The following is a 55,417-nucleotide window of genomic DNA, read 5'->3' as shown; positions in this document are numbered from 1 at the left end:
TTCACGTTCTTGCGGTCGAACACGCGTCCCCAGTTCGCCGGGAGTGCAAGTTCCGCAAGGGACGGGCTGGCACCGGCCATGGTCGCGCCCTTCCACGCAAAGCCACTGGGATGCACGGCAAGGTTGACGCGCGAATGCAGGATATCCATGCCGCCGCCGTTACCTGCCGCCCATCGGCGTTCGATTTCGGTGCCAAGCGCGATGCGCGGCGCGGAGACGCCGTAGGCAACAGCGCCCGCACCAAACAGCGCGGTGGTGTAGACGCCAGCCGACACGGGCAGGCCGTCATCGACCACAACCTGCAGGCCACGGTACACATGGATGAAACCGCCATCGCTCTGCTGCAACACCTGGATCATGTCGTTCTTCAGCGCAACCTTGTACGTGTCGGAATGCATGGCAATCGCCACCACGTCGCGCATCGAATCGCCCAACGTGCCGGCTGCATCGATGACGGCGGGAGCCGCGAACACGGCGGCGGCACCCGCGCCACCAGAAATGTCCTTCACCATGTCGCCGGAGGCGTTCGCCACGTTGTCGGCAAGGATGCCGTTCAAGCTGGCGACAAGGCGGCGTTGAAGCTGGCGCGTCCAATAGGCAGTGGCACGGGTCGAAATGCGGGCACGCGGATCGCTGCCGGACAGTTCGCTTGCAAGGTTCATGGTTGACCACGAATTGTGCAGGAAGCTCTTGCGCACAACCTGTTTGCCCGCGTTCACCTTGTGCGGCTGCGAAAGCACGTCGGGGTCATCCGAAATAATGTCCGCCTCGTCGTCGGGCAGGTCATTCCAGTGCGGGATGGTGAATTGATCGGAGCCGGCCATCAGTTCGGCATCGATGGCGGTATTGCGGACACACAAGCCAGACTCGACAAGCGCCGATTTCACGGCGGTGTTCTGGATGATGTAGTCGGTAAATTCATCGGGGACGATAACGTCCGCGATCCGCGTGGCGGTAGTAGGCATAAAGATTCCTTGTGGGGATGGATTGGATCGAACGCGGCGCGGCTACTGCCTGGCGCGGATGCCCCACAAGGGCGTGTTGCGGTTGCGCGAACCCACAAGGTTTGCGACAGGTGAATTATACCACGCCCGCGTTTTGTCAATCGCGCGGGCGTGGCGTTCGTTCAGCGAATGCCCAACGCCGGGGACGCGGTAGGTGTCGGTGCAGGCGTTGGTGCTGGCGGATACGTAACGCGCCCGTGCGATGGGCCAGCGCCACCGCCATTCACTGCGGGCGCTTTGAACGTAAATGCAAACTCGCGCGCGACCTCGCTTCGTTGTTCGAGCAACTTATGCGGCTCGCCCAGCACCGCCCAAAGGTCAGCGGCGGTGAACGCCATGTCACGTTCAGTCGTTCCGTCCATGATCTTCGGGATGTTGCTATCGCGGTCGCGCATGACGATTGCGCCATTCTCGCGGGCGAACGTGTAACCCTCACGGTCGAGTAGATGCTTCATCAAGTCAGGGCACGGGCTTACGTCATCCAGCATGCGCTTCACCGGATCGCCTACGGCGAAGCTTTCGACCTGGGCTAGTGCTGCATCACGTTCGCCGTGCGCGGTCGTTAGCTCGTCGCCCAGGCGCTTGTTGTCGGCTTTCAGACCCTTCAACTCGTCCAAAAGGGCGGCGTTGTGGGTGCGCAGGCGTTCGATTTCGATTTGTTCGGGGGTTGGGTCGGACATTTGGGGTTCCTTGGGTGGTGGTGGTACATTTCCGCGCGGCTGTCCGTACGGGACGTATTTCATTGATAACTATTTGATTTATAAGGATTTAATTTCCCATTCCCTGCCTTTCAATGGCAAGGGTCACGGCTTTGGGCTGCCTCTGATTCTGTAACTCATTGATTTAGATGTCCTTTTTTACGGGTCGCGGGGTGCGGAATCGCGGGCCTCCGCGCCCCCTCCACGCGAGGAATACGCTTCTCGCCGGGCTTCGCGCACCGCCACGAATCGCTGCCGCTGGGCGAATGCAGCACACCGTCCGCTGCAATGGTTGCGCTTGCCGTGTCGGTGGGGTTTCAGGGTTCGCCCGCAGGCGATGCATTGCTTCATGGGTTTGTTCCTTGGAATTTGTAGCGGTCCATGGACCAGTGCGGTCCATGTGTGAGTGGTCCGTGGACCATGTGGGGTGGACCACTTTTCGGGGGGTACGTAGTACCCCCGAATGGACCACCTGGTTACGCGGCATCTTTGAGCCATCGCTGTACTGTGGTTTTGGATGCTCCAACGGTGTCGGCGATGATTCGATGTGAAAGGCCGCGCGCCCGCAACTCCAAGGCCTTTTCCCGCTGCGTTTGCAGTGCAGACGCCATAACTGCACCCGCAGCATCGTGCAGCACCAAGGTCGTTTCCTGCTTCCCATCCTCACCAATAACCGACGTTTCAACTTCGACCTTCGTTAGGGTGATGGACCGGGGGGTGGACCAGTCTTTGTGCTTTTCACCTGCCTTCAAATGGACCACTTCACCCGCACTCGTCAAGAAAAAATCGCTGTCCAATGCGGCGGCATAGGCGCTTGATCCGCGCGCGCGCCCGCCTTCACTTAGTCCCGTGTGGTGAACCGAAAGCACCGTGCAGGCCCATCGCTTGCGTATCTCGTCCATGGCATTGACGAATTGCCCCATGTCCTCGGTTGCGTTTTCGTTGGCACCGTTCATGGCGCGCGCCACCGTGTCGATGACGACTAGTGCAGGTTCAACCCCTGCCTGAAAAAAAACGGCGTCAGCCGCTTCCTCGATCGTTTCAATCGTTTGCTCGATGTTGTCCGAGTCACAAAGAAAGGGCATGCCGCTAGAGATGAACAAAGGCGCGAACTTCATATCTACCCCGTTGGCGATTTCCCAGCCCTCAACGCGCTTGGACAGACCGGCATGACCTTCACCCGCGAGATAGAACACTGCGCCTTGCTTCACTGCACGCCCGTTCCATGGCGTACCCGTTGCCACGCGGCAGGCCCAATCGATCGCCATGAACGATTTGCACGATCCTGGCGCTGCAATCAGGCCGGCCGTCGTGTCCTGCACCAAATAGCCCTGAATCAGCCATTGAGTCGGTTTGCGCACGATTTCGCCGTAGCGCGTCAGCGTGAACAGCCGGCGCTTGGGTTGCCCCTCTTGCGTCACGTCGGCGGCGGGCGGCCTCTCTGCCTTGTTGTGGTACTTGAATTGCTCGCGGCCACGCCCTGCACTCGACCGCTTGGTATCCTCCGGGAACAAGTCTGTCAGGTTGAGCCCCAAGGCTTCGGCAATCGCGGCCGCATCGCACCCATGCGCATGGCAATGAAGCAGAACAGATCCGTTCTCGCCCTCGGCAATTGCCAGCGCGCCCGGATTGTCACCCCCGTGCGCAGGACAAGCAGACCTCCACTTGCCGTGACCATTCCCCCGATAGCGCCCAGGAAGCGCGGCTAGAAACTTATCGACGGGCCTCAAGAAGCACCGCCATTTCCGGTGACATGACGCGGAACAAATGATTGATCGACTCGCGGAGTCACTTTTGCGCCGATGCGGCTTTGCAACTCACGCGCCTTAATGCCAGCCTTGCTTGCGCGATCCCATGCCTCGCGATGGTTGAAAGTGTCGGCGGTGGACACGTCATCGCCGGGCCATGCGTAGGCTTCAAGCAGGACGCAAGCCAAATCCGTGGCCGCACAAATCGATGCGAGTCGCGCCCGTGCGAATTCGTGCTCTTGGTGCTCGTAGCGACCGCGCCCTTGCGCTTTACGACCGGCCTGCACTTGGTCGATAACTAACACAACCATGCAGCCATAGGCGCGGTCGGCATAGTCAACGTCCAAGTCTTTCAGGCTTTCGTCCTTGCCATTGATCGCCAACATTGCGCGCTTGCGCTGTTCTACGAGCATTGCGCGCCCTTCGGGGGACTTGTCCGCCGCGCGGACGAGCTCAAGCAGGCGATCCGCGAGCATGCCGCGATAGTCCTCTAGCGTGATGCGTCCGGCGTCGAGTGCGGCATCGATCGCGGCCAGTGCCGCGTAAATCTCGGAGACATTCAAGCATCACCAACCTTCGCACGCTCTTGCGCCATGCGGTTCAGGGCTTCATAAAGCCCGGCGTGAACGTCGCCGAATCGCAACACCAGGTCGCCGGCCATTGCCGTGAATAGGTTGGACTCGGTGGAAGTCATCGAAGGCGCGGTCATGCGGCACCCCCGCCATACGTGTAGGCACCAGCGGTGTTTAGCGTTCCGTCCGCACTAGTCCATGCACGTCCGCCACCAGTTGGCGCGCTGTTGACCGGCGCGTAGCCGTTGTCTTTGATATTGATGCCCGCCGATGCGACAGCGGAACCGACGATCATCTCGCCGTACAACAGCGGGACGGGGTGCCCTTGCGCGGACGTGTTGACGGGGCCGGAAAAGTTGTAGCTCGGGGTGTTGTCTGCGCGCTCGGATGGTTTCTTGAGCTTCGGCTGAGGGGATAGAAGCTGGGTGACACCGCCGACGATCATTGAAATGCCGTAGACGTAGCCTGCGCCGTAAGTTGCCTCGGAAAATCCACCCAACGTCCAGATGTCCAGATGTCCAGCACAATAGTTGCCGCGATAAGCACTATCCCCAGCAACACTTGAGTCCATCCATTCTTGCTGTTCAACAGCACTGGCGCGATGCGGATATCCTCGTTTCCGCACGGGTGCCGCAGGGACTTTTCGCCGATATTTCGCGTACCAACGAACACGGAGAAACCCATGCCGTTGTCTTTGGCTTCCATGAGAAACTTTTCGAAGCCCGGATGCAGGTGAATCAACGCCTGCACGGCTTCCGCAGGATTGGCAACCGCCAGATGATGCACGCGGCCGAATTGCGCCCCGAGCTTGCCATAGAGCCGAATCGTGCGCAGCCGCTGAACCTCGATCTTCGGCGCAAGGACGGGTGCGGGCGCAAGCGCGGTCGCGAGAATGTTGGATGGGTAGGCCATGCTCATGACTGCTCCTCCGCGCTTTCATCGCGCCCCAGGACCCCGTCTAACCGACCGAGCAAGTCGTTGCGGCATACCTCCTCATGCACGCTCTCGGGGGCCCAGCCATGAACCTCGTGGCGTACGACTCGCAGCATGACGAGTAATGATTTTTTTAAATGATCGTAGACCGATGGTTCACCCGGAAAACACATTTCGAGTTCGACCTGAAGGTCTTGATACCACCGCAACAGCATCAGGGGTGCCCGATAATTGCGCGGTGTGTCTTTGGGAAGTGCGACCCTTAGAATTGGGTCCTCATCGCCAGCGAGTTTGAGGCTATAAACACGCGTCTGGTTGGTATTGAGGCTCATGCGGCCTCCAACAATTCGGAGACAAGCCGTTGCAGTTCCGATTCCGGGATGACACGCTTCCCGGCGATGTTGACTGCCTTCAATCGCCCCGAGTTAACGAGTTCGTAAGCCTTTGTGCGACACACGCCAAGGCGCGCGCCCGCTTTGGCGATGGGCCATGCGAGTTGCAGTTCGTTAGCGGTGTAGTTGTCGAGCAGGGGGCCGCGCTCGTGTGCGGTGTGTTGTTGTTTGTCCATGTGTGCAAAACCTTTGGCAAGGCCTGCACCGGCACGCGAATGTCGGCGCAAGCGTTCGCAGCTTTCGCTGCGGGCTATGCACCAACCCCGCGGAACGGTCGGACGATTTTTGGGTCGTTCCAACTGGGATTAGCTCATGGATTGCTCTACTCGCAGTTGGAGTGCTGTTAGCACTCCGGCACTCGGCCTGCCTCGCGCATCACCATGTAGCTATCGGTGTTACTACTTCCTAGGGTTGGTGGTTTCTTGATCGCCAACCCTCAGGGTTCTTATTCGATGACTATTCCTGCGAAGGGCATGGCCCCATCCCAAAGGATGCATGTCGCAGTGCGGTCGTCACCGGCTATCCGTGCGTACGAATTCATATGCACGGATTAAGTTTCGCGCTATCAAATTGAAAGTCAAGCAAGCCAGCTGCCACCCAACTAAATCAACAGGTTATCCCTCAAGCGCAACAAAAAAGCCTGCCGGTTGGCGGGACTTGTGTGCAGCAGTGGAAGCCTAGTCATCGAGCGCCGCCATGACCGCGTCCAACGCATTGCGTTGTCTTTGCGTGGCCTGATCGTAGAAACGCGCCAATGCCATCGCCTCACTGGATAACGAATCGCTGGACGGATCGACAACGCGAAACTTGGGCTTTTCCCCGAGTTTCATTCTCGCTCGCGCAGCCACCAATTGCGCCATTTGGTCGATATGGTCCACGGTCATTCACCTTGCGCGCCGACGACGCGCAGTGGTGGGCGCTTTCCCGCCCTTGCTCGCACCTTCGCCGCCAGCATGTTCGACAGCATTTCCAGTTCGTCGCTTGCATTCCCCACCTCGCGCGCGTCATACCCGTGAAACTTTGGGTCTAGCGTGAAGTTGCCTTTCCCCACCTCGCGCGCCTCCCATAGCATGCGATAGCGGAACGTCTCGGGCATCCGCTCGATTAGCTCCGGATGTGCTGGAAGCTCGCGTATGTCCAGCGAAATACGTTCGGTGACGCTCTGGCCGACTTGAACCCATAGGTCAAGCTCCGGGCCTTCCATGCTGCGGCCCCAGTGTGTGAACATTTGCATTGTCATGGTCGTCTCCTTAGTAGACGGTTGTGGAAGTCGCCCGGTGTTACCGCACCGGGCGGCGGTTAAAGCATTGCGATTGCAGCCAACTGGTCGCGCGTGCCACTCACGAGATGCCCGTAGTGCTTTTGAATCATCGCCAGTGACGTACCGGCCAGCCGCGCGACGGTCAGGACGTCCATTCCGCCCGTGATAGCCTCAGTGATCCAGCAGTGCCGCAAGGTGTATAGGACGACACCATCCGGCAATCCTGCATCCGTCGCTGCTGCGCGCGTTAACGCGGCCCATTCTTTGGATGCCCACGGCTTGCCGTTGTCTTGGGTAAAAAGATAGGCGTTAGGCAACTTTGATTTTGCGAGCCGATCAAGTAGTGCGGCTGCGGCCGGGGATAGCGGGATCGTGCGTGCATGGTCTTTCGTTCGGAATGTGACTGTCTTGTTGCTCGCGTCGTAGTCCTTCCGCAGTGCAACCGCAGGATCGCCTGGACGGCACCCGGTAAGCGCCACGCATTCAATCAAGTCACGCACGTTGCCTTGCGCAGCATCGAGCAATGCCCGGCGCTGTGGTTTTGACAGGTACAAGTCGCGCCGTCCGTCAGCCTCTTTTTCAGGCTTCACTCCACGCCACTGCATCGCTTTGTCCGGCGAGACGTATTCTTCCTCGACAGCGTGATTTAGCGCAGCCTTCAGGGCGGTCAGCATGCGCTTAAACCCAGCCGGTGCCAGTGGTTTAGCCACTGGGGGGCGGCCTCGTTTTGTCGGTATCGGGGCGAGCCGCCCTTCCTCCAATCGTTCGCGCCATGCTTCGATGTGTTGCTTTTTCAGTTTGTCGAGTCTGATCTTCCCCAGCGCGTCGTTATCAATCACGCGCTCAAATCGGCGTTCGGCGTCGCGTGCGGTTTTCTCGCGCTTGGCCTTGCGCAGGGCTTTGACGTAGCAGGTGCACGCGTCCGCGACTGTTTCAACCTCGCCGGTCTTGACGCCCGCGTCAACCGCCTTCTTCCACGCTTGGGCGTCCTTTTTCGCGGCGTCATAGTCGAATGACTTCGTGGCGGGTCCGAGTGCCTTGTATTGCTGCTTGGCGAAGTCAACGCGATAGCGAGCTACCCAGTTCCCGCCATGTTCGAGACGCCGGAACCCCACATACAGGCCGCGCTCAACGGGTGCGCCCCAATAGGGCTCATTGCGGACAGCAAGTGACGTGCGAACGCCGGATTTGTGCAGTTCGTGGGGCATGGGATTTTTCCGCGCGGACGTGACGCGGAAAAGTGTAGCGCACAATTGTGGACGAATGCGGATATAGGGCCATTAAAATCAGCTACTTAAAAACCCCAATGAACGGCTGCGGATTGTGAATTTTGCCTTCACACGGCAAGGGTCGCAGGTTCGATCCCTGCACCGCCCACCAGGACACGAGCCGGCGCAAGCCGGCTTTTTTGTGCACGACAGCCCCGTAACAGCACGCCTCGCATCCGGCAGGTTCAGATCCTGATCTCGGTGCCCAGTTCCACCAGTTGATCGGTGGCGATCCCGAACGAGGAACCGGTGGGCGCGGAATTCCGCTGCATCCACACGAACATCGATTCGCGCCACTGCGCCATGCCCTTGATGGCGGGATCTGCGATCACGGTTTCGTGGCCGATGTAATAACTCACCTGGCTCAATTGCTCGGGCGGAATGCAGGTCGCCGCAGCCGCCAGGCCGGCCGGGATATCGAGGCTTTCCATGAAGCCGAATTTCAGGATGACGCGCTGGAAACTCGGGCAGAGATCGCTGACCTCGGCGCGTTGCGACGGTTCCACGAACGGAACTTCCTCCGTCACCACCGACACCAGCAGGACATGCTCCTGCAAGGCCTTGTCGTGCTTGAGATGCGTCGACAGCGACAGCGGAATGCCCGTGCGCGAGGCGGAGAGGAATGCTGCCGTCCCCGGGAAGCGCGAGATTCCGCTTTGCGCCAGCATCGCCATGAAATCCGCTTCGTCGACACGGCGGTCGGCGCGCGCCGCTTCGATCAGCTGGAGTCCGCGGTGCCAGGTCAGCATCAGGAACGCGACTGCGACGGTGATCAGCAACGGAAACCAGCCGCCATCGAACAGCTTGAGCGAATTGGCCGCGAAGAAAAACAGGTCGATCAGCAGGAATGCGCCGTTCACCAAGAGCACCATGCCACGGTTGTATCCCCACTTGATCGCGACCAGCGTCGCCAGGAAAGTGGAAATCGCCATCAACGCCGATACCGCGATGCCGTAGGCGCCAGCCAGCGCATCGGATGAACGGAACACCAGCACCGCCGTGATGGTAGCGAGCGCCAGCAGCCAGTTGGCGGTCGGAACGTAGATCTGGCCGCTCTCGTCGCGATCGGTGTGGAGGATGCGGATGCGCGGCAGGAAGCCCAGTTGCACCACTTGCTGCGTCAGCGAGAACACGCCGGAAATGATCGCCTGCGATGCGATCACGGTGGCCGCCGTGGCGAAGAACACCAGCGGGTAATGCGCCCAGCCCGGTGCGAGACCGAAGAACGGATTACCGGCCGCATCGGCATGCGCGGCGACCAGTCCGGCCTGTCCGAGGTAATTCAATACCAGCGCCGGCAACGCGATCACGAACCACGCGGCACGGATCGCGCTGCGACCGAAATGCCCCATGTCGGCATACATGGCTTCGCCGCCGGTCACCGCCAGGAACACCGCGCCCATCACCCCGAAACTGACGTGGATCGGTGCATGCGCCAGGAACTCGATCGCGGTGGTCGGCAGCAGCGCCGCCAACACTTGCGGATGTTCGGCGATGCCCTTGATACCCAGCACGCCGATGGCGAGGAACCAGCACATCATCACCGGCCCGAAGATCCTGCCGATGAACCCGGTCCCCTTCGACTGCACCAGGAATAACGCGACGAGAATCACGATGGTGGCGGGAATCACGATGCCGCCCAGGATCGGCGCGTCGGCCTTGAGTCCCTCCAATGCGCTCAGCACCGAAATTGCCGGCGTGATCGCGCCATCGCCGTACAACAACGCGGCACCGAACAACCCAAGCACCAGCAACGCGGCGCGACGGCTGCCCGGTTGCGCATCGCGCGCGCCCAGCAATGCCAGCATGGCGACCACGCCGCCCTCGCCGTGGTTGTCGGCGCGCATGATCAGGATGGCGTACTTGATCGAGACGATGACGACCAGCGACCAGATCACCAGCGAAGCGATGCCCATGGCGGTCGCGGCAAGGCCAAGGCCCGCGCCGGAACCCGCCTGCACGGCGACCTTGAAGGCGTACAAGGGGCTGGTGCCGATGTCGCCATAGACCACGCCGAGCGCGGCCAGCGACAGCGCTGCCAGGCTTTTCTTCTGCATCCGGTAGCGGCCCTCCGGCTGGAGCGGCGCTGCGGCACCGCTACCGGCAGTCGTGACGATGGGACGATTCATGCGTCAGTCTGGCCAGCGGACGGATTCAGGAATGATGGCATGGCGCCAGCGGCGAAAGGCGGCTTTTTTGTGAACGCGTTCGCTGCAATGGCGGATTCGGCGGTGCTAACATCCGCTCGTGCGCGGAATTGGACGCACGCCCCTACAGGACGTAGGCACATGATGTTCAAGGATGAAACCACGATGCTTTGCCGCAACTGCGGCGCCCCGATTTCCTACAGCACCCGCGACGGCGATTATTGCGCCTTCGGGCATCGCCAGTACGTGTTCACCACCTACGACATGCGCCCGACCCAGGCCCGGGAACTCGAGGTATCGCAGCTGAGCGAGATCGAAAAGCACATGCTGGCGCGGCTCGGCTGCCAGTTCGAGCCATCCTGAGCGGACAACGCCGGCGCCGATCCGGGCATCATGGCGTGCCCACGCCCGGCACGCTGCCATGCCCGACCTCGCCCTCTATCACAACGATGCCTGCTCCAAATGCCGGGCCACCGCCGCCCTGCTCGCCGAGCGCGGCCTGCAACCGCGCGTGGTCGAATACCTGCTGACGCCACCCGACGACGCCACCTTGCGCGACCTGGTGGGCAAGCTCGCCATTCCCGCCCGCGAGCTGCTGCGCAAGGGCGAGCCGGAATATGCCGGACTCGGGTTGGACGATCCCACCCTGCCCGATGACATCGCCATCGCGGCGATGGTGGCGCAGCCACGGCTGATCGAACGCCCGATCCTGGTGCGCGGCGAGCGCGCGGTGATCTGCCGGCCGCCGGAACGCGCGCTGGAGCTGGTCGACGGTGCCTGATCGCCTTCGATCGCGGGCTTTTCCTACGCCAGCGACGGCCACCTCCCGAAAGTTTCCTGCGATCCGTCGCCCTATCGTGGCTGTGCGGTCACGACCGGCCGCGCCATCGTCAGGGAAGACCACATGGACATGCTCGCTCCGTTTCGCCAGCCCCGGAATCGCACGGATCGCAAACCCGACTACACCGACTACGAATTCCTCACCCACGACCAACGCCCCGGCGGTGTCCGCGAGCTCGGGTTCGATGAACTGGACGAACGCGAACGCACGATCTTCCTGCGCTGCGGTTTCCGTGCGCCGCAGATGGCTTGAGTTTCCCGCCTCAGAATGATTTCGAACTGCGCAATTCCGCGACATGGGCCGGTGGCGCAAAACTGTCGCTACGCGCCGTGTCCCAGAATGCGCGGAACACCTGATGGCTCCGCTCGCGATTCTCCAGCAATTCGCCGACTTGCAGATGGGGGTACAGCTGCGACAACGCACGGATCTCGATCGGACTGACCCGGCGCAGGATATGTTCGGGGCCGAGTTCGCGCGGATGGTTCAATCCGGCGGCGCACAGCATGTCGCGCAATGCCTTCAGCGTATTGCCATGGAAATTCTGCACGCGTTGCGCCTTGTCTTCCACGTCCAGCGTCTTCCAACGGGCAGGATCCTGCGTCGCCACGCCGGTCGGGCATTTGTCGTTGTGGCAGCTGCGCGACTGGATGCAGCCCAGCGAAAACATGAAGGCGCGGGCAGCGTTGCACCAGTCCGCGCCCAGCGCCAAGGTGTGGGCGAGATCGAAACCGCTGGTGATCTTGCCGGCCGCGCCGATGCGGACGCGATCGCGCAGATCGAGGCCGATCAGCGTGTTGTTCACCAGCATCAACGCTTCGTGCATCGGTACGCCGACGTGGTTGACGAACTCCGACGGTGCCGCGCCGGTGCCGCCTTCCGCACCATCGACCACGATGAAATCCGGCAGCAAGCCGGTTTCGTGCATCGCCTTGGCGATCCCGAACCATTCCCAGGGATGGCCGATCGCCAGTTTGAATCCCGCTGGTTTGCCGCCTGACAGTTCGCGCATCTTCGCGATGAATTGCAGCAACTCGATCGGCGTCGAGAACACGCTGTGCCGCGCCGGCGACACGCAATCCTGTCCCATCGGCACGCCACGCGTCGCCGCGATTTCCGCCGTCACCTTCGCTGCCGGCAACACGCCACCATGGCCCGGCTTTGCGCCCTGCGACAGCTTCAGCTCGACCATCTTCACCTGCGGATCGCGCGCGTTCTCCGCGAACTTGTCGGCATTGAAGCTGCCGTCCTGGTTGCGGCAACCGAAATAGCCGGAGCCGACTTCCCACACCAGATCACCGCCGTATTCGCGGTGATAGGAAGAAATCGAGCCTTCGCCGGTGTCGTGGCTGAAACCGCCGAGCTTGGCGCCACGATTCAACGCACGGATCGCGTTGGCCGACAGCGCACCGAAGCTCATCGCCGAGATGTTGAAGACGCTGGCGTCATACGGGTGCGCAGTGTTCGCGCCGATGGTGATGCGGTAGTTCTCGTCGTGGTGCGGCGTCGGTGCGATCGAATGATTGATCCACTCGTACTGGTCGCCGTAGACGTCCAGCTCGGTGCCGAACGGCACCACGTCGCTGAGATTCTTCGCGCGTTCGTATACCAGCGTGCGCTGCTCGCGCGAGAACGGTACCTCGACGATATCGGATTCGACGAAATACTGGCGGATTTCCGGCCCGAACGATTCCAGCACGTAGCGGAGATGGGCGAAGATCGGATAGTTGCGCCGCAGCGTGCTGCGCGTCTGCAACAGGTCGGCGGTTCCCAGCGCCGCGAACGCACCGAACACGATCACGCCGGCCAGCCAGCCCTGTCGGTGGCCCCAGACCAGCAACAACAAGGAAATCAGCAATCCGGCGAGTGCCAGCACATATCCGAGATAGCGCGCTTGCTCGCTCTTGAAGACGATCATCGATCACTCGCTGTTGTGGTGCCCGGAGTCGGGATCGAACCGACATGATGTCGCCATCGAGGGATTTTAAGTCCCTTGCGTCTACCAGTTTCGCCATCCGGGCGTGTCGGGAATGCTACCCCGCAAACCAGTCGAAGCGCATGATGATCGCCTGATCCACAAAAGAAAATCCCGGCTTGCGCCGGGATTTTCCTTGATGGAGGCCGAGGTCGGAATCGAACCGGCGTACGCGGATTTGCAGTCCGCTACATGACCACTCTGCCACCCGGCCATCAAACTCATTGTTTCACAAAACAAAACCCCGGCGTACCGGGGCTTTGCAAAACTGGAGCGGGAAACGAGACTCGAACTCGCGACCCCGACCTTGGCAAGGTCGTGCTCTACCAACTGAGCTATTCCCGCATTGAGCCGGCTATTTTACCGGGCTCTGGCGATGTGTCAACAGGTCGCCCTTCCCCCGCGCGCAACACCGGCCACGCGGCGAGCAGATACTCGACTCCGGACCACAAAGTCAGCAGCGCCGCGGCAGCCAGCCCCCAGTCGCCGATGTGGAAGGCCAGGCTATCGATCCACAGCGTCGGGTTCGGTGCGTAGGGCTGGTGGATCGAGTACAGCAGGAAGCCGATCGCCAGCATCTGCACGGTCGTCTTGATCTTGCCGATCGACGCCACCTTCACCGCCGCGCGCTGGCCGAGTTCGGCCATCCATTCGCGCAGCGCCGACACGGCGATCTCGCGGCCGACGATCACCGCCGCCCAGAACGCCATCCATGCGGTGGAATGGCCCTGCACGATCAGGAACAGCGCGGTCGACACCATCAGCTTGTCGGCGACCGGATCGAGGAAAGCGCCGAACGCCGAATACTGGTGGTAGCGGCGCGCGATCCAGCCATCCAGCCAGTCGGTGATCGATGCAAATGCGAACACCAGCATCGCGAACACGCTGGCCCAACGCCAGGGAAGGAAGAACACCACCACCAGCACCGGAATCATCAGGATTCGCGCCAGCGTGAGGAAGGTCGGGATGGTGATTCTCATGCGCCGCCCATGCTACGCGAGTCCGTGCAACGCCGCGTATATCCTTTCGGCCAATGCGGCGTTGACGCCCTCGACCCGGGCGATGTCGGCGACGCCCGCGGCCTTCAACCCGACCATTCCGCCAAAGTGTTTGAGCAGGCTGGCGCGGCGGCGCGGCCCGATGCCGGGGATGTCTTCCAGACGGCTGGTGGTGCGCGCTTTCTGGCGGCGCCCGCGATGGCCGGTGATGGCGAAACGATGCGCCTCATCGCGCACCTGCTGGATCAGTTGCAGGCCGGGCGACTGCTTGCCCGGATGCAACTCGCGGCCATCGGGAAACACCAGGGTTTCGTCACCGGCGATGCGTTGTTCGCCCTTGGCGACGCCGATCATCGCCAAGCCTTGCACGTCGAGTTCGTTGAGGACTGCCCGCGCCTGCGCCAGTTGACCGACACCGCCGTCGATCAGCAACAGATCGGGGATCGGATTGGCCGGTGTTTCGCCTGCGGCGAGGCTGTCCATCGCGCGCTTGAAGCGCCGCGTCAGCACCTGGTGCATGGCAGCGTAATCGTCACCGGGGGTGATGCCGGTGATGTTGAAACGGCGATATTGCCCGCGCACCGGACCGTTCTGATCGAAGACCACGCAGGACGCGACCGTCGCCTCACCCATGGTGTGGCTGATGTCGTAGCACTCGATGCGCTGCGGCGCGCTGTCCAGTCCCAGCAGTTCGCACAACGAATCCAGTCGCGCCTTCTGCGCGGCGTTGCTGGCCAGTTCCGACGACAGCGCGGCATCGGCGTTGCGGCGGACGAAATCGATCTGCGCCGCGCGTTCGCCACGAAAACGCGTGCGCAAACGCACCTTGTGCAGCGAGGCTTCGTTCAACGCCTCCTCGATCAACCCACGCTCGGGGATATCCTGGTCGAGCCAGACCTCGTTCGGCGGCGGATGGTCGCCGTAATACTGGGAGACGAACGCGGCCAGCACTTCGCTGGCGGAATCCTCGCCATTGAGCTTCGGGAAGAACGCGCGCGTGCCGAGGTTGCGGCCATCGCGCCACGACAGCTGCATCACGCAGGCATGGCCATTGCGCAGCACGCAGGCAAGGACGTCGGTGTCACTGCCATCGTTGCCCAGCGACTGCGGCGATTGCAGCTTGCGCACGCCGCTGAGCAAGTCGCGCAAGCGCGCCGCGCCCTCGAAATCGAGACGTTCGCTGGCGGCCTCCATCTCGGCGGTGAGTTCGCGCCCGAGTTCCTCGCTGCGGCCGGACAGGAACAGTTCGGCGCGATGGGCGTCACGCGCGTAGGCCGTGGCATCGATCAGGCCAACGCAGGGCGCGGTGCAACGCCCGATCTGGTATTGCAGGCACGGCCGGGTGCGGTTGCGGAACACGCTGTCCTCGCAATTGCGCAACTTGAACAGGCGGTGCATGAAGTTGAGCGTTTCGCGCACGGAGTACGCGCTGGGATACGGCCCGTAATATTTTCCGGGAATCGCGCGCGGCCCGCGGTGCAATGCGATGCGTGGGAATTCCTCCTGCGTCAGCAGCACATAGGGATAGCTCTTGTCGTCGCGCAACATCACGTTGTAGCGCGGCTTCAGTGTCTTGATCAGCTGGTTTTCGAGGATCAGCGCTTCGGCGGGTGTGCGGGTGACGGTGACGTCGATCCGCGCGATCTGGCCGACCATGGTCGCGATGCGGATGGTCAGGGCCTTGTTGAAATAGCTGGCGACGCGCTTGTTGAGGGATGCCGCCTTGCCGACGTAGAGCAGCGTGTCGTCGGCGGCGTACATGCGATACACGCCGGGCGCGCTGGTCAGGTCGCGCGTGAATGCCTTGCCATCGAAGGGAGCCGGATGTTCGCTGGTCACCACGCCATTATGCGGTGGGAATCATGAAGCAGGAGCGGCCAGGTGCGCCTCGGCGCGTGCGAGGTCTTCCGGCGTATCCACGCCCGGCGGGAACGCTTCCGGCGTCAACGCGGCGGCGATGCGATGGCCCGTTTCCAGCACGCGCAATTGTTCCAGTGATTCCAGTTGTTCCAGCATGCCCTGCGGCATCGCGGCGAAGCGTTGCAGGAAGCCGACGCGATAGGCATAGATGCCAATGTGGCGCAGGCATTGTTCCGGCATCACCACACGCTTGTTCTCGGCGAAGGCATCGCGATGCCACGGGATCGGCGCGCGGCTGAAGTACATGACATCGCGCCAGTTCGCATCCCCGCTGCGATCGCGCCACACCAGCTTGACGGTATTGGGATCGAACAATTGTTCGGGATCGGCAATATGCGTCGCCAGCGTCGCCATCTCGGCGCCACTGTCGGCGAGCACTTGCGCCACCGCGCGAATGCCCGCTGCCGGCGCGAACGGTTCGTCGCCTTGCAGGTTCACCACCAGGGTGTCATCGCTCCAGCCGGCGAGTCGCGCACATTCGGCGAGGCGATCGGTGCCCGAAACATGATCGTTGCGCGTCAACACGCCGCGCACCGCGATGCCGTCGAGCGCGGCGATGATGCTGGCGTCGTCTGCAGCGACCACCACGTCATCGGCGCCTGCAGAGAGTGCGCGTCGCGCGACATGGCGAATCAATGGTTCGCCACGCAGCAGGCGCAGCGGCTTGCCTGGCAAGCGACTGGCCGCGAGGCGCGCGGGAATGGCGACAACGAATTTCGGGTTCATGGCGACTCCCAACTGGCTCATCCCAGCAAGCTCATCTGGCGCAGTGCGTTCAGGCGATCTTCCAGCGCGACCCAGAAGGCCGCCGGCAATTCGGCGTCCACCGGCACGCTGTACCACTGCTCGCCGGCGAAGGCACTGCACTTCACCGCGTCCTTCTCCGTCATCAATACCGGCAGCGGGCTGGAGAAATCGAAATCGCCGGGGGTGTAGGCGTGATGGTCGGGGAATGCATGCGGAACCACGGCAATTCCGTACGCGCGCAAGGTGTCGAAAAAGCGTTCGGGATGGCCGATGCCGGCGACCGCATGGACGCGCTGCCCGGCGAATTCCGCCAACGATCGCACGCGCGGACCACGCAACGCCGCGGCGCGATGCGCGACCAGATGCATCGGCCACACGCCGAAATCGTTGTCGTCCGTTTCCACGGCATCACTGCCGAGATTGCGCACGCGGAAGTCACAGAGTTCGGCACGCTCGATCGGCTCGCGCAATGGGCCAGCCGGAATCATGCGTTCGTTGCCATAGCCGCGCACGCCATCGATCACTTCGATCTCGATGTCACGCGCCAGCGCGTAATGCTGCAAGCCATCGTCGCAGACCACGATGTCGCAACCACGATCGCGCAACGCGCGTGCGGCATCTGCACGGCGGACATCGACGCGTACCGGCACTTTCGTGCGCCGAGCGATCACCACCGGCTCGTCGCCGGCGATGGCGGGATCATCACCACTTTCGACCCAGCGCGCCTGTTTCGCATCGCGCCGGCCATATCCGCGGCTGGCGACACCGGGATTCCAGCCCCACGCGCGCAGGCGCTCGACCACGGCGATGGTCAGCGGCGTCTTGCCGGCACCACCTGCGATCAGGTTGCCGATCACCAGCACGGGGACACCGACAGGTTTCGCGCGCTTCTGCTGCACGCGACGTCGGCGCGCCGACACGCTGCGATAGAGCGATTCCACCGCATCCGCCCACACCGGAACCGCCGCATCGCCGAACCACCATGACGGCGGCCGGCGTTCGCGACTCACGCACCCTCCCGGAACTGCATGGCGTGGAGATGCGCATACACCCCGCCCTGCCCCAGCAGCTCACGGTGGCTACCGCGTTCGACGATGCGGCCGTGGTCGAGCACCAGCACCTGGTCGGCGTGTTCGATGGTCGACAGGCGATGCGCGATCACCAGCGTGGTGCGATCGGGCATCAAGTGGTCGAGTGCATCCTGCACCAGCCGTTCCGATTCGTTGTCGAGCGCGGCGGTGGCTTCGTCGAGGATCAGGATCGGCGCATCCTTCAGCAAGGCACGGGCGATGGCGACACGCTGGCGCTGGCCACCCGAAAGTTTGCCACCACGTTCGCCAACATGGGTGTCGAGTCCTTTCGGCAGGCGATCGACGAATTCTGCAGCGTTCGCGCCCTCGATGGCACGACGCACGCGCGAGGCATCGGCATCGGCCATTTCGCCATAGGCGACGTTGTCGGCGACGCTGCCATCGAACAATGCGACATGCTGGCCGACCAGCGCGATCTGCCGGCGCAAATCGCCCAAACGGTAATCATCCAGCGGCTGGCCATCGAGCAGGATTTCGCCCGACGCCGGTTCGTAGAAGCGCGGGATCAGCTTGATCAGCGTCGACTTGCCGCTACCCGAGCGCCCGACGATCGCGGTCACGGTGCCGGGACGCGCGATGAAGCTGACATCGTCCAGTGCCGATGTGTTCTGGCCGTCGTAGCGCGCGCTGACATGGCGGAATTTGAGTTCGCCACGCACGCGCTCGACGTGCAGCTCGCCGTCGTCGCGTTCGTCTTCGGCGTCGAGCACTTCGAACACGCGATCGGCCGAGGAAATGCCCCGCTGCAGCATGCTCTGCACATTGGTGATCTGGCGCAGCAACGGCACCAGGTTGACCATTGATGTCAGCAACAGGAAGAACGTGCCACTGGTCAATCGCCCGACTGCAGCTTCGTGCGCCGAAATCACCAGCATCACCGCGACGCCGACCGCACCCAGCACCTGCACGAACAGCGACAGCGAGCTGCGCGTCACTTCCACTTTCAGCGAGAGGCTGACGTTGCGCTTGTTCTGTTCGGCATAGCGCGACAGTTCGGCCTGCTGGGCGCCGTAGGTCTTCACTTCCTGGTGCGCATGCAAGGCCTGATCGGCGGATTGCAGCATGTCGGCGGACGCGCTCTGGATTTCATGGTTGAGGCGGCGATAACGGCTACCGACTTTGCCCATGATCGACGCCAGCACCGGCGCCAGCACCAGCAGCACCAGCGACACCCGCCAGCTGTTGTAGAACATCACGCCCAAGGTGCTGATGATGTTGAACGTGTTGCTGACCATTACTTTCAGCGAATCGACCGCGGCCTGCGCCACCTGCTCGGTGTCGCCACCGAGGCGGGTGATCATCACCGGCACTGGTTCCTGGTCGAAGCGCGCGCCAGGCAAACGCAAATACTTGCCCATCAGCTGGATGCGCAGATCACGGGCGACGTTACGGCCACCGCGCGCGATGCAATAATCGCCCACCAAACCAAACAGGCCACGCGCCAGCAACAGCCCAACCAGCACCACCGGGAACAGATAGATGTACTGACGCGCGTTGAAGATGTCGTCGACGATCCACTTCATCAGCTGCAGGATGCCGGCGCTCGATACTGCTTCCAGCGCCATGCCGAGGACGGCCGCTGCGATCAGCCCGCGATAGGGCTTGGCGTAACCGAGCAGGCGCCGGTAGGTTTCGCGGGTCGTACGCTTGGCTGCACTCATTTCGCCACGCCCTCTTTCGGCTGCGGCGCGGTGGCGATCATCACTTGGCGGAAGCCGAGCTGGCCCAGCGCTTCATATGCAGTGACCACGGCCTGATGCTGCGTGCGGGCGTCGGCGCGCAACAGCACCGGGCGACTGCGATCGTTGCCAGCAACTTCGGTGATGGTGCGCTTCAGGGTCTCGACGTCATTGCGCAGCGATTCGCGATCCTCGACGAAATAGCGGCCGTCGGCATTCACCAGCACGGCCAGCGGCTTGTCCTTCTGCTGCGGAGCCTCGCCGTCGGCGCGTGGCAGTTGCAGGCGCAACACGTTGCGCGAGGCGAAGGTGGTGGTGATCACGAAGAAGATGATCAGGCACAGGATGACGTCGATCAACGGGATCAGGTTGATCTCCGACATGTCGTCCTGTTCGCGGTCGCGAATGCGCATGTCAGCCGTGGGCCTGCATCTTCGCGGTAATCTCGCGACGCTCGTCGATCACGTCGTCGAGCAACATCACTTCATGTTCGAAGTCGATGATGTAGGTGGCGATGCGATGCTTCAGCCAGCGATGGGCGATCAGCGCCGGAATGGCGACAATCATGCCGGTCGCGGTGCACACAAGCGCCTTGCCGATGCCGCCGGCGAGCAGGTTCACGTCACCGAGGCCATGATCGAGGATGCCGAGGAACATCTGGATCATGCCGACCACGGTGCCGAACAACCCGAGCAGCGGGCCGATCGCGGCAATCGTGCCGAGTGCGTTGAGGAAACGCTCCATGCGGAACACCTGATGACGACCGACGTCCTCGACGCGCTCGCGGCGCTGGTCGGGAGTGCGATCGCGCACGTCCAGTGCAGCGGCCAGCACCTGCCCCAGCGGCGAGGTCTGGCGCAGGGAGTCGATGTGCTTGGGATCGAGGCCGCCACGTGCCGCCCAGGTGCGCACTTCCTCGCCGAGACCGGGTGGCAGGATCGTGGCGCGGCGCAGGCTCCACAGTCGTTCGACGATGATGGAAAACGCCGCCAGCGACAGCAGCAGGAGGGGAATCATCGGCCAGCCGCCGGCCTTCACCAGTTCGAGCACTCTGCAACCTGAGGTTTGGGGGAGTCGCCGATAGGATAGCCCACCCGGAACCTGCCTCGATCCTACTGCACTCGCCCTGGATTCAGTGCTCGCTGTCCCAGATGCGCTTGCGCCGCGTCCGCTCGGTTGCCACGATGACGGCCGCCGCCGACAGATCGACGCGCACCGATCCGGCATGCGGGGTGTCGAGGACACGGGTGCCGGCCCCGGTCCAGCGCGCCAATGCCTTGGGGTTGGGGTGATGGAATTTGTTGCGATAGCCGGCCGAGGCGATCGCCCATGTCGCGCCGGTGGCGTGGACGAAGGCATCGCTGGAGGAACCGGCGCTGCCGTGATGCGGCATCGACACCACGTCGGCGCGCAGTGCCGCCGGATCGCGTTCCACCAGCGCACGCTCGGTGGCCTGGTCGATGTCGCCAGTCAGCAACAGCGCATGGTCGCCAACGCCGACGCGCAGCACGCAGCTCGATGGATTTCCGGCGTAGTCCGACTCCGGCAACGGCGAGACGACCTCGAACGCCACGCCATCCCAGTTCCAATGGTCACCGAGTTTGCAGTGCGTATCGACTTCGATCGGCGCGCCCGGCGGCGCCTGCACGGCTTCGACCGTCATTCCCGCAAGCACCGCGTTCATGCCGCCGGCGTGATCGGCATCGGCGTGGCTCAACATCATCAGGTCGACACGATCGACACCGAGCGCAGCCAGTGCCGGCAATACCACGGTGGCGCCGGCATCGTAACCATCATCAGTCGCCGGGCCGGCGTCGTACAGGATTGCGTGATGCGCAGTGCGCACCAGTATCGCCTGCCCCTGCCCGACATCGATCATCTGCATCCGCGCCTCGCCCGGCAACGGCGCCGGTTGCAACGGCGTGAACATCGGTAACCACAAGGCGAGCGCCAGCGGTTTGCCCGGCAGTTTGCGAGGCGCCAGCAACCAGAACGCGCCGAGCAATGCCAGCGGCCATGCCCACATGCTCGCTTCCGGCAAGCGCGATTGCCCAAACGGCCATTCGGCGATGCGCTGGAACAACGGCCAGGCGGCATCGAACAGCCACGCCGCGAGATTCCACAACGGCGCGCCCCAGCCGTGATGCAGGCCATCGAGCATCACGCCGAGCAGCGACAGCGGCACGACGATGAATCCCCACCATGGCACTGCGACCAGATTGGCCAACGGCGACACCCACGACGCCTGCGCGAAGAACAGCATCGACAGCGGCAGCAGTCCGAGCGTCGCAACTCCCTGCGCGCCGAGGAATTCGCGCAACACGCCGCGTCCGCCTTCGCGCAGGCACCACGACAGCCATGCCACCCCGGAGAAACTCAGCCAGAAGCCGGGACGCAGCAGATTCAGCGGATCAATGAGTGTCAATGCGATCGCGGCAATCGCCAGCGCCTGCACCGCGCCCATGCGTCGTCGCAACAGCACGGCGCTGGCCACGCTCGCCATCATCAGCAGGGTGCGCAAGGTCGGCACTTCACCACCCGACAACGCGGTGTAGAACGCCGCGACCAGCGCGCCGGCCAGCATCATCGCGGTGCGGCGCGGCATCCAGCCGCCGAGCACCGGGAACGCGCGCCACAGCAACCACGCCAGCGCGGAGCCGAGGATCGCCGTCAACGCGACATGCGAACCGGAAATGGCAATGAGATGGGTCAAGCCATTGGCGCGCAGGATCGTCCAGTCGTCATCGCTCAAGCCACGGGTATCGCCGACCGACAACGCGCGGATGAAACGCCGCGCCGGCGACGATCCCTGTTCGATGCGCTGGGCGATGCCGTCACGCAGGGCGTCGATGCCGGTGCCTGCCAACAATTCTTCGTTGCCGTCGCCGCCCTTGACCGATCCCGTGGCGACGATGCGATCGACCAGCATGCCGCGTTCGGAATCCTGGACGCCGGGATTGCGCAACCCATGCGGACGCTTGAGCTTGACGCGCAGGCGCCAGCGCGATCCCGCTTCGATCTGCGGCGGCGTTTGATCGGGCGCAGCGAACCAGCCGAGGCGAATGCGCTTGCCGCGCAATTCCTCCTGTTGCGCGATGTCGTCATCGACCACGAACTGGAAGCGCGTGCTCTTGCTGTCCTCTTCCGGCAGATTGTCGACGCGTCCCTGCACGACCAGTTCGCGGCCTTCAAGTTCCGACGGCAAGCGCGCTTGCAAAGCCGATCCCGCGATCACGCCGGCCCAACCGAAACCGAGCAGCGCGGTGGCGATCCAGACGCGGCGCGGCAGTTTCCACCACAGCACGACGCCGGCGACCGCAAGCGCGATCAGGCTCCAGCGCGGTGGCAGCCACGGCAACCACAGACACAGCATCGCCCCGGCCAGCAATCCGATCGCAGGCTCCCAACCAATGCGGCGCGGGCCAATGCGTGGTGACGTCCCTGTCGCCGCGTGCATGTCAGACGTCGTCCGGTGGCAGTTCGCGCAGCCGACCGTTGGTCAGCTCGAGTACGCGATCGAGGCGGCGTGCGAGACGGCGATCATGCGTCACCAGCACCAGGCTGGTGCCCTTCGCGCGATTGAGTTCCAGCATCAGTTCGAACACCGTCGCTGCGGTGCGATCGTCGAGATTGCCGGTCGGTTCGTCACCGAGAATGCACGACGGCGTGTTGACCAGCGCACGTGCGACTGCCGCACGCTGGCGTTCGCCACCCGAAAGTTCGCCCGGCTTGTGTTCCAGCCGCGCGCCCAAGCCGACCTGTTCGAGCAATGCCGTCGCGCGCTTGCGCGCTTCGCTTGCCGAGATGCCCGCGAGCATCACCGGCAGCATGGTGTTCTCGAGCGCGGTGAATTCCGGCAACAAATGGTGGAACTGGTAGATGAAACCCAGCGCGCGATTGCGCAGGCGCCCGCGTTCGGCGTCCGGCAAGCTTGCGATGTCCCAGCAAGCCCGCACGCCTTTGAATTCTGCATCGATCCAGATATCACCTGTGGTCGGCACATCGAGCCCGCCGAGCAGATGCAGCAAGGTGCTCTTGCCCGCGCCCGATGCGCCAACAATCGCAACGGTTTCTCCTGCCGAGACAGCCAGGTCAAGGCCATCGAATACTGGCGTTTTCAGCTTCCCTTCCGCATAAGTCTTGGCCAGTTGACTCGCGCGAATGATCACATCACTCATAGCGCAGCGCCTCCGCCGGCGGCGTGCGCGAGGCGCGCCAGGCCGGATACAGGGTGGCGAGGAACGCCATCGCGAGCGCGACAGCAGCGATGATCGCAACCGTGTCCGCCCGCAGATCGGTGGGCAGGCCGGTGATGTAGTAGACGTCTTCCGGCAGCAACGTGACGTGGAAGACGCGTTCGATCAGCTTGAGGATGTGTTCGAGGTTGAGCGTGAGCAGGACGCCGCCGACCACGCCGATCACGGTGCCGATGATCCCGATCAGGCTGCCCTGCACCATGAAGATGCGCATCACCTGCCCCGGCGTCATCCCCAGCGTGCGCTGGATGGCGATGTCGGCCTGCTTGTCGGTGACCAGCATGACTTGCGACGACACCAGGTTGAAGGCGCCCATCGCGATGATCAGCGACAGCAGGATCGCCATCATCGTGCGTTCCATGCGGATGGCGCGGAAGATGTTGCCGTTCTCGTGCATCCAGTCGTTGACGCGATAACCGCCACCGAGTTTCAGCGCGAGATCGCGGGCGACGGCCCAGGCCAGATCCATGTCATGCAATTTCAGGCGCACGCCGGTGACGCCATCGCCCATGCGCTGCACCAGTTGCAGGTCTTCCATGCGCACGACGGCGAGGCCCTTGTCGAATTCCTGATGGCCAGCCTCGAACACGCCGCTGACCACGAAGCGCTTCATCTGCGGCACCGCGCCCAGGCCGGTGACGTTCAGGCCCGAGGTCGCCACCAGCACGCTGTCGCCGACACGCACGCCGAGGATGTCGGCGAGCTCCTTGCCGAGCAGGATGTTGTAGCTGCCGGGCGTCAGCGAATCGAGGCTGCCGACGACGAGTTTGTCGCCGATCACCGAGACCTTGCGCTCGCGATCGGGGAGCACGCCACGGATGATCGCCGGCGCCTTGTCGTTGCCGGTGAGCAGCGCCTGGGTGTCGACATAAGGTGCGGCAGCTTCGACACGCGGATCCTGCAACGCCAGCTTGATCGCCTGCGGCCACTCGGTCATGTTGCGACCATCGGCGGCGACGGTGGCGTGCGCGGCCATCTGCAACAGGCGATCGCGGATTTCGCGCTGGAAGCCACCCATCACCGACAGCGTGGTGATGAGCACGGCGACGCCGAGCGCGATGCCGACGATCGACGCCATGGAAATGAAGGAGATGAAGCCATTGCGGCGTTTCGCGCGCAGGTAGCGCAGGCCGATGGCGATGGGGAGCGGTTTGAACATGGGAGGCCGCAGAAGGATTCGGACTATGGTGCCAGCATTGGCGGGGACAGCATGTGGCGATCGCCGGAAACGGCCAGTCGCAGTCGGCGTCGGTTCACGGCGTCCATGCCATGCCACCAGGTCTCGCGCCGCCAGCGGCCACGCGCATCCTTGCGAACCAGCGTCAGCCACGGGCCATGCACTTCGATGCGGGCATCGCGCAGCGCGACGCCATCCAGCAGCGGATCGCCATCGACATCGAGCCAGCGGATCGGGCGCGTGCGTTCGCGCCGTTCCAGCCACGCCGTGTACGCCAGCACGATCACGGCCAGCGGAAGCTTCATCATCCATGGCAAGGCGGACATCAGCGCAGCGATGGCAGCCAGCATTCCCAGCACGACCAATGCCGCACGCGACAGCCGTGACGGCCCGAGCTCAATGGCCCAGGGTGCGCATGCGTTCGATGAGTGCGGCGAGTTCGGCGTCACTGCAGTGCTCGTAGCCCATGATCCAGCGCCAGAGCTTATCGTCCTCGCAGTCCAGCAGCCGTAGGAAAACCGCCCGTTGTGACTCGGAATCCTGCGGCCAGTCGTGTTCGAGATAGCGCTCGAACACCTGGTCGAGCTCGCGCATGCCGCGCCGCGAGCGCCAGCGGATACGCTTGAATTCGGCGTCTTCGCTCACTTGGCGCGGACGGTTTCGCGCTTCAGGCGCAACCAGCGGTTGACGCCGAGTGCCGCCAGTGTCGCCAGCGCGCCCGACAGCAGGTAGACGCCGACGTAGGCCAGGCCGAACTTCGCACACAGGCCGAGCGCGACCAGCGGCGCGAAGGCCGCACCGATCAGCCAGGCGATGTCGTTGCTGAGGGCCGCGCCGGTGTAACGGTAACGATCACCGAAGTTGGCGTTCAAAGCGCCCGCCGCCTGCCCGTAGGACAACCCGAGAAGCAAGAAGCCGGCGAGGATGTAGACGTCCTGGCCCACGGTTCCGGCGCCCAGCAGTGTCGGGGCGAAGCCGCTGAACGCGGCGATGGCCACCGCCAGCGCGCCCAGCGTGCGCGGACGGCTCAGCCGATCGGCGATGAAGCCCGACGCGACGATGCCACCCGCGGCGAGGAAGGCGCCGATGATCTGCACGATCAGGAATTGCGGCACCGACTGCTTCGAGAACAGCAGGATCCACGACAGCGGGAAGATGGTGACGAGGTGGAACAACGCGTAGCTGGCCAGCGCGGTGAACGCGCCGATCACCACGTAGCGGCCACGCGCCTTCATCAATTCGGTGACGCGTACCGGTGCCAGCTCGTGTTCGTCCATTTCGCGGGCGTATTCGTCGGTCACGACCAGCCGCAAGCGCGCGAACAACGCGACCACGTTGATGGCGAACGCGGCGAAGAACGGATAGCGCCAGCCCCAGTCGAGCAGATCGGCCAGCGGCAGGCTGGCGTAGAGATAGGCGAACAGGCCGGCGGCGACGATGAAACCGGTCGGCGCGCCGAGCTGGCCGAGCATTGCGTACCAGCCGCGATGACCCTTCGGTGCGTTCAATGCCAACAGCGATGGCAGGCCATCCCACGATCCGCCGAGCGCGATGCCCTGGAGGAAGCGCAACACCGACAGCAGCACGACCGATGTCATGCCCAGCGTGACGTAGCCCGGCAGGAAAGCGATGCCGGCCGTGCAGGTGCCGAGCAGGAACAGCGCGGCGGTCAGTTTGGTGCCGCGGCCCCAGCGACGCTGGATCCACAGGAACAGCATGGTGCCGAACGGGCGCGCGATGAAGGCCAGCGCGAACACCGCGAACGAATACAGCGTGGCTTCGAGCTTGGGTGCGAACGGGAAGAACACCGACGGGAACACCAGCGCCGAGGCGATGCCGTAGACGAAGAAGTCGAAGTATTCGGACGTGCGGCCGACCACGACGCCAACGGCGATTTCGCCCGGGGCAACCTCGTGGCTGCTGTGCGTCCCGTGGTCGTGGGTCGTGGTGGTGGAACTGGAATTCGCGGACATCTTGATTGGACCGGGTGTGGGCCAGAATTTGGAGGGGTAGTCGCGTTCGCGCGCGGTCACCGGCCACGCTAGCTTCCCACCATCGGGCACGGGAGGCCATAGGACAAAACGTCCAATCGCCGCACCGGGCCGCGAGGACTAAAGTACCGCAATGAGCAGAATCAACTCCTTGATCCGGTTCGTGGCCGTGGCCATCGCGGCCCTGTCGCTGGCCGGCTGCAACACGCTGGTGCTGAATGCGCCCGGCGACGTCGCTGCCCAGCAGGGCAACCTGATCGTGGTCGCCACGGTGCTGATGCTGCTGATCATCGTCCCGGTGATCGCGCTGACACTGCTCTTCGCCTGGCGCTACCGCGCCTCCAACGCCAAGGCCACCTACAAGCCGGACTGGGACCATTCCACCCAGCTGGAACTGCTGATCTGGGCGGCACCGCTGCTGATCATCATCGCGCTGGGCGCGGTGACCTGGATCTCCACCCACACCCTGGACCCGTACCGCCCATTGAGCCGCATCGCCCCGGGCAAGCCGGTCACCGCCGAGACCAAGCCTCTGGTGGTGGACGTGGTCTCGCTCGACTGGAAGTGGCTGTTCATCTATCCGGAACAGGGCATCGCCACGGTCAATGAACTGGTCGCCCCGGTGGATCGTCCGATCGAGTTCCACATGACCTCGGAGAATGTGATGAACGCGTTCTACGTGCCGGCGCTGGCGGGGATGATCTACACCATGCCGGGCATGGAAACCCGCCTCCACGCGGCGATCGGCAAGCCCGGCCAGTACCAGGGCTTCTCGTCGAACTTCAGCGGCGCCGGTTTCTCGCACATGCATTTCATCTTCACCGCCACCGACAACGCCGGTTTCGACCAGTGGGTCGCGCAGGCCAAGGCCAATGGCGGCACCCTGCAGCGCGCCGACTACCTGGTGCTGGCGCAACCGAGCGAACGCGAGCCGGTACGCCGTTATTCACGTATCGATGAGGGGCTGTACCACGCCATCCTCAACCGTTGCGTCAAGCAGGGCCACATGTGCATGGACGAGATGATGGCGAAGGATGCCTCGTCGCCGGCGCAATCGCAGGAATCGATGTCGCACGAATCGATGCCGATGGCCATGCCCCCCGCCGACGCGCACGCGCACTGAACCGGAACACAGCCATGTTGCAACACGCTCCTGCCACGTCTCCGCTGCTCGGTCGCCTGAGTCTCGACGAAATTCCGATGCTGCACGAACCCATCGTGCTGTGGACCTTCATCGCCACCATGCTCGGCGGTCTCGCCGTGCTCGGGGCGATCACCAAGTACAAGCTGTGGGGCATGTTGTGGCGCGACTGGTTCACCAGCATCGACCACAAGAAGATCGGCATCATGTACATGGTGCTGGGACTGGTGATGCTGCTGCGCGGTTTCTCCGACGCCTTGATGATGCGCCTGCAACAGGCGATCTCCTTCGGCGACAACATGGGCTACCTGCCGCCGCACCACTACGACCAGATCTTCACCGCGCACGGCGTGATCATGATCTTCTTCGTGGCGATGCCGCTGGTCACCGGCTTGATGAACTACCTGGTGCCGCTGCAGATCGGCGCGCGCGACGTGTCCTTCCCCTTCCTCAACAATTTCAGTTTCTGGATGACGGTCGGCGGCGCCATGCTGGTGATGCTGTCGCTGTTCCTCGGCGAATTCTCCACCGCGGGCTGGCTCGGTTTCGCACCGCTGTCGGGCATCGAATACAGTCCCGGCGTCGGCGTCGATTACTACATCTGGGGCTTGCAGGTGGCCGGCGTCGGCACCACGTTGTCGGGCATCAACCTGATCGCGACCATCGTCAAGATGCGCGCACCGGGCATGACCCTGATGCGGATGCCGGTGTTCACCTGGACCGCGCTGTGCACCAACGTGCTGCTCGTGGTGTCGTTCCCGGTGCTGACTGCGGTGCTCGCCCTGCTGACGCTGGATCGCTATCTCGGCACGCACTTCTTCACCAATGATTTCGGCGGCAACGCCATGATGTACGTCAACCTGATCTGGATCTGGGGCCACCCGGAGGTCTACATCCTGATCCTGCCCTGCTTCGGCATCTATTCCGAGGTGGTGTCGACGTTCTGCGGCAAGCGCCTGTTCGGCTACAGCTCGATGGTCTACGCGACCATCGTCATCACCATCCTCTCGTACCTGGTGTGGCTGCACCACTTCTTCACCATGGGCTCGGGTGCCAGCGTCAACTCGTTCTTCGGCATCACCACGATGATCATCTCGATCCCGACCGGGGCGAAGATCTTCAACTGGCTGTTCACCATGTATCGCGGCCGCATCCGCCTGGAAGTGCCGATGCTGTGGACGCTCGGCTTCATGGTCACCTTCACCGTCGGTGGCATGACCGGTGTCTTGCTGGCGGTGCCGCCGGCGGACTTCGTGCTGCACAACAGCCTGTTCCTGATCGCGCACTTCCACAACGTGATCATCGGCGGCGTGGTGTTCGGCCTGTTCGCGGGCATGACCTTCTGGTTCCCCAAGGCGTTCGGCTTCAGGCTCGATCCGTTCTGGGGAAAAATGTCCTTCTGGTTCTGGTTCGCCGGCTACTGGTTCGCGTTCACCCCGTTGTACGTGCTCGGCCTGATGGGCGTGACGCGTCGCCTCAGCCATTTCGATGATCCCTCGCTGCGCATCTGGTTCCTGATCGCCGCATTCGGCGCCGTGCTGATCGCCATCGGCATCGCCTGCTTCCTGATCGACATCTTCGTCAGCTTCCGTCGCCGCGACGCGCTGCGCGACACCACCGGCGATCCCTGGGACGGTCGCACGCTGGAATGGTCGACCTCGTCGCCGCCGCCGGACTACAACTTCGCCTTCACTCCGATCGTGCACGACAACGATGCGTGGTGGGACATGAAACAGCGTGGCTTCCAGCGTCCGTTGTCCGGCTTCAAGTCGATCCACATGCCGAAGAACACCGCGGCCGGCATCATCTTGGCCGGACTGAGCACGGTGATCGGCTTCGCGATGATCTGGCATGTGTGGTGGCTGGCGGTGATCGCGTTCGCGGCACTGCTGGTATCCGCGATCGTCCATACCTTCAACTACGACCGCGATTTCCACATCCCCGCCGATGAAGTGGTCGACACCGAACACGCGCGCACGGAGCTGCTGAACGCCCATGTCTGACGCCATCGCCACTACGCACGTTGACGGCACGCCGTCTTTTTCCAGGGACGAATTCCTCGATACCGAGGCGCGCCACCATCCGGAGAACGGCACCCTGCTCGGGTTCTGGCTCTACCTGATGAGCGACTGCCTGATCTTCGCCAGCCTGTTCGCCTGTTACGGCGTGCTCGGCCGCAACTACGCCGGCGGCCCCGGCGGGGCCGAACTGTTCGACCTGCCACTGGTCGCGGTCAACACCGCGTTGCTGCTGCTGTCGTCGATCACCTATGGCTTCGCGATGATCTCGATGCAACACCGCAAACCGCGCGCGGTGCTGGCGTGGCTGGCGATCACCGGTTTGTTCGGTGCCGGCTTCCTCGGCATCGAACTCTACGAGTTCCGCCACCTGATCCACGAAGGCGCCGGTCCGCAACGCAGCGCCTTCCTGTCGTCGTTCTTCGCCCTGGTCGGCACCCACGGCCTGCACGTCACTTTCGGCATCGTCTGGCTGATCGTGCTGATGACACAGGTGATGAAGACCGGCCTCAGCGCCGCCAACCAGCGCCGCCTGTTCTGCCTGTCGATGTTCTGGCACTTCCTCGACGTCGTCTGGATCGGCGTCTTCACCTTCGTCTACCTGATGGGCGTGCTGCCATGAGCGATACCACTTTCGAACACGACCATCACCACGAGGAAGGCGGCCACGCCCACGCCACCGTGCGTGGCTATGTCACCGGCTTCATCCTTTCGGTGATCCTGACCGCGGTTCCGTTCTGGCTGATCATGGGCAAGGTCATCGCCAATCCCGGCACGGCCGTGGCGGTGATCCTCGCGTTCGCTGCAGCGCAGATCCTCGTGCACATGATCTACTTCCTGCACATGAACACCAAGTCGGAAGGCGGCTGGAACATGCTGGCGCTGATCTTCACCCTGGTGCTGGTGGTCATCACGCTGGCTGGTTCGATGTGGGTGATGCACCATTTGAACGCGAACATGATGCCGGTGATGTCGCCGCACGATATGCGCAACATGCCTTGATGTGCGCACTGCGGTCTTCCTCATTGCATTGACCCTGGCCTTCTGCGGATTCTCCGCACTCGGTGTGTGGCAGGTCCAGCGACTGCAGTGGAAGCACGCGCTGATCGCACGCGTCGATGCACGCATCCATGCTGCACCGACGCCGCCACCCGCGCGCAACGATTGGCCGAACGTCTCCGCACAGCGTGACGAATATCGCCGCGTGGTGATTGAAGGCGACTACCTGCCCAACCACGACACCCGCGTGCAGGCAGTCACCGAGCGCGGGCCCGGCTGGTGGCTGCTGACGCCACTGCGCAGCGACAGTGGCGACACCATCCTCGTCAATCGCGGCTTCGTGCCGGATGACTGGAAGGGCGATGTCCCACCGCCCGTCGGCCATGTACGGATCGTCGGATTGCTGCGCACCAGCGAACCGCGCGGCGGCTTCCTGCGCCACAACGATCCCGCCCACGATCGATGGTATTCGCGCGATGTCGCCGCGATCGCACAAACACGCGGACTCGGCACTGTCGCGCCGTACTTCATCGACGCCGGGCGTGATGCCTTCGCGCCGCAATGGCCCGCGGGCGGCATGACAGTGGTGAGTTTCCGGGACCAGCACCTGCAATACGCGCTGACCTGGTTCGCGCTGGCAGTGTTGACGCTCTACGCCGGCTGGCGCGTGTTCTACACTTCCGGCAATGTCGATCGCACTCGTCACGAACGCTGATCCTGCGCCATCGCGCGACAACGCCGGACTGCGCAACCTGCAGCAGTTGATCCAGTTGCGCTGGATCGCCGTGGTCGGACAGGTGCTGGCGATCGCGTTCGTCCACTTCGTCCTGCACATCGCCCTGCCACTGCGGCCGATGCTGCTGGTGCTGCTGGCCCTGGTCGCCTACAACCTCGCCAGCCAGATCGTGCTGAAACGCCGCACGCGCGTCACCGACCGCGCCCTCCTGCTGGCGTTGCTGGTCGACGTCGCCACGCTCACCGCGCAATTGCACTTCAGCGGCGGCCCAACCAATCCCTTCCTGTTCCTGTTCCTGTTGCACGTGGTGCTGGGCGCGATCCTGCTGCGCACTGCATCGAGCTGGATCATCGCCGTCGCGACCAGCGCCTGCGTGTTGTGCCTGATGTCGTCTCCCGGCCCCGTGGTGCTGCCCGCCGATCTCTCGTCAGGCCTCGCCTCGCTCTACGTGCAGGGCTTGCTGATCTGCTTCGCCCTGGTCGCGACCTTGCTGGTGGTGTTCATCACCCGCATCGGCCGGATCCTGCGCGAACGCGACGCCCATCTCGCGACGATGCGCCAACGCGCCGCCGAGGAAGAACACATCGTGCGCATGGGCCTGCTCGCCTCCGGCGCCGCCCACGAACTGGGTACGCCGCTGTCGACGCTGGCGGTGATCCTCGGCGACTGGCAACACCTGCCCCACTTCGCCTCCGACCCCGAACTGCTGCAGGATGTGGTGGAAATGCAGGTGCAGGTGCTGCGTTGCAAGGCCATCGTCACCGGCATCCTGCAATCGGCCGGCGAAACCCGTGGCGAAGCGCCGCAAGAAATATGGCTGCGCGATTTCTTCGACGACCTCGCCGATGAATGGCGCACCACGCGCCCGACGCAGCAATTCGACTACCGCAACCAATGCGCCGACAATCCGTTGATCGTGTCCGACGCAGGCTTGAAGCAGATGATCTGCAACGTGCTCGACAATGCGCTGGATGTTTCTCCGCAACACGTCGCGATGCACGTCGCCCTCGCCAATGGCGATGTCGTGATCGAAATCGCCGACCACGGCCCCGGCTTCGCCCCGACGATGCTGGAACAACTCGGCAAGCCCTACCAGTCGAGCAAGGACGAACCCGGCCATGGACTGGGCCTGTTCCTGTCGGTGAACGTCGCGCGCAGCCTCGGTGGCACGCTCAAGGCGCGCAATACTGCGCAAGGCGCGGTGGTGACGATGACACTGCCGCTGTCAGCGCTGACCATGGATGATGGTGACGACAATGGCGACTGACGGCGACAAACGCTTGCTGATCGTCGAAGACGATGCCGCCTTCGCGCGCACGCTGGCACGCTCCTTCGAACGTCGCGGCTATGCCGTGCGCCTCGCCGACACCTTGGAATCAATGCAGCATCTGCTCGCGGAATTCCCCCCAACTCACGCGGTGGTCGATTTGAAACTGGCCGGCGGCGATTCCGGACTGTCCTGCGTCAAGGCACTGCACGCGCACGATCCGCAATTGCGCATCGTCGTGCTGACCGGCTACGCCAGCATTGCCACCGCCGTCGAGGCGATCAAGCTGGGCGCGCGCCATTACCTCGCCAAGCCGTCGAACAGCGACGACATCGAGGCCGCGCTCAAACGCAACGAAGGCGATGCCGATGTCGACTTGGGTGAACGCAAGACTTCGATCAAGACCCTGGAATGGGAACGCATCCACGAGACGCTGGCCGAAACCGGTTTCAACATCTCGGAAACCGCGCGCCGCCTCGGCATGCACCGGCGCACGCTGGCACGCAAGCTCGACAAGCAGCGGGTCAAATAGAAGAAGCGGATTCGGTCCGTCGTGCGTACATCGCTAGGATCCGCTCGGCGCCATCACCCAGCAGTCGATCCATCCACCACGCCGAATACATGTTGAAATTCGTGCTGACGCGATAGCCGATATCGAGATCCACTTTCGTTCCACCTGGCACCGGAATGAGCGTGAAACGCGTGTCGTCCAAGCCTGCGTAGCGCCCACCCAACGCGACGTGATCGTCCAGTGCGTCCACGGGAATGGAGCCGGGCTGGAAACGATAGACCCATGACAACCGTTGCGACGGCCGCCATTCGCTGATCGGTTCGTCGAAGCGGATGCCGTGTTGCCAGCGCGATCGCCGTACCCTGCCCTGCGCCGTGATCTCCGTACGCCCCGAGAGCGGATACGGCAGGCCAATGTTCCACGCCAGCCCGCGCCCGAGTTCTTCCGGATGGATATCCTGCACATCGTTCAGCACGCGCCACACCTGTTCTGGCGTGGCATGGATCACGCGGCTGCGGTGCAGATGCCGATGGCTGTCGATATCGTGGACTCGTGCCTCGACGCCCCCCAGCAGCAGCGGCAAGAGCAATACCGATGCTGTCGTCGAGCGGGAAGGTCGCGCGCCCATTCGCAACAGCACCAGCATCAACGCACCACCTATCGAGGATTCGACCAGGAACGCCGGCAACATGATCGCGATGCAAATGCTGCCTTCGAGCAGCATGATCGCCGTGCCTACCGCGAATCCGATTACGGTCAGCCAAGGCGCGAACAACGCGCGGAGAATACTGCGGCGCTCCGGCACCAAGCCATACACGGTGATCATCCCGAGGACAATCGGCACCAGCACGCCGAAGGACAGCAACATCGGCCCCTTGCCATCGAAGAGCGCCGGAATTCCCGGGATCCCGCCGAACAGCAGGCGCATCACCAAGCCATAGAGGATACCGCCGCAGACCATCAAGGCGAAACGCTTCAGCGGCGACATGCCTGCCAGTGGATCCGGCGCCAACGGTTCCGCCGGCGGCAAGTAAGGATCCGCTTCGTTGACGTCCGGAGCCTGCTCCATCGACGGATCAGTCGGGCCGATGCTCAGACCCGGCGCGCCAGCATCAGCTTCTTGATCTCCGCGATCGCCTTGGCCGGGTTCAACCCCTTCGGGCAGGTACGCGCACAGTTCATGATGGTGTGGCAGCGATACAGCTTGAACGGATCTTCGAGATCGTCGAGACGCGCACCGGTGTCCTCGTCGCGCGAGTCGACGATCCAGCGATAGGCCTGCAACAACACCGCTGGGCCGAGATAGCGTTCGCCATTCCACCAGTAGCTCGGGCACGAGGTCGAGCAGCAGGCGCACAGGATGCACTCGTAGAGGCCGTCAAGCTTCTTGCGGTCTTCCGGCGACTGCAGGCGCTCGCGCGACGGCGCCGGGCTTTCGGTGCGCAGCCACGGACGGATCGATGCGTACTGCGCGTAGAAGTGGGTGAGATCCGGAACCAGATCCTTCACCACTTCCATGTGCGGCAGCGGGTAGATCGGCACTTCCTTGCCGCGGCAATCGTCGATCGCCTTGGTGCAGGCCAGCGTGTTGGTGCCGTCGATGTTCATCGCACACGAACCGCAGATGCCTTCGCGACAGGAGCGACGGAACGTCAGCGTCGGATCGATTTCGTTCTTGATCTTGATCAGCGCGTCGAGGACCATCGGGCCGCACTTGTCGAGATCGATCTCGTAGGTGTCGGTATGCGGGTTCTCGCCGTTGTCGGGACTCCAGCGATACACCTTGAAGGTGCGCATGCGCGTGGCGCCCGGCGCCGGAAAATGCCGGCCCTTGCCGACCACGGAATTCTTCGGGAGGGTGAATTCGGCCATCTGTGCGCGCCCTCAGTACTTGCGTTCTTTCGGCGGAATCACCGCGACATCGTCGGTCAGCGTGTACATGTGCACCGGCCGGTAATCGATGTGGGTGTTGCCGTTGCGGTCAACCGAAGCCAGCGTGTGCTTCATCCAGTTGGCATCGTCGCGCTTGGGGAAATCCTCGCGGGCGTGGGCGCCGCGCGATTCCTCGCGATTGGCCGCGGAGACGATCGTCACCAGCGCCTGGTCGAGCAGGTTTTCCAGTTCGAGCGTTTCGATCAGGTCGGTATTCCATACCAGCGAGCGGTCGCTGATCTTGACGTCGGCGAACGAGGCATGGATATCGCGGATCGCCTTGACGCCCTCGTCCAGCGTTTCGCCGGTACGGAACACCGCGGCGTCACGCTGCATGGTGCGCTGCATGCGATCGCGGATCACCGCGGTCGGGGTCGAACCGTCGGCATTGCGGATGCGATCGAGATGCGCGATCGCCGCGTCCAGCGCATGTTCCGGCAATTGGCCGTGCGGCGAATTCGGCTTGATCAGTTCGGCGGCGCGATGGGAGACCGCGCGACCGAACACCACGAGGTCGAGCAGCGAATTCGAACCGAGGCGGTTGGCGCCGTGCACCGAGACGCAGGCCGCTTCGCCGATCGCGAACAGGCCCGGCACCACGGTATCGGGGTTGCCGTCCTTCAACTGCACCACTTCGCCGTGGTAGTTGGTGGGGATGCCGCCCATGTTGTAGTGGACGGTCGGCAGCACCGGGATCGGTTCCTTGGTGACGTCGACGCCGGCGAAGATGCGCGCGCTCTCGGCGATGCCCGGCAGTTTCTCGTGGATCACTTCCGGACCGAGGTGGGTGAGGTCGAGCAGGATGTGGTCCTTGTGCTCGCCGACGCCGCGGCCTTCGCGGATTTCCATCGTCATCGCGCGCGACACCATGTCGCGTGGCGCGAGATCCTTGACGCTCGGCGCATAGCGTTCCATGAAACGCTCGCCGTTGCTGTTGCGGAGGATGCCGCCTTCGCCACGTACGCCTTCGGTGATCAGGCAGCCGGCGCCGTAGATGCCGGTCGGGTGGAATTGCACGAATTCCATGTCCTGCATCGCCAGTCCGGCGCGCAACGCCATGCCGCCGCCGTCGCCGGTGCAGGTATGCGCCGAGGTCGCGGAGAAATAGGCACGTCCGTAACCGCCGGTGGCCAGCACCACGCCGTGCGAACGGAACAGGTGCAATTCGCCGGTCGCCATTTCCAGCGCCAGCACGCCGCGGCAGGCGCCGGCGTCGTCCATGATCAGGTCGAGCGCAAAGTATTCGATGAAGAACTGCGCGTCGTGCGCCAGCGACTGCTGGTACAGCGTGTGCAGGATGGCGTGGCCGGTGCGATCGGCGGCGGCGCAGGTGCGTTGCGCCGGTGGGCCCTCGCCGTAGCGCGTGGTCATGCCGCCGAACGGACGCTGGTAGATCTTGCCTTCCTCGGTGCGTGAGAACGGTACGCCGTAATGCTCGAGCTCGACGATCGCCGGGATCGCTTCCTTGCACATGTATTCGATCGCGTCCTGGTCGCCCAACCAGTCGCTGCCCTTCACGGTGTCGAAGAAGTGGTAGCGCCAGTCGTCCTCGCCCATGTTGGCGAGCGCGGCCGCCACGCCGCCCTGCGCCGCGACGGTATGCGAACGGGTCGGGAACACCTTGCTGATGCAGGCGGTCTTCAAGCCCTGCTGGGCGAGACCGAAAGTGGCACGCAGGCCGGCACCACCGGCGCCGACCACCACCATGTCGAATTCGTGTTCGTGGATCTTGTACCCGGTCATGTCTTCAGTTCCCAAGCGCGATGCGGACGACAGCGAACACCCCGGCGATCGCGGTCACGGCGAAAACGAAGCGGTTCAGGATCTGGAGCGCGATGCCCCAGCCGGAATGGACGTAGTCCTCGATCACCGTCTGCACGCCCAGTGCCGCGTGCCAGCACATGGCAACAACGAAGGCGACGACCAGCACTGCGTTGACCGGATGCGCGATCGCGCCATGCACGACGTCATAGCCGCCCTGCGCACCGCAGATTACCAGCCCGAGGAAATACAGGCCGAGGAAGACCAGCGCGATCGCGGTCAGGCGCTGGTTGACGAAATGCGACACGCCGTACTTGGCCGAACCAAGACCGAGGGCAGTCTTCAGCGGATTGCGGAATTCGCTCATGCCGCGCCTCCCTTGCACCAGACCGCGAAGACGAAGATCGCCGCGACCAGCACCAGGCTGCCGATGATGCTGATCCAGCTGTTGCGCACGAACTGCGGGATCGCGTAGTCGTAGCCGGCGTCCTGCACCAGGTGGCGGATGCCGTTGATCAGGTGGAAGCTGAAGGCCCAGGCCCAGCCGAACAGCAGCACCATGCCCAGCGGCGAACTGGCGCAGTGGGTGAAGGCGTCCCAGCTCTCGCGACCGCCGGCCAATGCCAGCAGGCCCCAGACGATCGCCAGCGCGCCGAACGCCAGCGCGATGCCGGTGGCGCGATGGAGGATGGAAGTCACCATCTGCACCTGCCAGCGATAGACCTGCAGGTGGGGCGACAAGGGGCGTTGCGGATTCGCCATCGGCGTATTCCTCGGAGGGGTTCGAGCGTGCCTGTTCGAAGCGCGGGAGTCAGAAATCGATGCAGCGTCCGTCCTTCTCCCAATCCCCGTAACGCGTCGGTTCGAGGCCCGGGCGTCCGCCGATCTCGCGGATCGCCGGAGTCGTCACGGGCGCGGTCTCGGTCGCGTCGGGCTTGGGTGGAAGGGCGTCTTCGCCGATGATGTCATCGTCCATCACCTGTGAATGATACGTTCCAGCGACCATGCCCGACAACCCGAACCCCTCCGCCTTCGCCCTGACCGGCCAGTCCGTGCTGGAAATCTCCGGCCCCGATGCCATCGCGTTCATGCAGGCGCAGTGCATGAACGACGTCGCCCAACCCGGCGATGGCCAATGGCAATGGAACGGCTGGCTGACCCCGCAGGGCCGGGTGATCGCCTTGTTCGCCCTGCTCCGCCGCGATGCCCAGACCCTGTGGTGCGTGCTGCCCGACATGCCGGCCAGTGCATTGGCGCAACAACTACAGCGCTTTGTCTTCCGCAGCAAGGTCAAGCTGATCGCCCGCGACGACCTGCACGTGGGTGGAAGTTTCGCCAGCCCGCCATCTGCGCAAGGCGCGACAGCTGCATTGGGGGAAGATGCCGCTTCGCTCGATCTCTCCGCGCAAGGCGGCGAACGCACTTGGCTGATCGGCGCAACGCAATTCGATGCGGATGATGAAGCCGCGCAGCGCTGGCGCACGATGGACCTGCGCCACGGCCTGCCACGTTTCCGCGCCGATGCCGAACCGAAGTGGACGTCGCAACAACTCTCGCTGGATCGGCTGCAGGCCTACAGCGTGAAGAAGGGTTGCTATCCCGGACAGGAAATCGTCGCGCGGACGCACTTCCTCGGGCAGGCGAAACGCGGGCTGCTGTTGCTGGAAGGCATTGCTGCGGTCGAAGCGGGCACAGCCATCTCGGATGGATCGCGCGAGATCGGAAGCATCATCTCCACCTCGGAAGATGTCGCGCTTGCCGTTGCCACGCTCGATCCTTCAGCGATCGAAGTGGATGGCCGCGCGGCGAAAATCTCGCCACTGCTGGACGGACTCGCGCGCTGAGTACGATCGCGTCAGATCTTGAGGTAGATGCGACGTCGATCCATCCAGCGCATGATCGCCCACCACAACGCGACGAACACGACGGCATAGGCCAGCGAGGCGAGCTTGTCGCCGCCCCACGGCGCGATCCAGCGGCCAGAACACGTGATCCCAGCTGACGGGATCGTTGACCAGCAACATCGCCGCAACCGTGATCCCGCGCAATGCATCGACCGACGCGAAGCGTTGCGGCTTCGTGCTCATCTTCGTGTTCATCCCAACTCCGTCTTCACCGCAACGATAACGAAATATCGTCGCACCTGGCGCCTTCCCGGAATCAACACAACCTTTGCAATGACGGGAATGCATCGGGCAGGCGTTGCACCTGCCCGCACATGCACGGATCGTAGCCCGGCAGGCGACTCAAGTCGTTGCGGAAAGCGGGATCGCGCAACATGCCGAGCACATCGGCCAGGCGGTCGGATTCGATCGTCTCTTCCCTGCACAGGAAAAAATAGTGTTCGGTGGCGATGGGAATGAATTCCACGCCATAGCGGCGCGCCGGAGGTTCCAGTCCAAGTCCCGCGTCGGCAAGACCGCTGGCGACATAGGCAGCGACGGCGGCGTGTGTCAATTCCTCGACATCGCAACCGCGCAGGTCGGACAGCGACGCGCCCTCGCGCTTGAGCAGACAATCGAGCAGCAGGCGGGTGCCAGACCCCTGCTGGCGATGAATGAAGCGCAAACCACCCTGCAGCACATCGGCCAGGCCGCGGATCCCCTGCGGATTGCCGGCAGCGAGGATCAAGCCCTGGCGACGCATGGCCAGGTGGATGACCCGATCGTTTTGCAGATCGAAGCGATCGAGATAGTGCGCGAGCAACTCGTCCTCCAGCTCGCCAATCGGCAGATGCAAGCCGGCCAGCTCACAGGTGCCGGTGCGCAATGCACTCAGCGCCTCGTCGGGACTGCGGTACTTGAGATCGATCGGATGCTGCGCCTGTGCCATCGCGGTACGAAACACTTCCACGCCGAATCCGTGTGATGCATGGAGGCTGATCGGCACATCCCTGCCCATGCCACGCTCGAGTTCGGCCTCGAGTTCGGTGGCGAGGGAATCGAGCATCGGCGACAACCGGGCATTGATGCGCTTGTCCACCCAGATCAGTCGCTCGCCGATCGCGGTGAGGCGCGCGCCACGTCCGCGCATCGCCCGCATCAATGGCATCCCGAACAGTTTCTGGCCCTCGCGCAACAGGCCCCAGCCATAGCGATACGAAAGACCGACCTTGCGGCAGGCCGCAGCCAACGACCCGCTGGCATGCACCTCGACCAGAAGTTCGATCAGGCGTGGCGGCAACACGGTCCCGGATGCAGATTGCAGCTCCCAGCACGGACGGATGGCGACCTTGTACATGGGCAATGACTCGCAGGGCAGAGGGTACTAAGCGCAGTGACGACGGCATTGCTGCAGCCCAGCACTGCGCTTTCGCCTAGGTATATGGCTTTAAAAAGCAGATTACTGAACTATGGAACTGTTGCAGTCCCTTCGTCAATCCTATAAAGAAGATGGCGGATCTGTCGGCTCATATATGTTTTCGGCAACCTAATTGAGCCTCGGAACAGCATTCAGCTCGACGGCCGCGCCGTCATCGCGAGGGGTGAAGGAATGAGCATCACTGTGGATCAAGTCGACACGCTTTCGCAGCCCGGACTCCTGGATCGGGCGCGCACCATCGCAGGTCCGAACTACAACCGATGGTGGGTGGTTCCAGCCGCACTGGCGATCCACCTGTGCATCGGCATGGCCTATGGTTTTTCGGTGTTCTGGCTGCCGATGAGCAAGCTGATCACCGAAACCGATCCAGCTGTCTGCACCAACTTGGGCTTCATCGCATCACTGACCACCACGACGTGCAACTGGACCGTTCCCCAGGTCACCCACGTCTTCGAAACCTTCATCGCCATGCTCGGCATTTCCGCAGCGCTGTGGGGCGGCTGGCTGGAACACGCGGGTCCGCGCAAGGCCGGTTTCATCGCCGCGTTGTGCTGGGGTGGTGGCCTGGTGATCGGTGGCATCGGCGTTGCGATGCATCAATTGTGGCTGGTCTATCTCGGCTGCGGCGTGCTTGGCGGCGTCGGCCAGGGCCTTGGCTACATCACGCCGGTGTCCACCCTCATCAAATGGTTCCCGGATCGCCGCGGCATGGCGACAGGCTTCGCGATCATGGGCTTCGGCGGTGGCGCGATGGTCGGCGCGCCGCTGGCAGTGGCACTCATGAAGCATTTTTCCAGCACCACTCCGCAGGGCGTCTCCACGACCCTGATCGTGATGGGCGTGATCTACCTGCTGGTGATGTCGGCCGGCGCATTCGGCTTCCGCGTTGCACCAACGGGCTGGAAGCCCGAGGGCTGGACACCCAAGGCCAGCGCGAACAGCATGATCACCCAGCGCCACGTGCATCTGAATCGCGCGTGGAAAACACCGCAGTTCTGGCTGGTCTGGGGCGTGCTGTTCCTCAACGTGACCGCCGGCATCGCGGTGCTGGCGATGGCCAGCCCGATGCTGCAGGACGTCTTCGGCGGCAAGCTGCTTGGCCTCGACACGGCCACCGGCGCTACCCTCACCACCGAGCAGAAGGCCGCCGTCGCCGCCTCGGCCGCAGGTCTGGTCGGCCTGCTCAGCCTGTTCAACAGCCTCGGACGGCTGTTCTGGGCCTCGCTGTCCGACAAGCTGGGGCGCAAGAACACCTATTGCGTGTTCTTCATTCTCGGCATCCTCCTGTATTGCGTGTTGCCGATCTGGGGACATGCGGGCATGGCTGCCCTGTTCGTCGCCTCGACCTGCGTGATCATCAGCATGTACGGCGGCGGCTTCGCCACGGTGCCGGCCTATCTCGCCGATCTGTTCGGCACGCAGATGGTCGGTGCCATCCATGGTCGCCTGCTGACGGCCTGGTCCGCCGCCGGCATCGTCGGTCCCGTCATCATCGCGGCCATCCGCGAAAGCCAACTGGCGGCCGGCGTGGCGAAGAATCTGGTGTACGACCGCACGCTCTACATCATGGCGGGACTGCTGTTCATCGGCCTGATCTGCAACCTGCTGGTGAAGCCGGTGAAGGAATCGGTCTTCATGACCGACGAGGAGCTGGCGCATGAGCGCTCGCTGCAGCATGAGCCCAAGAGCAGCGGCGATACCGCCATCACCGCGGCGCGCGGCGTGTTCGGCATTCGCGGGGTGATCGCGTGGCTGGCGGTGGGAATCCCGTTCCTGATCGGGCTTTACATCGCCCTGGCGAAGGCGGCTGCCCTGTTCAAGTAGGACGATCGCGAGCATCGCATCATTTCCTCCCGACACCGGATACGCGCATCAATGGGCAAACGCACGAGGCAAGCCGAATCCGTGACCGAAAGGGTGCCGCAACTGGCGGCGCCGTACGTGCAAGCGGTCGCGGAAGCATTGGAGCGGCATGGCGAGCAACCCGGCGCATTACTGCCGGTGCTGCATGCGATCCAGGACGCGCTGGGTTTCGTCCCGGAAGGCGCGGTGGCGCCGATCGCGGAGGCGTTGAACCTGACCCGCGCCGATGTGCATGGGGTGGTCAGCTTCTACCACGAGTTCCGGCGCACGCCACCGGCGCGACACAGTCTCCGGCTGTGCCGCGCCGAGGCCTGCCAGGCGATGGGCGCGCGCGCGCTGGAGCGCCATGCTTGCGAACGCCTAGGCATCCACGACGACACGCATCGCAGCGCTGATGGAACGATCGACTTCGAGCCGGTTTACTGCCTCGGCAATTGCGCGCTGGCGCCGGCCGGATTGGTCGATGGCGAGCTGCGCGGTCGGCTCACGCCGAAGGCGCTCGACACGGTGATCGACGCGATGCGCGCAGACTGCAGGAACATCGCATGAGCACCATCACCCTCTACGTGCCGCGTGATGCCGCCGCCATTTCGATGGGAGCGGACAAAGTCGCCGAGGCGATCCGCCGCGAAGCCGCGAGCCACGATGTCGATGTTCGCATCGTGCGCAACGGTTCGCGTGGACTGTTGTGGCTGGAACCGTTGGTGGAAGTCGCGACGCCGGCCGGCCGCATTGCCTACGGCCCCGTCACCGAAGGCGATGTCGCATCGCTGTTCGCCGCCGGCTGGCTGCACGGCGGCGACCACGCGCTGCGCCAAGGCAACATCGAACAACACCCCTGGTTCGCCAACCAGCAACGCCTCACCTTCGCACGCGTGGGGCTGATCGATCCGATCGATACCTCCAACTACGCGGCGCACGGCGGCTGGAAAGGTCTGCGCCGTGCCCTGGGCATGGCGCCGGCCGGCGTCGTCCAGGCCATCACCGATTCCGGCCTGCGCGGTCGCGGTGGTGCGGCGTTCCCCACCGGCATCAAGTGGAAGACCGTGCTGGACACGCCCGCCGCGCAGAAATACATCGTCTGCAACGCCGACGAAGGTGATTCCGGGACGTTCTCCGATCGCATGTTGATGGAAGGCGATCCGTTCTCGTTGATCGAAGGCATGGCCATCGCCGGCATCGCGGTCGGCGCGACGCGTGGTTACATCTACCTGCGCAGCGAATACCCGCATGCGTTGCGCGCACTCGAGGAAGCGATCACTGCGGCTTATGAGGCGGGCTGGCTCGGCGCAGGCATCGGCGACAGCCACCGTCGCTTCGACCTCGAGGTGCGGCGCGGCGCCGGCGCCTACATCTGCGGCGAGGAAACCTCGCTGCTGGAAAGCCTCGAAGGCAAGCGCGGCCAGGTGCGTTTCAAGCCACCGCTGCCGGCGATCGAAGGCCTGTTCGGACAACCGACCGTCATCAACAACGTGATCACGCTGGCCTCGGTGCCGTTCATCGTCACCGAGGGCGCCGAAGCCTATCGCGACTATGGCATGGGCCGTTCGCGCGGCACATTGCCACTGCAGCTCGCCGGCAATATCAAACACGGCGGGCTGGTCGAACGCGCATTCGGGCTGACGTTGCGCGAACTGCTCTACGACTACGGCGGGGGCAGCGCGAGCGGACGTCCGATCCGCGCGGTCCAGGTCGGTGGCCCGCTGGGTGCCTACATGCCGGAATCGCAATTCGACACGCCGATCGATTACGAGGCGTTCGCCGCGGTCGGCGCGATGCTCGGCCATGGCGGCATCGTGGTGTTCGATGACAGCGTCGATCTACTGGAGCAAGCGCGCTACGCGATGGAATTTTGCGCGATCGAATCCTGCGGCAAGTGCACGCCGTGCCGGATCGGTTCGACGCGCGGCGTCGAGGTGATCGATCGCATCGCCGCGCGTCTCGACCGCGACCGCCAGGAAGCGCTGCTGCGCGATCTGTGCGAAACCATGCTGCACGGCTCGCTGTGCGCGCTCGGCGGGATGACGCCCTATCCGGTGCTCAGCGCACTCAATCATTTCCCGGAAGATTTCTCGCCCGAACGGCGCGCGCCTGCCGCCGCCTAGGAGTTAACCAGCCATGCGATCGATCGCAGAAAACGACTACGGCACCCCGAACCCGCAGATCATCCAGCTGGAAACGCTGAAGACCGTCAATCTCGAGATCGACGGCAAGCGCGTCGAAGTGCCCGCGGGCACCTCGGTGATGCGCGCGGCGGCCATCGCCGGCACCAGCATCCCCAAGCTGTGCGCCACCGATTCGCTGGACGCCTTCGGCTCCTGCCGGATCTGCCTGGTCGAGATCGAAGGCCGCAAGGGCTATCCCGCTTCCTGCACGACGCCGGTCAGCGAAGGCATGCAGGTGCGCACGCAGACGCCGAAGCTGGCCGCACTGCGGCGCGGGGTGATGGAGCTGTACATCTCCGACCACCCGCTGGATTGTCTCACCTGCCCCGCCAACGGCCATTGCGAATTGCAGGACATGGCCGGCGCGGTCGGCCTGCGCGAAGTCCGTTACGGCTACGAGGGCGCCAACCACGTCTACGCCAAGGACGAGCACGGGCACGACAATCCGTTGTTCGAGGGCAAGGACACCTCCAATCCCTACTTCACCTTCGACCCAAGCAAGTGCATCGTGTGCTCGCGCTGCGTGCGCGCCTGCGAGGAAGTCCAGGGCACGTTCGCGCTGACCATCCAGGGCCGCGGCTTCGATTCCAAGGTTGCCGCCAGCCAGGACCAACCCTTCCTCGATTCCGAATGCGTGAGCTGCGGCGCCTGCGTGCAGGCCTGCCCCACGGCCACGCTGTCGGAGAAATCGCTGATCACGATCGGCCAGGCCGAGCACAGCGTCGTCACCACCTGCGCCTATTGCGGCGTGGGCTGCTCGTTCCGCGCCGAGATGCGCGGCGAAGAACTGGTGCGCATGGTCCCCAACAACGACGGCCACGCCAACCACGGCCATTCCTGCGTCAAGGGCCGCTTCGCCCTGGGCTATGCGACGCATCCGGACCGCATCACCACGCCGATGATCCGCGAGAAGATCAGCGATCCGTGGCGGGTGGTGAGCTGGGAAGAGGCGGTCGCGCATGCGGCCTCCGAGTTCCGGCGCATCCAGGACACGTACGGCAAGTTCGCGGTCGGCGGCATCACCTCCTCGCGCTGCACCAACGAGGAAACCTACTTGGTGCAGAAGCTGGTGCGCGCCGCGTTCGGCAACAACAACGTCGACACCTGCGCACGCGTCTGCCATTCGCCGACCGGGTACGGCCTGAAGCAGACCCTGGGCGAATCCGCCGGCACCCAGGATTTCGATTCGGTGCGTTTCGCCGACGTGATCCTGGTGATCGGCGCCAATCCGACCGACGGCCATCCGGTGTTCGCCTCGGCCATGCGCCGGCGGCTGCGCGAGGGCGCCAAACTCATCGTGATCGATCCGCGCCGCATCGACCTGCTGCGCACGCCGCATTCCGAACACGGCCTGCACCTCAAGCTGCGCCCGGGCACCAACGTTGCCATGGTCACCGCGCTGGCGCATGTGTTGGCAACCGAAGGCCTGATGAACGAGGACTTCATCGTCCGCCGCTGCGAAAGCGAGGCGTTCGAGCAGTGGCGCGCATTCGTCTCCGATCCGTCGCGCTCGCCCGAGGCGATGGAAGCCGAGACCGGCGTTCCCGCAGCGCTGGTGCGCGAGGCCGCGCGGCTGTACGCCGGCGCGGACAACGGCGCGATCTACTACGGCCTAGGCGTGACCGAGCATTCGCAGGGTTCGACCACGGTCATGGGCATCGCCAACCTGGCCATGGCCACCGGCAACATCGGCCGCCCGGGCGTGGGCGTGAATCCGTTGCGCGGGCAGAACAACGTGCAGGGCAGCTGCGACATGGGCAGCTTCCCGCACGAATTCCCCGGTTACCGCCACGTGTCCGACGAACCGGTGCGCCGTGCGTTCGAGCAGCGCTGGGGCGTGCCGCTGCACGACGAACCCGGCCTGCGCATCCCCAACATGTTCGAGGCCGCGATCGAGGGCAGCTTCAAGGGCCTGTACATCCAGGGCGAGGACATCGCGCAAAGCGACCCCAACACCCAGCACGTCACCGCGGCGCTGACCGCGATGGAATGCATCGTGGTGCAGGACCTGTTCCTCAACGAGTCCGCCAAGTTCGCCCACGTGTTCCTGCCGGGCAGCAGCTTCATGGAGAAGGACGGCACCTTCACCAATGCCGAGCGCCGCATCTCGCCGGTGCGCAAGGTGATGGAGCCCAAGGCGCGCTACGCCGACTGGGAAGTGACCCAGTTGCTGTCGAACGCGCTAGGCTATCCGATGCAATACAGCCATCCGGGCGAGATCATGGCCGAGATCGCCAGCCTGACGCCGACCTTCACCGGCGTCAGCTTCGAATTGCTCGACGAGATGGGCAGCATCCAGTGGCCCTGCAACGTCGACAATCCGCGCGGCTCGCCGACCATGCACGTCGAGGAATTCGTCCGCGGCAAGGGCAGGTTCATGCTCACGCCCTACGTGCCCACCCGCGAGAAAGTCACCCCGCGCTATCCGCTGCTGCTCACCACCGGCCGCATCCTCAGCCAGTACAACGTGGGGGCGCAGACGCGGCGCACCCCGAACGTTGCCTGGCACGATGAGGACCGGCTGGAACTGCACCCGCACGACGCAGAGGAACGCGGCATCGCCGAGGGCGACTGGGTCGGCGTGGAAAGCCGCGCGGGCGACACCGTGTTGCGCGCGCGGATCACCGAGCGGGTCCAGCCGGGCGTGGTCTACACCACCTTCCACTTCCCGGAATCCGGCGCCAACGTGATCACCACCGAGAACTCCGACTGGGCGACCAACTGCCCCGAGTACAAGGTGACCGCGGTCCAGGCCACCCGCGTTTCGCAGCCGTCCGACTGGCAGAAGCGCTTCCAGGCGTTCACGGAGTTGCAGGAATCGCTGTTGCCGGAAGGCGAGTCCGACCGCACCGCCACGGCCGTTCGCTGAGGAGCCGCTGCATGAATCCTTCGGCACGCCTGGTCGAGATGGCCAACGACATCGCCGCCAACCTGGCCGCCTATCCCGAACACGCGGATGCGGTGAATACCATGGTCGTGCATCTGCAGCGCTTCTGGGAGCCGACGATGCGCGAGCGGATCGTGCAGTACCTGCAGGCCGGCGGCGATGACTTGTCGCCGCTGGCGCGCGACGCCATCGAAAACCTTTCGCACAGGTTGAACCAGACGCCGCCACCGACCAAGCGCGGTGTCAGCGACGCCGGCTGACGCTCCGCGCCGGCGGCGGATGCATCAAGCCAGCGAATCGGCGGCCGCGACGATGTCGTCATCCTTGGGGATGACGAGGAAGGCCGCGCCCGCCAGCGGCGTATAGGTATCGGCACCGACGATGCGCTGGATCGGCTTGCCGCCGTACCCGGCTTCGGTGATCGCGGTGATCACGCCTTCGCCGACACCGGCGCTGAAGCGTCCTTCGTCCACCACGATGATGCGATCGCACTCGCCGGCGTGTTTGGCGATGGCAGCGTGGTTCAGCGGCACCAGCCAGCGCAAGTCGACCACGCGCACCTTCCAGCCATGCTGCTTCTCGATTTCGCGGGCAGCGCGCAGGCTCATCGGCACGCCATTGCCGTAGGTGAAGATCACGCAGTCATTGGCATCGGGTTCGTAAACGCGTTCCTCGCCCACCACCAGTGCCTGATCCGGCGACGGATACGGCGTCAGCCACTGGCCATCACCCGGCTCGTAGAGATCCTTGGTCATGTACAGCGCGATCGGTTCGAGGAAGACGGTGACGCGACCATCGATCTTGGCCAGCGCCGCCAGCGTGCGCAGCATCATCGCCGCATCGTCTCCGCGCGACGGACAACCCACCACGATGCCAGGAATGTCGCGCAACGGCGTGATCGAATTGTCGTTGTGGAAATGGCCGCCGAAACCGCGCTGGTAACCGAGGCCGGCGATGCGCACCACCATCGGGTTGGCGAACTGGTTGTTGCTGAAAAACTGCAACGACGCCGCCTCGCCGCGGATCTGGTCGATGGCGTTGTGGAGATAGGCCAGGTACTGGATCTCGGGGATCGGCAGCATGCCCATGTTGGCGAAGCCTTGCGCCATGCCGAGGATCATCGTCTCGTCGAGTAGGGTGTTGAATACGCGACGATTGCCGAACGCCTTGTGCAGTCCCTTGGTGACGGTATAGACGCCGCCCTTCTGCGCCACGTCCTCGCCGAACAGCAGCGTTTCCGGATACTTGGCGAAGAGATCGTGCAGCGCGTTGTTGATCTGGATGGCGAGATGGCGCGGCGGCAATTTCTCCGGCAACTTGTCCTCGCTGCCGAACGCCTTGATGCGCGCATCCGGCAACGGCGGACGATGGGCTTCCGCCGCGACCTTGTCCGGCGTGTACGGTGCCAGCGGACGCATCACTTCTTCCAGCGTTTCGATGCGCGGGCGCGAGTCGGCGTCTTCGGCGGCGGCGAAACATTTCGCGCGCGTCTCCTCGTACAGTGCGAGGATCTCGTCCTTCGTCATCAGCCCCGATTCCAGCGCGATCGCCGCGCTGCGCAGCAACGGATCGCTCGCCTCGACTTTCACCAGCTCGTCGATGTTGCGCCATTCCAGCTCGAAGTCAGTGCCGGCGTGACCCATGATGCGGGTGGTGCGCAGGTGCAGGAAGGTCGGGCGGCGCGTGCTGCGGCAATGCTCGACCGCTCGCTGCACGTCGCCATAGCCGGCGGCGAGATCGAGGCCGTCGGCGGTGAAATAATCGAGATCGGGACGATTGCGGAAACTCTCGCCGATCCAGCCACCCGGCGTCTTCACCGAAATGCCGATGCCATTGTCCTCGCACACGAACAGCACCGGCGCCGGCAGCTTCTGGTAGGCCGTCCACGATGCCGCATTGAACGCCGTCTGCGCGGTGGCGTGATTGGCGGAGGCATCGCCGAACGAACAGATGGTGATGCTGTCGTCGGGAATCGGGAGTTGGTGACCGATGCGCCGCGCGGCTTCGATCGCGACCGCCGTGCCCAACGCTTTCGGCAGGTGCGATGCGATCGTCGATGTCTGCGGCAACACCCACAACGGCTTGCTGCCCCACACCTTGTGGCGTCCACCCGAGGCCGGATCTTCCGCGCTCGCGGCGAACGACAGTGCGGAATCCATGATCGGATCCATGCCGGGCAATTTGCGGAAGCGCTCGGCCATGAAACCACCGCTGCGATAGTGCAGGAACGCCGGATCGGTATGGCGCGTCGCGCGCGCCACCATCGCATTGCCTTCGTGGCCGCTGGAGCCGATGGTGTAGAAGACCTTGTTCTGCACGCGCAACACTCGCGCCATCAGGTCGAGATGACGCGACACCAGTTGCGATTCGAACAGTTCGCGGAAGCCGCGGGCATCGAGCGCGCTGCCATCGAGGATCGGTTCGTCCGCCGTCGGCCGCACATCCTTCTGGCCATCCCAGGCCTTGACGAATTCAGTGAAATTGACGTCGCAGACCTCGGCGCGATTGACGCCTTTCATGCGCGCGGGAACGGGATTGGGGATGGCGGCGAACATGCAGGGTTCTCGTGTGTGTCATCGCGGACGACGCGCGAACCATTCCTCGCGCGTCTGGGTCCAGATTTCGATGTGATGTGTATCGAGCGGCGGCGGATAGCTTCCGCGACCAATATTGCGCGCACCCAATCGTTGCGCGACTTTCTGCGACTCGGTATTCGCCGCATCGATCGACTGGATCACCGTGGTCCAGCCCAGCGTTTCGAATGCCCAATCGATCGCGGCGGTACAGGCTTCTGTCGCGTAGCCCTTGCCGCGGCCGTCGGCGTGGAAGGCATAGCCGACCTCGGTATCGGGCCAGCCATCGGGAAACCACGGGCCGGCCTGGCCCATGAACAATCCGGAAGCCTTCTCGATCACCGAAAACATCCCGTACCCCTGCGTGAACCACGCACCCGGCATCTGCAGGAAACGTCGCCACGCATCGCCGCGCACCAGCGGGCCACCGATGTGGTGCGTCGCCGGATCGGCGAACATCTCGGCGAAGCGCGGGTAATCGGCGAGCTCCGGCACGCGCAGGATCAGTCGTTCGCTTTCGATCCGCGGTGCGCCCTCGCGCAAGCGCGCAAACCAGTCGGCGTGTGCGGATGCTGCGTTCATGTGCGTGTCGCGATCTGGACAATGCTCAAAAGGCATTGATGCCGGTCAGTTCGCGCCCGACTACCAGCTGGTGCACCGTTTCCGTGCCCTCGTAGGTGATGACGGATTCGAGATTGAGCGCGTGGCGGATCGCCGCATGTTCGGTGGTGATGCCGGCGGCGCCGAGCAGCTCGCGGCACTCGCGCGCGATGTCGATCGCCATGCGGCAGTTGTTCCACTTCGCCAGCGACACCTGGGTCGGCTGCATCTTGCCGGCGTCCTTCAAGCGACCGAGTTGCAGCGACAACAACTGCGCCATGGTGATGCGCCGCGCCATGTCGGCCAGTTTCAATTGCGCCGATTGCGTGGCCGCGACCGGGCGATCGAACAGGATGCGGTCCTTGGAATAGTTCAGCGCTTCGTCGAGACAGGCGATCGCTGCGCCGATCGGTCCCCAGGTGATGCCGTAACGCGCCTGCGTCAGGCAGCCCAACGGTCCCTTCAGTCCCTTCACATTGGGCAGGCGACTGGAATCGGGCACGCGCAGATTGTCGAAGAACAGCGCCGAGGTCACCGACGCGCGCAGGCTCATCTTGTGCTTGATCGCCTGCGCGTCGAAACCCTTCATGCCCTTCTCGACGATGAAGCCCTGGATGCCGTCATCGGTCTGCGCCCAGACGATGGCGATATCGGCGATGTTGCCGTTGGTGATCCACATCTTGCCACCGTTGATCACCCAGTCGCCGCCGTCCTTCTTCGCGACCGTCTTCATGTTGGCGGGATCGGAACCGCCGTGCGATTCGGTCAGACCGAAGCAACCGATCACCTTGCCGGCGGCCATGTCGGGCAACCAACGCTTGCGCTGTTCCTCGCTGCCGTAGGCGTAGATCGGATACATGCACAGCGACGACTGCACGCTGGCGAAGCTGCGGATGCCGGAATCGCCGCGCTCCAGTTCCTGGCAGATCAGGCCGTAACTGACACCGCTCAAACCGGCGCAACCGTATTCCTCGGGCAGCGTGGCGCCGAGCAGGCCGAGCTCGGCCATTTCCGGGATCAGATGCGCGGGGAATTCGCCCTTGTCGAAGCAGTCGCCGATGATCGGCAGCACGCGCTCATCGGTGAAGCGTGCCACCGAGTCCTGCACTGCCCGTTCTTCCTCGGAAAGCAGGGAGCGGACGTCATAGAGATCGTAGGGATGCAGGGCTGCGGCCATGGGAACGGCACTCACTTTGTATCAGGAGGACGAAGCCGCCCATTGTACCGGCCCGCCCAAAGGGAACGGGAGCCTTGCGGCTCCCGTCGTTTCCTTGCGCCGAGTTGGCGGAGGCTCTTACAGGCGCGTCACCACCCGCCCATCCACCACCGGGAAGCGGTCCGTGGCCGGCCTCTGGTCGAGGCGAACCACCTTGTCCTTGCCTTCATAGCGATAGGTCACGTCGTAACCGTCGGTCTGGGTGCCGGTGCCGACCGCGATGCGCGAACCGGGGCGGCTGCCCATCCGCTGTTTGCCGACGCTGCCGTCCGGATTGCGATAGGTCACGTCATAACCGATCAGCTTGTTCTTGTAGCTGGTGTCGTTGACGGTGCTGCATTGACGATCCACACGCTGCACCGTGGCATTGGCATGGCGACGATTCTCGATGCGGTTGCCGGCGATGCCGCCGCCCACCGCGCCTGCCACGGTCGCCAGGTCACGGCCCTTGCCGCCACCGATCTGATGGCCGACCAAGCCACCAACCACCGCGCCGATCGCGGAACCGGCGACGTTGTGGGGATCGCGCGTCGGCGCCGGTTCGTTGACAACCACGTCACGGCAATCCTGGCGCGGCGTGTTCTGGGCGATCTTGTCGTTCACCGGCGTCACGTCGAGCACGGTCGCATAGCGGGTGCTCTTGCTGCTGACCTTCTGCACGCCGATGATCGGCGCGTAATCCGATGCATTGCTCGCCGCATCGCCATGCACGGCATTGCTGGCGCTGTCGGCCGCCGTCGGCTGCAGCGCTGTCGTGCCGGAAGCCGGTTGCGCTGTCGTTGCCGGCGTCGCGGCCGTAACCGGGGCCGCCGGCTGCGATGTCGCGGCGTGGTAAGCAGCCACGGCGCCGCCGCCCAGCAGCAGGCAACCCAGCCCAGCTCCGAGAACCTTGTTGTCGATGTTCATGAATCATCTCCTGTGGCGGCCCATCCGCCGTGCTCTACGTCACCATCTAACAGCATTTCACCTGAACGCAACGACGATTTCGCCGTCCGATGTCTGACGACAGGATAAACATGCAGTGCCCATTCAGTTTGCATCACGCGATCGCGCAATCGACCTGATACGGTGACGCCATTCCGCCTTGTGGATCCGACCGATGCGCCATTTTCTGTTCGCCCCATTCCTGAAGTGGCTGGGCCGACTCAGCCATCCCAAATTGTTCATCGTCGCCGGATTGCTTGCGGTCCTGCACATCGCCATGCCTGATCCGATCTGGCCGATCGACGAGGCCTTCCTGGGCGTCGTGGCACTGATCCTCGCCAAGTGGAAGAAAAAGGACCCGGGCGGCAAGAGTTCCGGCGATGCACAACCGCCGATCGAAGGCAGCGCCACCCGCCGCTGATCGCCCGTGCAGCTGTTCGATTCGCACAGCCACATCGACGTCGATGCCTTCGACGCCGATCGTGACGCGGTGATGGCGCGCGCCCGCGACGCCGGCATCATCGGGCAACTGGTGCCGGCGATCGCAGCAGCCGGTTGGCCGCATTTGCGCGAGGTCTGCGTGGCGTTCCCGCACGAGCTGTATCCGGCCTACGGCATGCACCCGATGTTCCTCGACGAACATCGCCCCGAACATCTCGAACAGTTGCGTCATTGGTTGAGTGATGAGCGCTGCGTGGCCGTCGGCGAAATCGGGCTGGACTACTTCATCGAGACGCTGGATCGCGGGACTCAGCAATTCTATTTCGATGCCCAGTTGCGACTGGCGCGCGAATTCGATCTGCCGGTGATCGTGCACGCACGGCGCGCGGTCGATGCGACGATCGCCAGCCTGAAGAAGGTCGGCGGCCTGCGCGGCATCATCCACAGCTTCGGCGGTAGCACGGAACAGGCGCGGCAGTTGTGGCAAATGGGTTTCCTGCTCGGCATCGGCGGACCGGTCACCTACCCGCGCGCGCAACGCCTGCGCGAACTGGTCGCCACCATGCCGCTGGAACAGTTGGTGCTGGAAACCGATTCTCCCGACCAACCGGATGCGCAATGGCGTGGCCAGCGCAACGAGCCGGCGCGACTCACGGCGATCCTCGCGACCGTTGCCGAATTGCGCGATGAGTCATCGGAAGTGATCGCTGCCGCGACGACGGCGAATGCGATGGGGTTGCTGAAATTATCGCGGAGTTGATGCGAGAGCGTATCGCCCGGCTGAGCGCCTGCGTCGGTTGTGGCGGCTTTCAAGTCTCTGGGAAGCAACAACACGCGCGCGGCAAGTGGGTGCGCCAGTCCGATGCGCGGGCATACGAGGCATGGATGCCGAGTCGAGCCTACATGAACGTATTCACGGCGTCCCGCGCATTGGGTCTGCCGCCCACGCCAGCCAGCGCGTGCCTTGAACCCGCGAAGACGCTCAACCAGCGCGCGTCTTCAACAACATCTCCAACGCCTTCCCCACCGCCGCGAACGCGAACGTGCCGGTGATGTGCGTGGCCGCGCCAAGTCCCGCACCACAATCGAGCTTCAATGCATCGTCCTTGCCGAGCTGCGGCCGCATCCCACACACGCTGCCATCCGCCTGCGGATAACGCACGTTCTCCAGCGAATACACCGCCGGCACGCCAAAGTAGCGCGCGTGATTCTTCGGGAAATTGAACTCGCCGCGCAGCTTCTTGCGGATCAGCGACAACATCGCGTCGTGTTCCGTCCGCGACAGATCGCGCACCCGGATCTGCGTCGGATCGCTGCGTCCACCCGCCGCACCAACGGTGATGATCGGTTGCTTGCGACGCCGGCACCACGCGATCAATTCGACCTTCGCCCGGAAACTGTCACAGGCGTCCAACACCAGGTCGAAACCGTCGCCCAGCAACTCCTGCATGTTCGATGGCGTCAGGAACGACTGCACCGCATCGATGCGGATATCGGGGCGGATCGCGCGGCAGCGCTCGGCCATCGCCTCGACCTTGGCGCGGCCGTAGGCGCCTTCGAGCGCCGGCAACTGGCGATTGGTGTTGGACACGCAGAGATCATCGGCATCGATCAGCGCCATGTGGCCGATGCCGCTGCGCGCGAACGCCTCCACCGCCCACGAACCGACGCCGCCGATCCCGACCACCGCGATGCGGGCCGCATCCAGCCGCTGCAGTGCATCACGTCCGTAGAGGCGGTCGATGCCGCCGAATCGTTCCCGCAAATCGCTCATACGCACAGTGTACGGATCGCCATGCTAAGGTTCAGCCACTTCAACTCAGGTCAAGGATGCGGTCGATGTCCACCCCTGCCCCGGATGCGCCCAAGAGTGGCTCCGCAAGCAAGCGTTATTTCTTCCTGTGGCTGGTCGGGTTGCTCATGGGCATCATCGCCACCGTGATGATCATCCGCATGTGGCCGAAGCACGATCCCTTCCCGCACGCGCTGATGCACGTGCAGGCGCACCACATGGACGCGCTGAAGGAGAACCTGAAGACGAACCGCTGCGCCGCGACCGATACCATCCCCCACCTGCAAACCCTGCGCCGCACCGCCGACGACCTGGAAGCGGCCTTCCCCGATCTGGCGAAGGACGATCGCTTCACCAAACATGCCAGCGACTTCCGCAAGGTGCTGGACGCATCGCTGGCGTCGCCGCCGATGAACTGCGAAGGCGTGAAGCAGACGCTGGCGATGATCAGCGACCAGTGCAAGGCCTGCCACGACGACTTCAACAAATGACCCCGTGAAGCCGCCTGCACGGCGGTGAACGCAGGCTGACGGGAACGGCGCTGCGGCGCCGTTTTTCGTGACGGTTTCCAGCCC

The 55,417-nt window shown here is 63.8% G+C and carries 58 protein-coding genes, 3 tRNA genes and 1 pseudogene (1 of these 62 only partly in view); 19 read left to right on the top strand and 43 right to left on the bottom strand.

Translation table 11 applies throughout. The features are described from left to right. From Lysil_RS10280 to Lysil_RS10230, 13 genes are all read right to left on the bottom strand, one after another. Positions 1-965 carry the 5' portion of a major capsid protein gene (locus Lysil_RS10280; protein ID WP_103075492.1) on the bottom strand. 31 nt of this gene lie to the left of the window's left edge, so 965 of the gene's 996 nt are visible here — the first part of the coding sequence; its start codon is at positions 963-965; its stop codon lies beyond the left edge, outside the window. Between the two features lie 161 nt (positions 966-1,126). Beyond that, the gene (locus Lysil_RS10275; RefSeq protein WP_103075491.1) at positions 1,127-1,684 is read right to left on the bottom strand and encodes a hypothetical protein; all 558 of its coding nucleotides are present in this window, start codon (positions 1,682-1,684) and stop codon (positions 1,127-1,129) included. 494 nt (positions 1,685-2,178) lie between these two features. After that, entirely contained in the window at positions 2,179-3,432 is a 1,254-nt protein-coding gene (locus tag Lysil_RS10270) for an AAA family ATPase (protein WP_165782466.1), read from the bottom strand. Further along, positions 3,429-4,013 carry a hypothetical protein gene (locus Lysil_RS10265; protein ID WP_103075489.1) on the bottom strand — a complete coding sequence of 195 codons (585 nt, stop codon included), beginning with the start codon at positions 4,011-4,013 and terminating at the stop codon, positions 3,429-3,431. The genes Lysil_RS10270 and Lysil_RS10265 overlap by 4 nt, the downstream gene beginning before the upstream one ends. Further along, entirely contained in the window at positions 4,010-4,159 is a 150-nt protein-coding gene (locus Lysil_RS13420) for a hypothetical protein (protein ID WP_165782465.1), read from the bottom strand. The genes Lysil_RS10265 and Lysil_RS13420 overlap by 4 nt, the downstream gene beginning before the upstream one ends. Next, positions 4,156-4,467, bottom strand: coding sequence for a tail assembly protein (locus tag Lysil_RS13595; RefSeq protein ID WP_240600504.1), 312 nt, complete (start codon positions 4,465-4,467; stop codon positions 4,156-4,158). Before Lysil_RS13595 ends, Lysil_RS13420 begins: the two co-directional genes overlap by 4 nt. After that, positions 4,464-4,940, bottom strand: coding sequence for a tail assembly protein (locus Lysil_RS13590; RefSeq protein ID WP_240600502.1), 477 nt, complete (start codon positions 4,938-4,940; stop codon positions 4,464-4,466). Before Lysil_RS13590 ends, Lysil_RS13595 begins: the two co-directional genes overlap by 4 nt. Then, positions 4,937-5,287 carry a hypothetical protein gene (locus Lysil_RS10255; protein WP_103075488.1) on the bottom strand — a complete coding sequence of 117 codons (351 nt, stop codon included), beginning with the start codon at positions 5,285-5,287 and terminating at the stop codon, positions 4,937-4,939. Before Lysil_RS10255 ends, Lysil_RS13590 begins: the two co-directional genes overlap by 4 nt. Then, on the bottom strand, positions 5,284-5,523 hold the full coding sequence (locus Lysil_RS10250) for a helix-turn-helix domain-containing protein (protein WP_103075487.1): 240 nt from the start codon (positions 5,521-5,523) through the stop codon (positions 5,284-5,286). The genes Lysil_RS10255 and Lysil_RS10250 overlap by 4 nt, the downstream gene beginning before the upstream one ends. Positions 5,524-6,024: 501 nt before the next feature. After that, the gene (locus Lysil_RS13265; RefSeq protein ID WP_129588427.1) at positions 6,025-6,225 is read right to left on the bottom strand and encodes a hypothetical protein; all 201 of its coding nucleotides are present in this window, start codon (positions 6,223-6,225) and stop codon (positions 6,025-6,027) included. A 2-nt stretch (positions 6,226-6,227) separates the two neighbouring features. Further along, positions 6,228-6,587 carry a hypothetical protein gene (locus Lysil_RS10245; RefSeq protein ID WP_129588426.1) on the bottom strand — a complete coding sequence of 120 codons (360 nt, stop codon included), beginning with the start codon at positions 6,585-6,587 and terminating at the stop codon, positions 6,228-6,230. Between the two features lie 59 nt (positions 6,588-6,646). Continuing rightward, positions 6,647-7,816, bottom strand: coding sequence for a tyrosine-type recombinase/integrase (locus tag Lysil_RS10240; RefSeq protein WP_103075485.1), 1,170 nt, complete (start codon positions 7,814-7,816; stop codon positions 6,647-6,649). Between the two features lie 245 nt (positions 7,817-8,061). Next, the gene (locus Lysil_RS10230) at positions 8,062-10,005 is read right to left on the bottom strand and encodes a potassium transporter Kup (RefSeq protein WP_205756931.1); all 1,944 of its coding nucleotides are present in this window, start codon (positions 10,003-10,005) and stop codon (positions 8,062-8,064) included. Positions 10,006-10,164: 159 nt separating this feature from the next. On the opposite strand from Lysil_RS10230, the gene Lysil_RS10225 reads away from it, so the two are divergent. The 3 genes from Lysil_RS10225 (at position 10,165) to Lysil_RS10215 (ending at position 11,116) form a co-directional block, all read left to right on the top strand. After that, positions 10,165-10,386, top strand: a complete 222-nt coding sequence (locus Lysil_RS10225; RefSeq protein WP_103075484.1) for a hypothetical protein — start codon at positions 10,165-10,167, stop codon at positions 10,384-10,386. A 58-nt stretch (positions 10,387-10,444) separates the two neighbouring features. Then, a complete protein-coding gene (arsC, locus tag Lysil_RS10220; protein WP_103075483.1) occupies positions 10,445-10,804 on the top strand; it encodes an arsenate reductase (glutaredoxin) in 360 nt (119 codons plus the stop codon). Between the two features lie 123 nt (positions 10,805-10,927). After that, positions 10,928-11,116, top strand: a complete 189-nt coding sequence (locus Lysil_RS10215; RefSeq protein ID WP_103075482.1) for a hypothetical protein — start codon at positions 10,928-10,930, stop codon at positions 11,114-11,116. A gap of 10 nt (positions 11,117-11,126) precedes the next feature. Here the strand turns inward: Lysil_RS10215 and Lysil_RS10210 are convergent, their stop codons facing one another. The 17 genes from Lysil_RS10210 to Lysil_RS10130 all read right to left on the bottom strand — a co-directional run bounded on the left by Lysil_RS10210 (position 11,127) and on the right by Lysil_RS10130 (position 26,677). Beyond that, positions 11,127-12,779: an FMN-binding glutamate synthase family protein gene (locus tag Lysil_RS10210; RefSeq protein WP_103075481.1), complete on the bottom strand. Its 1,653-nt coding sequence runs from the start codon at positions 12,777-12,779 to the stop codon at positions 11,127-11,129. A gap of 16 nt (positions 12,780-12,795) precedes the next feature. Continuing rightward, positions 12,796-12,882: transfer RNA gene (locus Lysil_RS10205), tRNA-Leu, on the bottom strand. A gap of 94 nt (positions 12,883-12,976) precedes the next feature. After that, a tRNA-Cys gene (locus tag Lysil_RS10200) sits at positions 12,977-13,050 on the bottom strand. Between the two features lie 55 nt (positions 13,051-13,105). Further along, positions 13,106-13,181, bottom strand: a tRNA-Gly gene (locus Lysil_RS10195). Then, positions 13,172-13,816, bottom strand: coding sequence for a CDP-diacylglycerol--glycerol-3-phosphate 3-phosphatidyltransferase (gene pgsA, locus Lysil_RS10190; protein ID WP_103075480.1), 645 nt, complete (start codon positions 13,814-13,816; stop codon positions 13,172-13,174). Before pgsA ends, Lysil_RS10195 begins: the two co-directional genes overlap by 10 nt. 12 nt (positions 13,817-13,828) lie before the next feature. After that, on the bottom strand, positions 13,829-15,673 hold the full coding sequence (gene uvrC / locus Lysil_RS10185; protein ID WP_103076017.1) for an excinuclease ABC subunit UvrC: 1,845 nt from the start codon (positions 15,671-15,673) through the stop codon (positions 13,829-13,831). A 21-nt stretch (positions 15,674-15,694) separates the two neighbouring features. Then, positions 15,695-16,480 (bottom strand): 3-deoxy-manno-octulosonate cytidylyltransferase, encoded by a 786-nt coding sequence (gene kdsB / locus Lysil_RS10180; protein WP_103076016.1) that lies wholly within the window; start codon positions 16,478-16,480, stop codon positions 15,695-15,697. Between the two features lie 17 nt (positions 16,481-16,497). Next, the gene (gene lpxK / locus Lysil_RS10175; RefSeq protein WP_103075479.1) at positions 16,498-17,511 is read right to left on the bottom strand and encodes a tetraacyldisaccharide 4'-kinase; all 1,014 of its coding nucleotides are present in this window, start codon (positions 17,509-17,511) and stop codon (positions 16,498-16,500) included. Beyond that, positions 17,508-19,253 (bottom strand): lipid A export permease/ATP-binding protein MsbA, encoded by a 1,746-nt coding sequence (gene msbA, locus Lysil_RS10170; protein ID WP_103075478.1) that lies wholly within the window; start codon positions 19,251-19,253, stop codon positions 17,508-17,510. Before msbA ends, lpxK begins: the two co-directional genes overlap by 4 nt. Then, entirely contained in the window at positions 19,250-19,684 is a 435-nt protein-coding gene (locus Lysil_RS10165; RefSeq protein ID WP_103075477.1) for an ExbD/TolR family protein, read from the bottom strand. Before Lysil_RS10165 ends, msbA begins: the two co-directional genes overlap by 4 nt. 1 nt (position 19,685) lies before the next feature. Next, the gene (locus Lysil_RS10160; RefSeq protein ID WP_103075476.1) at positions 19,686-20,321 is read right to left on the bottom strand and encodes a MotA/TolQ/ExbB proton channel family protein; all 636 of its coding nucleotides are present in this window, start codon (positions 20,319-20,321) and stop codon (positions 19,686-19,688) included. Between the two features lie 82 nt (positions 20,322-20,403). Next, the gene (locus tag Lysil_RS10155) at positions 20,404-22,728 is read right to left on the bottom strand and encodes a DNA internalization-related competence protein ComEC/Rec2 (RefSeq protein ID WP_103075475.1); all 2,325 of its coding nucleotides are present in this window, start codon (positions 22,726-22,728) and stop codon (positions 20,404-20,406) included. Position 22,729: 1 nt separating this feature from the next. Continuing rightward, complete coding sequence (lolD, locus tag Lysil_RS10150) at positions 22,730-23,449, bottom strand: lipoprotein-releasing ABC transporter ATP-binding protein LolD (RefSeq protein ID WP_103075474.1); 720 nt, start codon at positions 23,447-23,449, stop codon at positions 22,730-22,732. After that, entirely contained in the window at positions 23,442-24,686 is a 1,245-nt protein-coding gene (locus Lysil_RS10145; protein WP_103075473.1) for a lipoprotein-releasing ABC transporter permease subunit, read from the bottom strand. The genes lolD and Lysil_RS10145 overlap by 8 nt, the downstream gene beginning before the upstream one ends. 23 nt (positions 24,687-24,709) lie before the next feature. Then, complete coding sequence (locus Lysil_RS10140) at positions 24,710-25,063, bottom strand: hypothetical protein (protein ID WP_129588425.1); 354 nt, start codon at positions 25,061-25,063, stop codon at positions 24,710-24,712. A 37-nt stretch (positions 25,064-25,100) separates the two neighbouring features. Continuing rightward, the gene (locus Lysil_RS10135; protein WP_103075471.1) at positions 25,101-25,349 is read right to left on the bottom strand and encodes an FAD assembly factor SdhE; all 249 of its coding nucleotides are present in this window, start codon (positions 25,347-25,349) and stop codon (positions 25,101-25,103) included. Next, positions 25,346-26,677: an MFS transporter gene (locus Lysil_RS10130; RefSeq protein ID WP_103075470.1), complete on the bottom strand. Its 1,332-nt coding sequence runs from the start codon at positions 26,675-26,677 to the stop codon at positions 25,346-25,348. The genes Lysil_RS10135 and Lysil_RS10130 overlap by 4 nt, the downstream gene beginning before the upstream one ends. Before the next feature lie 169 nt (positions 26,678-26,846). Here Lysil_RS10130 and cyoA point away from each other — a divergent pair, with 169 nt between their 5' ends. From cyoA to Lysil_RS10095, 7 genes are read left to right on the top strand one after another with little or no spacing between them, the layout of a single operon-like run. After that, positions 26,847-27,818 (top strand): ubiquinol oxidase subunit II, encoded by a 972-nt coding sequence (cyoA, locus tag Lysil_RS10125; RefSeq protein ID WP_240600500.1) that lies wholly within the window; start codon positions 26,847-26,849, stop codon positions 27,816-27,818. A gap of 44 nt (positions 27,819-27,862) precedes the next feature. Further along, a complete protein-coding gene (gene cyoB, locus Lysil_RS10120) occupies positions 27,863-29,839 on the top strand; it encodes a cytochrome o ubiquinol oxidase subunit I (protein WP_205756949.1) in 1,977 nt (658 codons plus the stop codon). Continuing rightward, entirely contained in the window at positions 29,832-30,476 is a 645-nt protein-coding gene (gene cyoC, locus Lysil_RS10115) for a cytochrome o ubiquinol oxidase subunit III (RefSeq protein ID WP_103075467.1), read from the top strand. Before cyoB ends, cyoC begins: the two co-directional genes overlap by 8 nt. Further along, a complete protein-coding gene (cyoD, locus tag Lysil_RS10110) occupies positions 30,473-30,856 on the top strand; it encodes a cytochrome o ubiquinol oxidase subunit IV (protein WP_103075466.1) in 384 nt (127 codons plus the stop codon). The genes cyoC and cyoD overlap by 4 nt, the downstream gene beginning before the upstream one ends. 1 nt (position 30,857) lies before the next feature. Next, positions 30,858-31,568 carry an SURF1 family protein gene (locus Lysil_RS10105; RefSeq protein WP_240600498.1) on the top strand — a complete coding sequence of 237 codons (711 nt, stop codon included), beginning with the start codon at positions 30,858-30,860 and terminating at the stop codon, positions 31,566-31,568. Next, entirely contained in the window at positions 31,540-32,856 is a 1,317-nt protein-coding gene (locus tag Lysil_RS10100) for an ATP-binding protein (RefSeq protein ID WP_103075465.1), read from the top strand. Before Lysil_RS10105 ends, Lysil_RS10100 begins: the two co-directional genes overlap by 29 nt. Then, the gene (locus Lysil_RS10095; RefSeq protein ID WP_103075464.1) at positions 32,846-33,388 is read left to right on the top strand and encodes a response regulator transcription factor; all 543 of its coding nucleotides are present in this window, start codon (positions 32,846-32,848) and stop codon (positions 33,386-33,388) included. Before Lysil_RS10100 ends, Lysil_RS10095 begins: the two co-directional genes overlap by 11 nt. Here Lysil_RS10095 and Lysil_RS10090 read toward each other — a convergent pair. From Lysil_RS10090 to Lysil_RS13585, 6 genes are read right to left on the bottom strand one after another with little or no spacing between them, the layout of a single operon-like run. Beyond that, the gene (locus Lysil_RS10090) at positions 33,381-34,436 is read right to left on the bottom strand and encodes an SRPBCC family protein (protein WP_103075463.1); all 1,056 of its coding nucleotides are present in this window, start codon (positions 34,434-34,436) and stop codon (positions 33,381-33,383) included. The genes Lysil_RS10095 and Lysil_RS10090 overlap by 8 nt on opposite strands. Before the next feature lie 23 nt (positions 34,437-34,459). Further along, positions 34,460-35,239 carry a succinate dehydrogenase iron-sulfur subunit gene (locus Lysil_RS10085; protein ID WP_103075462.1) on the bottom strand — a complete coding sequence of 260 codons (780 nt, stop codon included), beginning with the start codon at positions 35,237-35,239 and terminating at the stop codon, positions 34,460-34,462. Positions 35,240-35,251: 12 nt separating this feature from the next. Then, positions 35,252-37,042, bottom strand: coding sequence for a succinate dehydrogenase flavoprotein subunit (gene sdhA / locus Lysil_RS10080; protein ID WP_103075461.1), 1,791 nt, complete (start codon positions 37,040-37,042; stop codon positions 35,252-35,254). A gap of 4 nt (positions 37,043-37,046) precedes the next feature. Then, the gene (gene sdhD / locus Lysil_RS10075; protein ID WP_103075460.1) at positions 37,047-37,427 is read right to left on the bottom strand and encodes a succinate dehydrogenase, hydrophobic membrane anchor protein; all 381 of its coding nucleotides are present in this window, start codon (positions 37,425-37,427) and stop codon (positions 37,047-37,049) included. Beyond that, positions 37,424-37,822 (bottom strand): succinate dehydrogenase, cytochrome b556 subunit, encoded by a 399-nt coding sequence (gene sdhC, locus Lysil_RS10070; protein ID WP_103075459.1) that lies wholly within the window; start codon positions 37,820-37,822, stop codon positions 37,424-37,426. Before sdhC ends, sdhD begins: the two co-directional genes overlap by 4 nt. A 49-nt stretch (positions 37,823-37,871) precedes the next feature. Beyond that, the gene (locus Lysil_RS13585; protein ID WP_240600496.1) at positions 37,872-38,036 is read right to left on the bottom strand and encodes a DUF1674 domain-containing protein; all 165 of its coding nucleotides are present in this window, start codon (positions 38,034-38,036) and stop codon (positions 37,872-37,874) included. Positions 38,037-38,064: 28 nt separating this feature from the next. On the opposite strand from Lysil_RS13585, the gene ygfZ reads away from it, so the two are divergent. Continuing rightward, a complete protein-coding gene (gene ygfZ / locus Lysil_RS10060) occupies positions 38,065-38,904 on the top strand; it encodes a CAF17-like 4Fe-4S cluster assembly/insertion protein YgfZ (protein ID WP_103075458.1) in 840 nt (279 codons plus the stop codon). 129 nt (positions 38,905-39,033) lie between these two features. Here ygfZ and Lysil_RS13730 read toward each other — a convergent pair. Next, positions 39,034-39,147: pseudogene (locus Lysil_RS13730) on the bottom strand (DUF5009 domain-containing protein); the annotation flags it as partial. Positions 39,148-39,220: 73 nt separating this feature from the next. Continuing rightward, the gene (locus Lysil_RS13580) at positions 39,221-40,300 is read right to left on the bottom strand and encodes a substrate-binding domain-containing protein (RefSeq protein ID WP_103075457.1); all 1,080 of its coding nucleotides are present in this window, start codon (positions 40,298-40,300) and stop codon (positions 39,221-39,223) included. Between the two features lie 252 nt (positions 40,301-40,552). Here Lysil_RS13580 and Lysil_RS10050 point away from each other — a divergent pair, with 252 nt between their 5' ends. From Lysil_RS10050 to Lysil_RS10030, 5 genes are all read left to right on the top strand, one after another. Then, positions 40,553-42,205 (top strand): OFA family MFS transporter, encoded by a 1,653-nt coding sequence (locus Lysil_RS10050; protein WP_103075456.1) that lies wholly within the window; start codon positions 40,553-40,555, stop codon positions 42,203-42,205. 81 nt (positions 42,206-42,286) lie between these two features. Beyond that, on the top strand, positions 42,287-42,793 hold the full coding sequence (locus Lysil_RS10045) for a formate dehydrogenase subunit gamma (RefSeq protein ID WP_240600494.1): 507 nt from the start codon (positions 42,287-42,289) through the stop codon (positions 42,791-42,793). Further along, positions 42,790-44,349 (top strand): formate dehydrogenase beta subunit, encoded by a 1,560-nt coding sequence (locus tag Lysil_RS10040; RefSeq protein ID WP_103075454.1) that lies wholly within the window; start codon positions 42,790-42,792, stop codon positions 44,347-44,349. Before Lysil_RS10045 ends, Lysil_RS10040 begins: the two co-directional genes overlap by 4 nt. A gap of 13 nt (positions 44,350-44,362) precedes the next feature. Beyond that, entirely contained in the window at positions 44,363-47,278 is a 2,916-nt protein-coding gene (gene fdhF / locus Lysil_RS10035; protein ID WP_103075453.1) for a formate dehydrogenase subunit alpha, read from the top strand. Between the two features lie 11 nt (positions 47,279-47,289). Continuing rightward, positions 47,290-47,556 carry a formate dehydrogenase subunit delta gene (locus Lysil_RS10030; RefSeq protein ID WP_103075452.1) on the top strand — a complete coding sequence of 89 codons (267 nt, stop codon included), beginning with the start codon at positions 47,290-47,292 and terminating at the stop codon, positions 47,554-47,556. Positions 47,557-47,580: 24 nt separating this feature from the next. Here Lysil_RS10030 and Lysil_RS10025 read toward each other — a convergent pair whose 3' ends face one another. From Lysil_RS10025 to Lysil_RS10010, 4 genes are all read right to left on the bottom strand, one after another. Continuing rightward, entirely contained in the window at positions 47,581-49,851 is a 2,271-nt protein-coding gene (locus Lysil_RS10025; protein ID WP_103075451.1) for a thiamine pyrophosphate-dependent enzyme, read from the bottom strand. Between the two features lie 18 nt (positions 49,852-49,869). Beyond that, positions 49,870-50,451 (bottom strand): GNAT family N-acetyltransferase, encoded by a 582-nt coding sequence (locus Lysil_RS10020; protein ID WP_103075450.1) that lies wholly within the window; start codon positions 50,449-50,451, stop codon positions 49,870-49,872. Positions 50,452-50,476: 25 nt separating this feature from the next. Further along, complete coding sequence (locus Lysil_RS10015) at positions 50,477-51,646, bottom strand: acyl-CoA dehydrogenase family protein (RefSeq protein WP_103075449.1); 1,170 nt, start codon at positions 51,644-51,646, stop codon at positions 50,477-50,479. 117 nt (positions 51,647-51,763) lie between these two features. Beyond that, positions 51,764-52,591: a glycine zipper 2TM domain-containing protein gene (locus Lysil_RS10010; RefSeq protein ID WP_103075448.1), complete on the bottom strand. Its 828-nt coding sequence runs from the start codon at positions 52,589-52,591 to the stop codon at positions 51,764-51,766. A 193-nt stretch (positions 52,592-52,784) separates the two neighbouring features. Between Lysil_RS10010 and Lysil_RS10005 the strand changes: the two genes are divergently transcribed. Continuing rightward, positions 52,785-53,030, top strand: coding sequence for a DUF6116 family protein (locus Lysil_RS10005; protein ID WP_103075447.1), 246 nt, complete (start codon positions 52,785-52,787; stop codon positions 53,028-53,030). A 6-nt stretch (positions 53,031-53,036) separates the two neighbouring features. Then, positions 53,037-53,810, top strand: coding sequence for a TatD family hydrolase (locus tag Lysil_RS10000; RefSeq protein ID WP_103075446.1), 774 nt, complete (start codon positions 53,037-53,039; stop codon positions 53,808-53,810). A gap of 222 nt (positions 53,811-54,032) precedes the next feature. Here the strand turns inward: Lysil_RS10000 and Lysil_RS09995 are convergent, their stop codons facing one another. Next, positions 54,033-54,824 (bottom strand): tRNA threonylcarbamoyladenosine dehydratase, encoded by a 792-nt coding sequence (locus tag Lysil_RS09995; RefSeq protein WP_103075445.1) that lies wholly within the window; start codon positions 54,822-54,824, stop codon positions 54,033-54,035. A 65-nt stretch (positions 54,825-54,889) separates the two neighbouring features. Between Lysil_RS09995 and Lysil_RS09990 the strand changes: the two genes are divergently transcribed. Further along, positions 54,890-55,333: a cytochrome c gene (locus Lysil_RS09990; RefSeq protein WP_103075444.1), complete on the top strand. Its 444-nt coding sequence runs from the start codon at positions 54,890-54,892 to the stop codon at positions 55,331-55,333. Positions 55,334-55,417 lie beyond the last annotated feature (84 nt).

The sequence above is a fragment of the Solilutibacter silvestris genome, assembly GCF_002895945.1.
Taxonomy (GTDB): Bacteria; Pseudomonadota; Gammaproteobacteria; order Xanthomonadales; family Xanthomonadaceae; genus Solilutibacter; species Solilutibacter silvestris.
Note: the sequence above shows the minus strand (reverse complement) of the source record. Positions and strands in the feature narration are given on the sequence as shown.

What these genes read in the sequence shown, in the direction of transcription:
- Lysil_RS09995 (WP_103075445.1), bottom strand. Translation starts at nt 54,824, where the DNA reads ATGAGCGATTTGCGGGAACGATTCGGCGGCATCGACCGCCTCTACGGA.
- Lysil_RS10005 (WP_103075447.1), top strand. Translation starts at nt 52,785, where the DNA reads ATGCGCCATTTTCTGTTCGCCCCATTCCTGAAGTGGCTGGGCCGACTC.
- Lysil_RS10025 (WP_103075451.1), bottom strand. Translation starts at nt 49,851, where the DNA reads ATGTTCGCCGCCATCCCCAATCCCGTTCCCGCGCGCATGAAAGGCGTC.
- Lysil_RS10050 (WP_103075456.1), top strand. Translation starts at nt 40,553, where the DNA reads ATGAGCATCACTGTGGATCAAGTCGACACGCTTTCGCAGCCCGGACTC.
- kdsB (WP_103076016.1), bottom strand. Translation starts at nt 16,480, where the DNA reads ATGAACCCGAAATTCGTTGTCGCCATTCCCGCGCGCCTCGCGGCCAGT.
- Lysil_RS10155 (WP_103075475.1), bottom strand. Translation starts at nt 22,728, where the DNA reads ATGCACGCGGCGACAGGGACGTCACCACGCATTGGCCCGCGCCGCATT.
- Lysil_RS10145 (WP_103075473.1), bottom strand. Translation starts at nt 24,686, where the DNA reads ATGTTCAAACCGCTCCCCATCGCCATCGGCCTGCGCTACCTGCGCGCG.
- Lysil_RS10090 (WP_103075463.1), bottom strand. Translation starts at nt 34,436, where the DNA reads ATGGAGCAGGCTCCGGACGTCAACGAAGCGGATCCTTACTTGCCGCCG.
- Lysil_RS13585 (WP_240600496.1), bottom strand. Translation starts at nt 38,036, where the DNA reads ATGGACGATGACATCATCGGCGAAGACGCCCTTCCACCCAAGCCCGAC.
- Lysil_RS10130 (WP_103075470.1), bottom strand. Translation starts at nt 26,677, where the DNA reads ATGTCCGCGAATTCCAGTTCCACCACCACGACCCACGACCACGGGACG.
- Lysil_RS10215 (WP_103075482.1), top strand. Translation starts at nt 10,928, where the DNA reads ATGGACATGCTCGCTCCGTTTCGCCAGCCCCGGAATCGCACGGATCGC.
- Lysil_RS10015 (WP_103075449.1), bottom strand. Translation starts at nt 51,646, where the DNA reads ATGGCCGCAGCCCTGCATCCCTACGATCTCTATGACGTCCGCTCCCTG.
- Lysil_RS13580 (WP_103075457.1), bottom strand. Translation starts at nt 40,300, where the DNA reads ATGTACAAGGTCGCCATCCGTCCGTGCTGGGAGCTGCAATCTGCATCC.
- Lysil_RS10240 (WP_103075485.1), bottom strand. Translation starts at nt 7,816, where the DNA reads ATGCCCCACGAACTGCACAAATCCGGCGTTCGCACGTCACTTGCTGTC.
- Lysil_RS10230 (WP_205756931.1), bottom strand. Translation starts at nt 10,005, where the DNA reads ATGAATCGTCCCATCGTCACGACTGCCGGTAGCGGTGCCGCAGCGCCG.
- lolD (WP_103075474.1), bottom strand. Translation starts at nt 23,449, where the DNA reads ATGAGTGATGTGATCATTCGCGCGAGTCAACTGGCCAAGACTTATGCG.
- sdhA (WP_103075461.1), bottom strand. Translation starts at nt 37,042, where the DNA reads ATGACCGGGTACAAGATCCACGAACACGAATTCGACATGGTGGTGGTC.
- Lysil_RS10225 (WP_103075484.1), top strand. Translation starts at nt 10,165, where the DNA reads ATGATGTTCAAGGATGAAACCACGATGCTTTGCCGCAACTGCGGCGCC.
- sdhC (WP_103075459.1), bottom strand. Translation starts at nt 37,822, where the DNA reads ATGGCGAATCCGCAACGCCCCTTGTCGCCCCACCTGCAGGTCTATCGC.
- Lysil_RS13595 (WP_240600504.1), bottom strand. Translation starts at nt 4,467, where the DNA reads ATGATCGTCGGCGGTGTCACCCAGCTTCTATCCCCTCAGCCGAAGCTC.
- Lysil_RS10095 (WP_103075464.1), top strand. Translation starts at nt 32,846, where the DNA reads ATGGCGACTGACGGCGACAAACGCTTGCTGATCGTCGAAGACGATGCC.
- Lysil_RS10040 (WP_103075454.1), top strand. Translation starts at nt 42,790, where the DNA reads ATGAGCACCATCACCCTCTACGTGCCGCGTGATGCCGCCGCCATTTCG.
- pgsA (WP_103075480.1), bottom strand. Translation starts at nt 13,816, where the DNA reads ATGAGAATCACCATCCCGACCTTCCTCACGCTGGCGCGAATCCTGATG.
- msbA (WP_103075478.1), bottom strand. Translation starts at nt 19,253, where the DNA reads ATGAGTGCAGCCAAGCGTACGACCCGCGAAACCTACCGGCGCCTGCTC.
- Lysil_RS10210 (WP_103075481.1), bottom strand. Translation starts at nt 12,779, where the DNA reads ATGATCGTCTTCAAGAGCGAGCAAGCGCGCTATCTCGGATATGTGCTG.
- Lysil_RS10245 (WP_129588426.1), bottom strand. Translation starts at nt 6,587, where the DNA reads ATGACAATGCAAATGTTCACACACTGGGGCCGCAGCATGGAAGGCCCG.
- Lysil_RS10100 (WP_103075465.1), top strand. Translation starts at nt 31,540, where the DNA reads ATGTCGATCGCACTCGTCACGAACGCTGATCCTGCGCCATCGCGCGAC.
- Lysil_RS10250 (WP_103075487.1), bottom strand. Translation starts at nt 5,523, where the DNA reads ATGGACAAACAACAACACACCGCACACGAGCGCGGCCCCCTGCTCGAC.
- Lysil_RS10030 (WP_103075452.1), top strand. Translation starts at nt 47,290, where the DNA reads ATGAATCCTTCGGCACGCCTGGTCGAGATGGCCAACGACATCGCCGCC.
- sdhD (WP_103075460.1), bottom strand. Translation starts at nt 37,427, where the DNA reads ATGAGCGAATTCCGCAATCCGCTGAAGACTGCCCTCGGTCTTGGTTCG.
- Lysil_RS09990 (WP_103075444.1), top strand. Translation starts at nt 54,890, where the DNA reads ATGTCCACCCCTGCCCCGGATGCGCCCAAGAGTGGCTCCGCAAGCAAG.
- arsC (WP_103075483.1), top strand. Translation starts at nt 10,445, where the DNA reads ATGCCCGACCTCGCCCTCTATCACAACGATGCCTGCTCCAAATGCCGG.
- Lysil_RS13420 (WP_165782465.1), bottom strand. Translation starts at nt 4,159, where the DNA reads ATGACCGCGCCTTCGATGACTTCCACCGAGTCCAACCTATTCACGGCA.
- Lysil_RS10020 (WP_103075450.1), bottom strand. Translation starts at nt 50,451, where the DNA reads ATGAACGCAGCATCCGCACACGCCGACTGGTTTGCGCGCTTGCGCGAG.
- Lysil_RS10010 (WP_103075448.1), bottom strand. Translation starts at nt 52,591, where the DNA reads ATGAACATCGACAACAAGGTTCTCGGAGCTGGGCTGGGTTGCCTGCTG.
- cyoC (WP_103075467.1), top strand. Translation starts at nt 29,832, where the DNA reads ATGTCTGACGCCATCGCCACTACGCACGTTGACGGCACGCCGTCTTTT.
- fdhF (WP_103075453.1), top strand. Translation starts at nt 44,363, where the DNA reads ATGCGATCGATCGCAGAAAACGACTACGGCACCCCGAACCCGCAGATC.
- Lysil_RS10255 (WP_103075488.1), bottom strand. Translation starts at nt 5,287, where the DNA reads ATGAGCCTCAATACCAACCAGACGCGTGTTTATAGCCTCAAACTCGCT.
- Lysil_RS10275 (WP_103075491.1), bottom strand. Translation starts at nt 1,684, where the DNA reads ATGTCCGACCCAACCCCCGAACAAATCGAAATCGAACGCCTGCGCACC.
- Lysil_RS13590 (WP_240600502.1), bottom strand. Translation starts at nt 4,940, where the DNA reads ATGAGCATGGCCTACCCATCCAACATTCTCGCGACCGCGCTTGCGCCC.
- cyoD (WP_103075466.1), top strand. Translation starts at nt 30,473, where the DNA reads ATGAGCGATACCACTTTCGAACACGACCATCACCACGAGGAAGGCGGC.
- Lysil_RS10165 (WP_103075477.1), bottom strand. Translation starts at nt 19,684, where the DNA reads ATGCGCATTCGCGACCGCGAACAGGACGACATGTCGGAGATCAACCTG.
- ygfZ (WP_103075458.1), top strand. Translation starts at nt 38,065, where the DNA reads ATGCCCGACAACCCGAACCCCTCCGCCTTCGCCCTGACCGGCCAGTCC.
- Lysil_RS10085 (WP_103075462.1), bottom strand. Translation starts at nt 35,239, where the DNA reads ATGGCCGAATTCACCCTCCCGAAGAATTCCGTGGTCGGCAAGGGCCGG.